This window comes from Streptomyces antioxidans (assembly GCF_000968685.2).
In the GTDB taxonomy this organism is placed as follows: domain Bacteria; phylum Actinomycetota; class Actinomycetes; order Streptomycetales; family Streptomycetaceae; genus Streptomyces; species Streptomyces antioxidans.
This window is the reverse complement of sequence record NZ_LAKD02000015.1, coordinates 1-57090: the sequence shown is the minus strand read 5'-3', so window position 1 is coordinate 57090 and position 57090 is coordinate 1. Positions and strand designations below refer to the sequence as shown.

Annotated in this window: 52 protein-coding genes and 2 tRNA genes (1 of these 54 only partly in view); 22 read left to right on the top strand and 32 right to left on the bottom strand. The window is 71.7% G+C overall.

What is annotated here, in order from left to right; translation table 11 throughout:
- Positions 1–242 carry the 5' portion of a pyruvate dehydrogenase (acetyl-transferring) E1 component subunit alpha gene (gene pdhA, locus VT50_RS08080; RefSeq protein WP_046088825.1) on the bottom strand. The gene continues 925 nt to the left of window position 1, outside the view, so the window shows 242 of its 1167 coding nt (coding positions 1–242); the start codon lies at positions 240–242; its stop codon lies beyond the left edge, outside the window.
- Positions 243–564: 322 nt separating this feature from the next.
- On the opposite strand from pdhA (VT50_RS08080), the gene VT50_RS08075 reads away from it, so the two are divergent.
- Positions 565–1227: a response regulator gene (locus VT50_RS08075; protein WP_046088824.1), complete on the top strand. Its 663-nt coding sequence runs from the start codon at positions 565–567 to the stop codon at positions 1225–1227.
- Positions 1228–1809: 582 nt separating this feature from the next.
- The gene (locus VT50_RS08070; RefSeq protein WP_046088823.1) at positions 1810–2853 is read left to right on the top strand and encodes a phosphotransferase; all 1044 of its coding nucleotides are present in this window, start codon (positions 1810–1812) and stop codon (positions 2851–2853) included.
- 216 nt (positions 2854–3069) lie between these two features.
- Here the strand turns inward: VT50_RS08070 and VT50_RS08065 are convergent, their stop codons facing one another.
- Entirely contained in the window at positions 3070–4653 is a 1584-nt protein-coding gene (locus tag VT50_RS08065) for a protein kinase domain-containing protein (protein ID WP_075200477.1), read from the bottom strand.
- 312 nt (positions 4654–4965) lie between these two features.
- On the opposite strand from VT50_RS08065, the gene VT50_RS08060 reads away from it, so the two are divergent.
- Positions 4966–6630, top strand: coding sequence for a protein kinase domain-containing protein (locus VT50_RS08060; RefSeq protein WP_046088821.1), 1665 nt, complete (start codon positions 4966–4968; stop codon positions 6628–6630).
- A 154-nt stretch (positions 6631–6784) separates the two neighbouring features.
- On the opposite strand, the gene VT50_RS08055 is transcribed toward VT50_RS08060, so the two are convergent.
- From VT50_RS08055 to pdhA (VT50_RS08015), 9 genes are all read right to left on the bottom strand, one after another.
- Positions 6785–7354: a bacterial proteasome activator family protein gene (locus VT50_RS08055; RefSeq protein ID WP_046090257.1), complete on the bottom strand. Its 570-nt coding sequence runs from the start codon at positions 7352–7354 to the stop codon at positions 6785–6787.
- Positions 7355–7405: 51 nt separating this feature from the next.
- Positions 7406–7876: a hypothetical protein gene (locus VT50_RS08050; protein ID WP_143645192.1), complete on the bottom strand. Its 471-nt coding sequence runs from the start codon at positions 7874–7876 to the stop codon at positions 7406–7408.
- 266 nt (positions 7877–8142) lie between these two features.
- Complete coding sequence (locus tag VT50_RS08045) at positions 8143–9120, bottom strand: NAD(P)H-quinone oxidoreductase (RefSeq protein WP_046090258.1); 978 nt, start codon at positions 9118–9120, stop codon at positions 8143–8145.
- A 10-nt stretch (positions 9121–9130) separates the two neighbouring features.
- A complete protein-coding gene (locus VT50_RS08040) occupies positions 9131–10186 on the bottom strand; it encodes a potassium channel family protein (RefSeq protein WP_046090259.1) in 1056 nt (351 codons plus the stop codon).
- Entirely contained in the window at positions 10183–11901 is a 1719-nt protein-coding gene (locus tag VT50_RS08035) for a molybdopterin molybdotransferase MoeA (protein ID WP_420822177.1), read from the bottom strand. The genes VT50_RS08040 and VT50_RS08035 overlap by 4 nt, the downstream gene beginning before the upstream one ends.
- A gap of 470 nt (positions 11902–12371) precedes the next feature.
- Positions 12372–13199: an NTP transferase domain-containing protein gene (locus tag VT50_RS08030; RefSeq protein ID WP_046088814.1), complete on the bottom strand. Its 828-nt coding sequence runs from the start codon at positions 13197–13199 to the stop codon at positions 12372–12374.
- A gap of 29 nt (positions 13200–13228) precedes the next feature.
- The gene (locus tag VT50_RS08025) at positions 13229–14737 is read right to left on the bottom strand and encodes a dihydrolipoamide acetyltransferase family protein (protein WP_046088813.1); all 1509 of its coding nucleotides are present in this window, start codon (positions 14735–14737) and stop codon (positions 13229–13231) included.
- A complete protein-coding gene (locus VT50_RS08020) occupies positions 14737–15786 on the bottom strand; it encodes an alpha-ketoacid dehydrogenase subunit beta (RefSeq protein WP_046088812.1) in 1050 nt (349 codons plus the stop codon). The genes VT50_RS08025 and VT50_RS08020 overlap by 1 nt, the downstream gene beginning before the upstream one ends.
- Positions 15786–16928 carry a pyruvate dehydrogenase (acetyl-transferring) E1 component subunit alpha gene (gene pdhA, locus VT50_RS08015; RefSeq protein ID WP_046088811.1) on the bottom strand — a complete coding sequence of 381 codons (1143 nt, stop codon included), beginning with the start codon at positions 16926–16928 and terminating at the stop codon, positions 15786–15788. Before pdhA (VT50_RS08015) ends, VT50_RS08020 begins: the two co-directional genes overlap by 1 nt.
- 182 nt (positions 16929–17110) lie before the next feature.
- On the opposite strand from pdhA (VT50_RS08015), the gene VT50_RS08010 reads away from it, so the two are divergent.
- Positions 17111–17599: an Lrp/AsnC family transcriptional regulator gene (locus VT50_RS08010; protein WP_046088810.1), complete on the top strand. Its 489-nt coding sequence runs from the start codon at positions 17111–17113 to the stop codon at positions 17597–17599.
- A 71-nt stretch (positions 17600–17670) separates the two neighbouring features.
- Here the strand turns inward: VT50_RS08010 and VT50_RS08005 are convergent, their stop codons facing one another.
- Together VT50_RS08005 and VT50_RS08000 are read right to left on the bottom strand one after the other, a co-directional pair.
- Complete coding sequence (locus VT50_RS08005; RefSeq protein ID WP_046088809.1) at positions 17671–18264, bottom strand: TetR/AcrR family transcriptional regulator; 594 nt, start codon at positions 18262–18264, stop codon at positions 17671–17673.
- A gap of 2 nt (positions 18265–18266) precedes the next feature.
- Positions 18267–19820, bottom strand: coding sequence for a 3-hydroxyacyl-CoA dehydrogenase (locus VT50_RS08000; RefSeq protein WP_046088808.1), 1554 nt, complete (start codon positions 19818–19820; stop codon positions 18267–18269).
- A gap of 150 nt (positions 19821–19970) precedes the next feature.
- Here VT50_RS08000 and paaN point away from each other — a divergent pair, with 150 nt between their 5' ends.
- Positions 19971–21695 carry a phenylacetic acid degradation protein PaaN gene (paaN, locus tag VT50_RS07995; RefSeq protein ID WP_046088807.1) on the top strand — a complete coding sequence of 575 codons (1725 nt, stop codon included), beginning with the start codon at positions 19971–19973 and terminating at the stop codon, positions 21693–21695.
- Positions 21696–21799: 104 nt separating this feature from the next.
- Here paaN and VT50_RS07990 read toward each other — a convergent pair whose 3' ends face one another.
- The 3 genes from VT50_RS07990 to VT50_RS07980 are packed head-to-tail and all read right to left on the bottom strand — an operon-like array spanning position 21800 to position 24589.
- Complete coding sequence (locus VT50_RS07990) at positions 21800–22561, bottom strand: TrmH family RNA methyltransferase (RefSeq protein ID WP_046088806.1); 762 nt, start codon at positions 22559–22561, stop codon at positions 21800–21802.
- Between the two features lie 4 nt (positions 22562–22565).
- Positions 22566–23801 (bottom strand): HTTM domain-containing protein, encoded by a 1236-nt coding sequence (locus VT50_RS07985; RefSeq protein ID WP_046088805.1) that lies wholly within the window; start codon positions 23799–23801, stop codon positions 22566–22568.
- Positions 23798–24589 (bottom strand): DUF5819 family protein, encoded by a 792-nt coding sequence (locus VT50_RS07980; RefSeq protein ID WP_046088804.1) that lies wholly within the window; start codon positions 24587–24589, stop codon positions 23798–23800. The genes VT50_RS07985 and VT50_RS07980 overlap by 4 nt, the downstream gene beginning before the upstream one ends.
- A 239-nt stretch (positions 24590–24828) precedes the next feature.
- Here VT50_RS07980 and paaA point away from each other — a divergent pair, with 239 nt between their 5' ends.
- The 6 genes from paaA (at position 24829) to VT50_RS07950 (ending at position 29689) form a co-directional block, all read left to right on the top strand.
- Positions 24829–25779 (top strand): 1,2-phenylacetyl-CoA epoxidase subunit PaaA, encoded by a 951-nt coding sequence (gene paaA, locus VT50_RS07975; protein ID WP_046088803.1) that lies wholly within the window; start codon positions 24829–24831, stop codon positions 25777–25779.
- Positions 25776–26072 (top strand): 1,2-phenylacetyl-CoA epoxidase subunit PaaB, encoded by a 297-nt coding sequence (gene paaB / locus VT50_RS07970; protein ID WP_046088802.1) that lies wholly within the window; start codon positions 25776–25778, stop codon positions 26070–26072. The genes paaA and paaB overlap by 4 nt, the downstream gene beginning before the upstream one ends.
- Positions 26069–26770 carry a 1,2-phenylacetyl-CoA epoxidase subunit PaaC gene (gene paaC / locus VT50_RS07965; RefSeq protein ID WP_046088801.1) on the top strand — a complete coding sequence of 234 codons (702 nt, stop codon included), beginning with the start codon at positions 26069–26071 and terminating at the stop codon, positions 26768–26770. Before paaB ends, paaC begins: the two co-directional genes overlap by 4 nt.
- Positions 26764–27339: a 1,2-phenylacetyl-CoA epoxidase subunit PaaD gene (gene paaD / locus VT50_RS07960; protein ID WP_240529080.1), complete on the top strand. Its 576-nt coding sequence runs from the start codon at positions 26764–26766 to the stop codon at positions 27337–27339. The genes paaC and paaD overlap by 7 nt, the downstream gene beginning before the upstream one ends.
- Entirely contained in the window at positions 27339–28445 is a 1107-nt protein-coding gene (locus tag VT50_RS07955) for a 2Fe-2S iron-sulfur cluster-binding protein (protein WP_046088800.1), read from the top strand. Before paaD ends, VT50_RS07955 begins: the two co-directional genes overlap by 1 nt.
- Before the next feature lie 95 nt (positions 28446–28540).
- Positions 28541–29689, top strand: a complete 1149-nt coding sequence (locus VT50_RS07950) for an acyl-CoA dehydrogenase family protein (protein ID WP_046088799.1) — start codon at positions 28541–28543, stop codon at positions 29687–29689.
- Between the two features lie 95 nt (positions 29690–29784).
- Here VT50_RS07950 and VT50_RS07945 read toward each other — a convergent pair whose 3' ends face one another.
- The 4 genes from VT50_RS07945 to VT50_RS07930 all read right to left on the bottom strand — a co-directional run bounded on the left by VT50_RS07945 (position 29785) and on the right by VT50_RS07930 (position 33278).
- Entirely contained in the window at positions 29785–30138 is a 354-nt protein-coding gene (locus VT50_RS07945) for a rhodanese-like domain-containing protein (protein WP_046088798.1), read from the bottom strand.
- Positions 30139–30181: 43 nt separating this feature from the next.
- The gene (locus tag VT50_RS07940; protein WP_046088797.1) at positions 30182–31042 is read right to left on the bottom strand and encodes a hypothetical protein; all 861 of its coding nucleotides are present in this window, start codon (positions 31040–31042) and stop codon (positions 30182–30184) included.
- A gap of 120 nt (positions 31043–31162) precedes the next feature.
- Positions 31163–32704 carry a DUF2252 domain-containing protein gene (locus VT50_RS07935; RefSeq protein ID WP_078840886.1) on the bottom strand — a complete coding sequence of 514 codons (1542 nt, stop codon included), beginning with the start codon at positions 32702–32704 and terminating at the stop codon, positions 31163–31165.
- 196 nt (positions 32705–32900) lie between these two features.
- Positions 32901–33278: a winged helix-turn-helix transcriptional regulator gene (locus VT50_RS07930; RefSeq protein ID WP_046088796.1), complete on the bottom strand. Its 378-nt coding sequence runs from the start codon at positions 33276–33278 to the stop codon at positions 32901–32903.
- A gap of 114 nt (positions 33279–33392) precedes the next feature.
- Between VT50_RS07930 and VT50_RS07925 the strand changes: the two genes are divergently transcribed.
- Positions 33393–34052: an FMN-dependent NADH-azoreductase gene (locus VT50_RS07925; RefSeq protein ID WP_046088795.1), complete on the top strand. Its 660-nt coding sequence runs from the start codon at positions 33393–33395 to the stop codon at positions 34050–34052.
- Between the two features lie 216 nt (positions 34053–34268).
- On the opposite strand, the gene VT50_RS07920 is transcribed toward VT50_RS07925, so the two are convergent.
- Positions 34269–34355 (bottom strand) — tRNA-Leu (locus VT50_RS07920).
- Between the two features lie 326 nt (positions 34356–34681).
- Between VT50_RS07920 and VT50_RS07915 the strand changes: the two genes are divergently transcribed.
- The 6 genes from VT50_RS07915 (at position 34682) to pknB (ending at position 42826) form a co-directional block, all read left to right on the top strand.
- A complete protein-coding gene (locus tag VT50_RS07915) occupies positions 34682–35530 on the top strand; it encodes an FhaA domain-containing protein (protein WP_046088794.1) in 849 nt (282 codons plus the stop codon).
- Positions 35531–35540: 10 nt separating this feature from the next.
- Entirely contained in the window at positions 35541–36068 is a 528-nt protein-coding gene (locus tag VT50_RS07910) for an FHA domain-containing protein FhaB/FipA (RefSeq protein ID WP_046088793.1), read from the top strand.
- Positions 36069–36143: 75 nt separating this feature from the next.
- Positions 36144–37751: a PP2C family protein-serine/threonine phosphatase gene (locus tag VT50_RS07905; protein ID WP_046088818.1), complete on the top strand. Its 1608-nt coding sequence runs from the start codon at positions 36144–36146 to the stop codon at positions 37749–37751.
- A gap of 22 nt (positions 37752–37773) precedes the next feature.
- Positions 37774–39186, top strand: a complete 1413-nt coding sequence (locus VT50_RS07900) for an FtsW/RodA/SpoVE family cell cycle protein (RefSeq protein ID WP_046088792.1) — start codon at positions 37774–37776, stop codon at positions 39184–39186.
- Positions 39183–40655, top strand: coding sequence for a peptidoglycan D,D-transpeptidase FtsI family protein (locus tag VT50_RS07895; RefSeq protein WP_046088791.1), 1473 nt, complete (start codon positions 39183–39185; stop codon positions 40653–40655). The genes VT50_RS07900 and VT50_RS07895 overlap by 4 nt, the downstream gene beginning before the upstream one ends.
- A gap of 164 nt (positions 40656–40819) precedes the next feature.
- On the top strand, positions 40820–42826 hold the full coding sequence (pknB, locus tag VT50_RS07890; RefSeq protein ID WP_046088790.1) for a Stk1 family PASTA domain-containing Ser/Thr kinase: 2007 nt from the start codon (positions 40820–40822) through the stop codon (positions 42824–42826).
- A gap of 112 nt (positions 42827–42938) precedes the next feature.
- Here the strand turns inward: pknB and VT50_RS07885 are convergent, their stop codons facing one another.
- From VT50_RS07885 to VT50_RS07865, 6 genes are all read right to left on the bottom strand, one after another.
- Positions 42939–43679 (bottom strand): class E sortase, encoded by a 741-nt coding sequence (locus tag VT50_RS07885; protein WP_046088789.1) that lies wholly within the window; start codon positions 43677–43679, stop codon positions 42939–42941.
- A gap of 42 nt (positions 43680–43721) precedes the next feature.
- On the bottom strand, positions 43722–45257 hold the full coding sequence (locus tag VT50_RS07880) for a class E sortase (protein WP_046088788.1): 1536 nt from the start codon (positions 45255–45257) through the stop codon (positions 43722–43724).
- The gene (locus VT50_RS07875) at positions 45254–45904 is read right to left on the bottom strand and encodes an aminodeoxychorismate/anthranilate synthase component II (RefSeq protein WP_046088787.1); all 651 of its coding nucleotides are present in this window, start codon (positions 45902–45904) and stop codon (positions 45254–45256) included. Before VT50_RS07875 ends, VT50_RS07880 begins: the two co-directional genes overlap by 4 nt.
- Positions 45901–46077 (bottom strand): hypothetical protein, encoded by a 177-nt coding sequence (locus VT50_RS39540; RefSeq protein ID WP_046088786.1) that lies wholly within the window; start codon positions 46075–46077, stop codon positions 45901–45903. The genes VT50_RS07875 and VT50_RS39540 overlap by 4 nt, the downstream gene beginning before the upstream one ends.
- Positions 46078–46161: 84 nt before the next feature.
- Complete coding sequence (locus VT50_RS07870; RefSeq protein WP_046088785.1) at positions 46162–46839, bottom strand: class E sortase; 678 nt, start codon at positions 46837–46839, stop codon at positions 46162–46164.
- A gap of 61 nt (positions 46840–46900) precedes the next feature.
- The gene (locus tag VT50_RS07865) at positions 46901–47671 is read right to left on the bottom strand and encodes a DUF881 domain-containing protein (protein WP_046088784.1); all 771 of its coding nucleotides are present in this window, start codon (positions 47669–47671) and stop codon (positions 46901–46903) included.
- A gap of 145 nt (positions 47672–47816) precedes the next feature.
- Between VT50_RS07865 and crgA the strand changes: the two genes are divergently transcribed.
- Complete coding sequence (gene crgA / locus VT50_RS07860) at positions 47817–48074, top strand: cell division protein CrgA (protein ID WP_046088783.1); 258 nt, start codon at positions 47817–47819, stop codon at positions 48072–48074.
- A 456-nt stretch (positions 48075–48530) separates the two neighbouring features.
- On the opposite strand, the gene VT50_RS07855 is transcribed toward crgA, so the two are convergent.
- Complete coding sequence (locus VT50_RS07855; RefSeq protein ID WP_046088782.1) at positions 48531–49415, bottom strand: rhomboid family intramembrane serine protease; 885 nt, start codon at positions 49413–49415, stop codon at positions 48531–48533.
- A gap of 112 nt (positions 49416–49527) precedes the next feature.
- Positions 49528–50061: a peptidylprolyl isomerase gene (locus VT50_RS07850; protein ID WP_046088817.1), complete on the bottom strand. Its 534-nt coding sequence runs from the start codon at positions 50059–50061 to the stop codon at positions 49528–49530.
- A 297-nt stretch (positions 50062–50358) separates the two neighbouring features.
- Between VT50_RS07850 and VT50_RS07845 the strand changes: the two genes are divergently transcribed.
- Positions 50359–51081 carry a DUF5324 family protein gene (locus VT50_RS07845; RefSeq protein WP_046088816.1) on the top strand — a complete coding sequence of 241 codons (723 nt, stop codon included), beginning with the start codon at positions 50359–50361 and terminating at the stop codon, positions 51079–51081.
- A 145-nt stretch (positions 51082–51226) separates the two neighbouring features.
- On the opposite strand, the gene VT50_RS07840 is transcribed toward VT50_RS07845, so the two are convergent.
- A complete protein-coding gene (locus VT50_RS07840) occupies positions 51227–52378 on the bottom strand; it encodes a response regulator (protein ID WP_046088781.1) in 1152 nt (383 codons plus the stop codon).
- A gap of 575 nt (positions 52379–52953) precedes the next feature.
- Positions 52954–53026 (bottom strand) — tRNA-Ala (locus VT50_RS07835).
- 118 nt (positions 53027–53144) lie between these two features.
- On the opposite strand from VT50_RS07835, the gene VT50_RS07830 reads away from it, so the two are divergent.
- Both VT50_RS07830 and VT50_RS07825 read left to right on the top strand, forming a co-directional pair.
- Positions 53145–53690 carry a helix-turn-helix domain-containing protein gene (locus VT50_RS07830; protein ID WP_046088780.1) on the top strand — a complete coding sequence of 182 codons (546 nt, stop codon included), beginning with the start codon at positions 53145–53147 and terminating at the stop codon, positions 53688–53690.
- 45 nt (positions 53691–53735) lie between these two features.
- Positions 53736–55475: a serine/threonine-protein kinase gene (locus tag VT50_RS07825; protein WP_046088779.1), complete on the top strand. Its 1740-nt coding sequence runs from the start codon at positions 53736–53738 to the stop codon at positions 55473–55475.
- Positions 55476–55510: 35 nt separating this feature from the next.
- On the opposite strand, the gene VT50_RS07820 is transcribed toward VT50_RS07825, so the two are convergent.
- Complete coding sequence (locus VT50_RS07820; RefSeq protein WP_079343785.1) at positions 55511–56863, bottom strand: hypothetical protein; 1353 nt, start codon at positions 56861–56863, stop codon at positions 55511–55513.
- Positions 56864–57090: the final 227 nt, after the last annotated feature.

The following is a 57090-nucleotide window of genomic DNA, read 5'->3' as shown; positions in this document are numbered from 1 at the left end:
TGCAGGGTGGTGGCCTCGGCGTCGAACCGCCGTGTCAGCACCATGTCCCGGTACAGACCGCGCAGCTCCTCCGGGGTGGGGTCGATGGCGTACTCGGGGTGCTCGACACGCTCGCCCTCGGGGGTCAGCAGCTGTACGAGTTCGGTCTGGCCCGCAGGCTGCTTCTTGGTGTCCCGCGCGCTGGTGCTGCGCTTGGCTCCGCTGCGGCGCGGCTTGCGCGCGGCAGTGCTCTCCACGGTCACGTGTGCTCCTCCGTCTGTCCGGCCTCCGGGATCCGCCGGCGGCCAGTTGCGGCTCGCCCGTTCCGCCGCGGCGCACGGGGTGGGTGCGCCGGAGCGTGACCGGGCGTGACAGGTTCCCGGCGGCTGGCCCTACACAAGGCACGTTACCCAGTGCGTCGCATGTCTGCGAAACCCCACCTGACCTGCAATTTTGCTTGGATTTCCAAGTAAATCGCGTGGGCGGTGAAACTTCCACTGGTCACAGCCCCGCAGGCCGCCGGACAAGCGCACGGTATCCCGCTGGACAACGGCGCGGGAAGACTTCGTGTGTGAGACTGGATCCGTGCGCGAAGAAGGAAAAATAGGGATTTTCCTAGTCGACGACCATGAAGTCGTCCGACGCGGCGTACGAGACCTGCTCGCGAGCGCGCCGGACATGGAGGTCGTCGGCGAGGCGGGCACCGCGGCCGAAGCGCTGGCGCGCATCCCGGCCACCCGCCCGGACGTCGCCGTGCTGGACATCCGGCTGCCCGACCGCAGCGGGGTCGAGGTCTGCCGGGAGATCCGCGCCCGGTGGGAGGGCGTCCGCTGCATGATGCTCACCTCCTTCGCCGATGACGAGGCGCTTTTCGACGCCATCATCGCGGGCGCCTCCGGCTATGTCCTGAAGGACATCCGCGGTGATGAACTGCTCGCCGCCGTCCGCGACGTGGCCGCGGGCCGGTCGCTGCTCGACCCGGTGGCCACCGCCCGGGTACTGGAGCGCCTGCGCGGCCAGCCGCCCGCCCGCCCGGACGACCAGCTCGCCGCCCTCACCGACCAGGAGCGCCGGATCCTGCTGCTGATCGGCGAGGGGCTGACCAACCGCGCGATCGGCGAGCGGCTGCACCTCGCCGAGAAGACGATCAAGAACTATGTGTCCAGCCTGCTCTCCAAACTGGGCATGGAGCGCCGGTCCCAGGCAGCGGCATACGTCGCCCGCATGCAGGCAACACAGAAGCGCTAGCGCCGACGGGCACAACACCCCCGCCACGGCTCGACCACGAACCAGGCGCTCCGCCCCTGGACCCCGGGTGCTGACCCCTGGCCCCGGATGCCGGGGCCGAAGCCCCCGCCCGTGACCTGGGGCAGAGCCCCGATCTGGGGGTTGGGGCGGAGCCCCGCGTACGGGGGCGGAGCGGCCCCGCGGCCGGGGGCTGCGGCAGAGCCCCCGTCTGGGGTCTGCGGGAGGGCCCCGCTCCGGGTTCTGGAACGCAGCCCCACGCACGGGGTCCCGGACGAAGCCAAGGGTGCGGATCCTGGGCGGAGCCCCGGCGGCGGGGCCTAGCCGCGCAACCCCGATCCGGGCCTGGGCGGAGCCACGCGTACGGGGGTCCCGGACGAAGCCAAGGGTGCGGATCCTGGCCGCGCAACCCCGATCCGGCGGATGTGGGGGCTGGGGCGGAGCCCCAGTTTCGGGAAGGGGCGGGGAGGGGAAACAGCCCGCCGCAGGCGCCACGTCAGCGCGGTCAACCGGCCGTGCCCCACCCCACCGTCCCCCATCCCGGCGCGCGCTAGCGACGATGCCCGGTGATCTAACATCTGGCAGGTGCCGCGCTCACATGTACGCTCCGCCGAGGCCGCTCCCGACGGGGAAACCCTGAGCGCCCTGCTCCGCCGCTATGACACCGCCGGTGAGGCCGTCTCCTGCGAACCGCTCACCCAGGGGCTGCTCAACCGGGGCTACCACCTCGCCACCACCCGCGGCCGGTTCTTCCTCAAACACCACCTCGACGGCGACCGCGGCGCCATCGCCCGCCAGCACCGCGTCACCCAGCGGCTGGAGGCGCTCGGGGTGCCCGTCGCCCCGCCGGTCCCGGACGCCGACGGCCGTACGGTCGCCGTCATCGGCGGCCGCTGCTACGCGTTACACCCCTGGATCGACGGGCGGCACCGCGACGGCGGTGAGCTGACCGCCCCGCAGTGCTGGCGCCTCGGCGGGCTGCTCGGGCTTGTTCACACCTGTCTGGAACGCGTCATGCGGGCCCGTACGGGCGGCGACCGCAGGCCGCCCGTGGAGGCCGCCGCCGACCCCGAGGACACCTCCGCCGTCATCGACGCGTTGCTGACGCTGGTCCGGGGCCGCCGGAACCGCGACACCTTCGACGAACTCGCCGAGCACCGGCTGGTCGAGCGGCGGGCGCTGCTGGAGCGGCACGCCCATCGCCGCCCGGAGGCGGACGCCGTCCCGGTCGCGGGCTGGGTGCACGGCGACTTCCACCCGCTGAACCTGCTCTACCGCGACACGGAACCGGCCGCCATCGTCGACTGGGACCGGCTCGGGGTGCGGCCGCGCGCCGAGGAGGCGGTCCGGGCCGCCGCGATCTTCTTCGTACGGCCCGACGGCACCCTGGAGCTCACCAAGGTGCGGTCCTACGCACGGGCGTACCGCTGCGCGGCGGGGGCCGGAACCTCAGAGATGGCCGCGGCCGTACACCGGGTGTGGTGGGAACGGCTCAACGACTTCTGGATGCTGCGCTGGCGCTACCAGCGCGGGGACCGGCGCGCCGATCCGCAGTTCCCCGCGGCCGCCGCGCTGGTGGTGTGGTGGACCCGGGAGTACGACGCGGTCCGCGACGCCTTCTGCGGGTGACCGGGGCCGGGCGGAGTTCGGCGCGGCTCGGCGGGCTCCGCCCACGCCCAGACGAGGGCGCCGTCCGAGGCCGGAGAGGGCGTTCCCGCGGCGGCCGGAGCGGGCCGTCCTACGGCTGAAGGGCCCCTCCCACGGGAAGGGGCCCCTCTTACGGCCGATGACAGCCAATGAACGCCGATGACAGCTGAGGCCGAGGGGGCGCCGGGGCCCCTGCCGTCAGGGGGTACCGGCACCGCCGTCCGTGGCGCCCGCCGTACCCCCGGTGGGCTCGGTCGTGCCCGGGTCCGTCTCCGGGTCCGTCGGCGGCGTGGTCTGCTCGCCGCCGCCCGGGGTGGTCGGATCGCCGGTCGGCTCGTCGGTGCCCGGATCCGTCTCCGGGTCCGTCGGCTCGTCCGTGGGGTCGTCCGTGTCCGTCGGCGTCGGGTCCTCGGACGGGGTGTAGTCGCTGCCCGTGTCCCCGGAGGTGGCGTCCTCGTCGCTCGGGACCGTCTCGTCGCCCGAGTCGTCGCTCGGCTCGTCGGACGGCTTCTCCGTCTTCTCCTGGGTGACCGAGGTCTGGTGCTTGTTCGGGTGCTTACCGCCGCCCTTGTCCCCGGCCTGGAGGGCGAAGGCGACCCCCGCCGCGACCGCGATCACCGCGAGCATCGCGATCAGCCACATCCTGCCGCGCCCCTTACGGCGGCCGGAACCGCCGTGGTAGCCGCCGCCCCCGCCACCGGGGCCGGTCACGACCGGCTGCTGGGAGGTCTCGCCGTGGCCCGGGTGCGGCAGCGCGCTGGTGGCCCCGACGCCCGGCATGCCCATGGCGGGCGTGGCGGCACCCAGGTGCTGGGTGACCGGGCCGGTGTTCCACATGCCGGTGTGGCCGCCCGCCTCGTGGAGCATCTGCAGCCCGTACTGGACCAGTCCGCGCATCTCCTCGGCGCTCTGGAACCGGTCGTCCGGGTCCTTGGCGAGGGAGCGCATGACCAGGCCGTCCAGCTCCGGCGGCACGGTGCCGGAGGCCTCCGACGGGGGCACCGGGGTGTCCTGGACGTGCTGGTACACCACCGACAGCGGGGTCTCCCCGGTGAACGGCGGGCGCAGCGCCAGCAGCTCGTAGAGCAGGCAGCCGGTGGCGTAGAGGTCGGAGCGGTGGTCCACGGCCTTGCCGAGGGCCTGCTCCGGCGAGAGGTACTGCGGAGTGCCCATGACCATGCCGGTCTGGGTCATCGTGGACTGCGCCCCGTGCAGGGCGCGGGCGATGCCGAAGTCCATGACCTTGACCGCGCCGCCGTGGGTGATGATCACGTTGGCGGGCTTGATGTCACGGTGCACGATGCCGTGCTGATGGCTGTAGGCCAGCGCCTCCAGCACCCCGGAGACGATGATCAGCGCCTGGTCGGGCGGCGGCGCCTCGGCGTTGAGCAGCAGATCGCGGATGGTCCGGCCCTCGACCAGCTCCATGACGATGTACGGCACGGTGTTCTGGCCGACGGTGTCCTCGCCGGAGTCGTAGACCGCCACCACGGCATGGTGGTTCAGCCCGGCCACGGACTGTGCCTCGCGGGTGAAGCGGGCCTTGGACACCGGGTCCTCGGCCAGATCGGCGCGGAGCAGCTTCACGGCGACCGTACGGCCGAGCCGCAGGTCCTCGGCGGCGAACACCTCCGCCATACCGCCGCGGCCGAGCCGGCTGGTAAGCCGATATCGACCGTCGCCGACAAGTCCCCCGTTACCCCACGCCTCCGGCATGTCCGGCATTCCGGATCCGCTGGCGTCAGGTTCGGAGGGCCCATGGGCGCCCTGGGTCTGTGCCATCGGTCCTCGCCGTCTCGTTCTCGGTGGGGGTCGGGTCGAGTCCGCCCCGCCCACGGGCGGTACGGTTCCCGCTAGGCACGCTACAGCCTTCGCGCCGTGTATCGGTTGGTGATGGACCGGCCATCAAACCTGTTGACGGTGAAGCGATGCAAATCGCGTGACGGGTTCTTGCGCATCCGGTCACGGAACGGGCAACGCGGCTTGACGTGTCCGTGGCCTGGGGCAGACTTGGCCACGATATCCACAACATCAAGATCCATGCGTCGGAACGTGCGCGTCAGAGTAGTGAGTGCGCCAAGGGGGAAGTACGAAATGAGCCAGTACGGCGCATCGGGCAGGTACCAAGGCCACTCTCTGGCGAACGGCCGGTACCAGCTGCGTGACCTGCTGGGCGAGGGTGGCATGGCCTCCGTTCACCTGGCCTATGACACCGTGCTGGACCGCCAGGTGGCGATCAAGACGCTCCACACCGAGCTGGGGCGCGAGCAGTCCTTCCGCGAGCGGTTCCGCCGCGAGGCCCAGGCGGTGGCGAAGCTCACGCACACCAATATCGTCTCGGTCTTCGACACCGGCGAGGACTCCGTCGACGGCTCGCTGATGCCGTACATCGTCATGGAGTACGTCGAGGGGCAGCCGCTGCGCTCGGTTCTGGACGTCGATGTACGGCAGTACGGCGCGATGCCGACCGAAAAGGCGCTGAAGATCACCAGCGATGTGCTGGCGGCGCTGGAGATCAGCCATGAGATGGGGCTGGTCCACCGCGACATCAAGCCGGGTAACGTGATGATGACCAAGCGCAATGTGGTCAAAGTCATGGACTTCGGCATCGCCCGCGCCATGCAGTCCGGGGTCACCTCCATGACCCAGACCGGCATGGTCGTCGGCACCCCGCAGTACCTCTCGCCCGAGCAGGCGCTGGGCCGCGGCGTGGACGCCCGCAGCGACCTGTACTCGGTCGGCATCCTGCTCTTCGAGCTACTGACCGGCCGACTGCCCTTCGACGCCGACTCGCCGCTGGCCATCGCCTACGCACACGTCCAGGAGGAGCCGGTCGCGCCCTCCTCGATCAACCAGTCCATTCCCCCGGCGGTGGACGCGCTGGTCGCCCGCTCCCTGAAGAAGAACCCGAACGAGCGCTTCCCGACCGCCGAGGCCATGCGCGACGAATGCGCGCGGGTCACCCGCACCGGGCAGACCGGCGCGTCCCCGATCATCATCAGCGGCGGCCCCCCGGCCCGCAGCGGCTCCGGTGTCGGCTCGGCGGTCTTCCCGCCGGTCGACCAGCAGACGCCCGCGCCCGGACCCGGCAGCGTCCAGACGCCGTACCAGCCGCAGCACTCCCCCGGGCAGTTCGGCGCCTTCGGCCCGTCCACCCCGCCGCCCCCGGGCGGCCATTCGCCCGCCACGGCACCGCTGGGGCAGGCGGGGTACCAGACCCCGACGGCGTCGTACCAGGGCGCCAGCACCCCGCCGCCGTACAGCATCTCGCCCTCGTCGACGCCGTCCGGAAGCGGCGGCGGTGGCGGCGGCAACAAGCGCGTGATCATAGGCTCGGCCGTCGTCGCGGCGATCGCGGTCATCGCCGTGATCCTGGTCATCGCGCTCAGCGGCGGCGACGACGGCTCCAAGGACGAGAGCAAGGGCGGCCATGGCGGCAAGACGTCGCCGTCCTCCGACACCGCCGCGGGCTTCCGCATGGGCGACAAGACCAAGACCATCGACCCGAAGAAGTGCACCGACGCGTACGAGAACAGCGACGAGAAGGGCACGTACTCGGTGCCCGACTTCCAGAACCTCTACATCGACTCGGTGAAGAAGTGCATCCGCGCTGCTGGCTGGAAGTACCGCGTGGTGCCCCAGGACGAGAATCTGTGGGGCAAGGGCACCATCATCAATTACACGTACCGGAACTACGAGCCGTACGACCCCAAGACGGACACCATTGAGCTGACCGTCTCCACCGGCAACCCGGAGTAGGGGCGGCTCACGCTCGCCAGGGGCGGCTCACGCTCACTCTCATTGCGCTTGCGGCGTAATGGCATCGCGGGCCTTATCCTCCGAATCCTTCGGAGGATAAGGCCCGCGATGTCGTTTCGTCGTGTCCGGTGTGGGTGTCCGGAGGCTCAGCGGCTCAGAGGTACGGCCCCGAGCGGGCACCGCCCTGCTGGGGCACCGCCTCGTCCTCCTCGCCCCCGCCGATCCCCGGCGGCAACGCCCGGCGCATCTGCTCCAGCTGGGCGCGCGCGGCCATCTGCTGGGCGAACAGGGTGGTCTGGATGCCGTGGAACAGCCCCTCCAGCCAGCCGACCAACTGAGCCTGGGCGATGCGCAGTTCCGCCTCGGTGGGCACCGCCTCGTCCGTGAAGGGCAGCGACAGCCGCTCCAGCTCCCCGATCAGCTCGGGCGCCAGCCCGTCCTCCAGCTCCTTCACCGAGCTGGAGTGGATCTCCTTGAGCCGGACCCGGCTGGCCTCGTCGAGGGGTGCGGCGCGGACCTCCTCCAGAAGCTGCTTGATCATGCTGCCGATCCGCATGACCTTCGCCGGCTGTTCGACCATGTCCGTCACGGGAACCTCGCGCGACTCCTCGTCGCCACTGCCCTCGCCAGAAGCAGGAGCGACGCCGCCGAGTGCCATGCCGTCCGGACCGACGACCAGGACGTGCGGGCTCTCCTGCGCTCGTTCGTTCATCGGCTGGTTCATACCCCCATTGTTCCGCACCGGCACCCGGTACGGCGGGTGAGGGTCGAGGTTTCAGCGACGGCGCAGCCGCAGGCCGAAGAACGCCATGCCGAGGCCGAGACCGGTGAGCGCGAGACCGGTGCCCAGCGGCAGCACCCGCATCGCCCGCCCGCTGGGCTCTGCGGCGGTCCGCTGAGCACCGTAAGGCTGTCCGGACGGAAGCGATTGGCGCGCCTGGCGCCGGTCCGGCCGCTGCGGGACGGGGAGGGAGGTCGGCGTCCACTCGGGCACCACCGAGAACCGCCCGGTGCCCTCGTCGTCCCCCGTGTCGGCCGAGGGGTCCCCGTCCGGTGACGAGGGGGTCGGCGTCGCGCTGCGGCCGGGGTGCGCACGGCCCTCGCCCGCTCGGGTGCCCGCGAGCCCGCCGCCGTCGTCGGCGGGGGCTGGGGCAGCGGGGCTGGCGGACGCGGCGGGGGTCGTGGCCAGGGCGGTGCCCGCCAGCAGGGCCGCCGCGGGGAGTGTGCGAAGCGTCGCAGGGTTCACGGTGGTCACCCTCCCGTGCCGAACCGTTGCGTAACGGGATCAGCGTCACATGAGGGTACGAGCCGGGCACCCTGGACGCGGCCGTACGGAGCACGGGGCGACCGTAAGGGGCGCGGTCCCGCCGTAAGGGGCTCAGGCCGGCCCTGGTGCCCGCCGTAAGGGCTGCGACAGCGCCATAGGGGCCGCGCGGCGACGCCGTAAGGTTCGCGGCGGCGCCGCCGTACGGGCTCGTGGCCCTCAGCCGTAGCCGTACGGACCCGCGGTCCTCAGGTCGTCAGCAGGATCTTGCCCACATGAGTGCTGGACTCCAGCAGCCGGTGGGCCTCCGGGGCCTCCCGCATCGGGACGGTGCTGTGCACGATCGGGCGGACCCGGCCGCCCCCGATCAGCGGCCAGACGTGCTCCCGTACCGCCGCGATGATCGCCGACTTCTGGGCCAGCGAGCGGCCCCGCAGCCCGGTGGCCGTCACGGCGGCGCTCTTGGACAGCAGGGTCGCCAGATTCAGCTCGGCCTTCGCCCCGCCCTGGAGCCCGATGATCGCCAGCCGTCCGTTGAGGGCGAGCGTCTCCAGGTTCCTGGCGAGGTACTTCGCGCCGAGGATGTCCAGGATGACGTCCGCGCCCGCGCCGTCGGTGGCCCGGCGGACCTCCTCGACGAAGTCCTGCTCGCGGTAGTCGATCAGGATGTCGGCGCCGAGCTCCCGGCAGGCGGCCAGCTTCTCCGGGCCGCCCGCGGTCACCGCGACCCGCGCCCCGACCGACTTCGCGAGCTGGATCGCCATGGTGCCGATGCCGCTCGATCCGCCGTGCACCAACAGCGTCTCGCCCGGCCGGAGATGGGAGATCATGAAGACGTTGGACCAGACCGTGGCGGTCACTTCGGGCAGCGCGGCGGCCGTGACCACGTCCACGCCCTCGGGGAGGGGCAGCAGCTGGCCCGAGGGAACCGCCGCCTTCTCGGCGTATCCACCGCCCGCGAGCAGGGCGCACACCTCATCGCCCACCGCCCAGCCGGTGACGCCGGGGCCGAGCGCCGAGATCCGGCCCGAGCACTCCAGACCGACGTAGTGCGAGGCACCACGCGGCGGTGGATAGAAGCCCTGGCGCTGGAGCACGTCCGCGCGGTTGACGCCGGCGGCCGCCACGTCGACCAGGACCTCGCCCTCACCGGGCACGGGATCGGGGACCTCCGCCCATACCAGGGCTTCCGGGCCACCGGGTTCGGGAATCGTGATCGCATGCATGGCCGCGAGGCTACTCCTCGACCATCGGCGCACGAACGATCGTGATCAAGCGGTCGGCGGCCTGCAGCGGGCTGGCGGCGGGGTCGTCGTACGCGAGGAGGCGATGGCCGCGCAGCACGGACACCACAAGGTCCTCCGTGTCCCGCACCGACCTGCCCACCTCGGCCTTCACCACCGTGCGCTCCACCAGGTCCAGGCCCGTGCCCTGCTGGATCAGGTCCTCGATCACCGCACCGGCCGTCGGGCTCTGCACGCTCATGCCCAGCAGGCGGCCCGCCGCGCTGGCGCTGGTGATCACCGAGTCGGCCCCGGACTGGCGCAGCAGCGGCGCGTTCTCCTCCTCGCGCACCGCCGCCACGATGTTGGCACCCCGGTTGAGCTGCCGGGCCGTCAGCGTGACCAGGACGGCGGTGTCATCGCGCTGCGTGGCGATCACGAACTGGCGGGCGCGCTGCGCCTCCGCACGCAACAGCACATCACTGCGGGTCGCGTCGCCGACCACCCCCGCGAACCCGTCGGCGTTCGCCGCCTCGATCACCTTCTGATTGGGGTCCACCACGACCACCCGGTTCTTGGGCAGCCCGGTCGCACAGAGGGTCTGCACCGCGGACCGCCCCTTCGTACCGAAGCCGATGACAACGGTGTGGTCACGCAACGCCGACCTCCAGCGGTTCAGGCGGTACTGCTCGCGGGTGCGTTCGGCCAGCACTTCCAGGGTGGTGCCGACCAGGATGATCAGAAAGATCACGCGCAACGGCGTGACCAGCAGGATGTTACTGAGCCGCGCGCTCTCGCTGTACGGCACGATGTCGCCGTATCCGGTCGTGGACAGCGTGACGGTCGAGTAGTAGACGGAGTCGAGGAAGTCGACCTGGTCGTCGGCGTTGTCGTGATAGCCCGCGCGGTCCACGTACACGATGGTCACCGTCAGCACCAGCACCAGCAGCGCCAGCAGCAGCCGCCGGACGACCTGGCGCAGCGGGCCCGCGGGGAAGTGCGGCAGATGGACGCGGTGGACGCCGTCCCCTGGCGTGCGAGCGGCCGCGTCATGGCTGGGCAGCTTCACGCCGGGCCCTCCTGGGGGGATATGTCCTCGCCGTCGACCGCCTGGCCGGTGCGTTGACGGGCCTGGTCCGGGTGACGGGCCTGGTCCGGGTGGCCCGGTTGCCCCGCAGCGCTCGCCGACCAGGGGAGATCGAGCACGTCGACCTCCGCGCCGCGCTTCGCCCCGCCGGGCGGGATCACGGCGAGGCCGTCGGCCACCGCGATGCCGCGCAGCATCGCCGGGCCGTTGAAGCGCAGCGGCACCGCGGCGTCCTGCCGGAAGACCACGGGGACCAACCGGGTGTCCCGCGGATGCCCCTGCACGGCCTCGGCCAGCGGGGCCGGGCCGGGGTCGGGGGCCGGGCGGCCCGTCAGCGTGCGCAGCAGTGGCTCCGCGAGGGTCAGCAGACCGGACACCGCCGCGAGCGGATTGCCCGGGAGCCCCACCAGATGGCGGGCGGGGCGGGAGGGGCGCTCGGGGGTTGCGGCGTTCTTGGGGGCATGTTCGCGGTCTTCTTGGTCTTCTTGGTCCTCTTGGCCTTCTTGGCCTTCTTGGTCCTCTTGGTTCTCTTGGCCTTCGCGGCTTTTGCGGGCGAGGCGGGCCAGCAGCATCGGGTGGCCGGGGCGCACCGCCACCCCGTCCACCAGCAGTTCGGCCCCCAGGCGGCGCAGGGTGGGGTGGACGTGGTCCAGGGGGCCCGCGGCCGTCCCCCCGGTGGTCACGACGAGGTCGGCGGATGACTCGGCCACCGCCGCGTACACCGCCTCCGCCTCGTCGGCCAGCCGCCGGGTGGCCAAGACCTCGGCGCCGAGCGCCCGCAGCCACGGCCCGACCATCGGCCCCAGCGCGTCCCGGATCCGGCCGTCGTGCGGCAACCCCTCGGTCAGCAGCTCATCGCCGAGGACCAGCACCTCGACGCGCGGCCTGCGCACCGTCGGCAACGCGTCATACCCGGCCGCCGCGGCCAGGCCCAGGACGGCGGGGGTGACCAGGGTCCCGGCGGGGAGCAGCTGATCGCCGCTGCGGCACTCCTGGCCGCGGGTGCGGATGTCCTGGCCGAGGACGACGGGATGGGCGGCCGACGCGTGCAGCCAGCCACCGCCCGCGTCGGTGCCGTACTCGCTGCGCAGTACGGCGGTGGCGCCGGACGGGACGCGGGCGCCGGTGGCGATGCGGACCGCGTGACCGTCGGGGAGGGACGCCGTCCCGCCGTGTCCGGCGAGGATGCCCTGCTGGTCCTGGCCCTCCGTACCGGGTGGCAGCCGCCAGGGGCCGGGGCCGGAGAGCGCCCAGCCGTCCATGGCGGAGGTGTCGAAGGGCGGCAGATCAGTGAGCGCGGCGAGCGGCGCGGCCAGGACCTGGCCGAGCGCATCGGACAGCGGCCGCATCACCGGGGCGGCGTGGGCGGCCTCCTTGACGGCGGCGCGGGCGGCGATGGCGCGGGCGTCGGGCCAGGAGGTGGGGCTGGGGGGCGGTGGGTTCATGGAGGGATGCGGGTGGGGCGTCGGTGCGCCGGTGCGGGGCGTCGGTGCGCCGGGGGTGCGTTTCGGGTGGGATTGCGGGTGCGGGGTCGGGGCCTGATGGGCGGGGGCCCTGGACCGCGTGCCTTTGGTGCCAGTGCCCTCCGCTGTCGGACTACCCGAAGATCGGCTCCTCGAATACACCTCTGGCCTTCGGCGTACGTGACCCTGGGCATCCAGGACCACCGCAGGCTCTTCCGCCGTCTCCCTCGCCAGGTCGAGCGCGGCCTCTACCCAGTCCGTACGGGCCGGGTCGGCGGTATCGGCGGTGGCGCCCGTATGGCCGGTGCCGTCGGTGGCGCCCGTATGGCCGGTGCCGTCGGTGGCGCCCGTACGGCCGGTGCCGTCGGTGGCGCCCGTACGGCCGGTGCCGTCGGTGGCGCCCGTACGGCCGGTGCCGTCGGTGGCGCCCGTATGGCCGGTGCCGTCGGTGGCACCGGTCTCGCGGGGGCCGTCGGCGTCGCGCGTGCCGTCGATGTCGCGGGGGCCGTCGGTGTCGCCGGGGCCGCGCCCCCTGGTGGGTTGGGCCGGGCGGTCGTTGGCCAGGCTGAGGGCGGCATCGGCCCAGTCCTCCTCCGATACCGTGCCGGGCGGCTCCGGGCCCTGCGGCGGCGACTCATTGGCCAGCGCCAGCGCCTCGTCGACCTCGCGGTCGAGCGGATCCCCGTCCCGGGGGTGGCGAGGTGTCACTGCTCCTCGGCCCAACGGGCCGCCAGCGCCGCGGCCTTCTCGGTGGCGGCGGCCAGCGCCTCGGGTCCGCCGCCCTTCTGGGCCGCGGCGTAGCCGACGAGAAAGGTGGTCAGGGGGGCGGCGGGCCGGGCGACGCCATGTGCGGCGTCACGGGCCAGATCGAGTAGGGCCGCGGTGTCGACATCCAGATCGATCCCGAGCTCGGCCTTGACTGCGGCAATCCATTCGTCCAACACGTGTCCATGCTCCCTGATGCGCGCTCGAGCCGTGGTGATGTCTTCCCAGGTGTCGCAGTCGAACGACGCGGTGGGGTGCCGGAGGCGGGCCAGGGCCAGCTCGGAGACGAGGAGGCGGAGGGGCAGCCCGCCGAGGCCGCCGTGTTCGGTGGCGAGAAGGGCGATCTCGCGGCGCAGCGGCTCGGCGCGGTAGGCGGCAACAAGGGGCTGCTCGCGGCCGTCGGGGTCGATGAGCACGGCCCCTTCGGCACCCTGGAGACCGGTGAGGAGGGTCGCGACGGTCTCGTGGGTGAGGAACGGCAGATCGGCGGAGAGCACGAGGACGACCGGAGCCGCGGTCTGCCGGATGCCCGCGTCGACGGCCGCCACCGGGCCGCCGCCGGGGGGCTCCTCCCGGGCCCACCGCACCGGCCGCGCCGTGGGCCTGCGCGGGCCGACGACGACGGTCCGCCCGGCCCCGCGGCAGGCGTCCAGCACCCGGTCGAGCAGAGCCCGCCCGCCCACCCGCAGCGCGGGCTTGTCCACCCCACCGAGCCGCCGGGCGGCACCCCCGGCCAGGATCACCGCGTCATACGCACCTGGAGTCACCCCATGAGTATGGCGCCGCGGGGCATCCGCTAGAGCCGCCGCAACAACACCATGGGCCGCTCCACACAGTCGGCCACGAACCGCAGGAATCCGCCGGCGGTGCCCCCGTCGCACACCCGGTGGTCGAAGGTGAACGACAGCTGCACCACCTGGCGCACCGCCAGCTCGCCCTGGTGCACCCAGGGCTTGGGGGCGATCCGCCCGACCCCGAGCATCGCCGCCTCGGGGTGGTTGATGATCGGCGTCGAGCCGTCGACCCCGAACACCCCGTAGTTGTTCAGGGTGAAGGTGCCGCTGGTGAGCTGGGCGGGGGCGAGGGTGCCGGTCCGCGCGGCCTCGGTCAGCCGGGCGATCTCCTCGGAAAGCCCCTCTATGGTCCGCGTGTGGGCGTCGCGCACCACCGGGACCACCAGACCCCGGTCCGTCTGGGCCGCGAAGCCGAGGTGGACGCCGGGGAGCCGGACGATCTCCCGGCTGCCCATGTCCACTGTGGCGTTGAGCTCGGGGAAGCGCGCGAGGGCCGCCGTGCAGATGCGGGCCAGAAGAGCGAGCACGGAGACCTTGGGCCCGCCCCCGGCGTTCATCGCCGCGCGGGCGGCGAGCAGTTCGGTCGCGTCGGCGTCCACCCAGCAGGTCGCGTCGGGGATCTCACGTCGGCTGCGCGCGAGCTTGTCGGCGACGGCGCCCCGCACCCCTCGCAGCGCGACCCGCTCCCCCTCCGGGGCGGGGGCCGCGGAAACGGGGGCGGCGGACGCTACGGGTGCGGCGGGTGCCGCGGGTGCCGCGGGTCCGGGCGCGGGCGCGACGGGGGCAGACGCCCTGCCCGCGACCGCTCGTTCGACATCCGCCCGCAAAATCAGCCCTTCGGGGCCCGAGCCCCTGAGCTGCCGCAGATCGACGTCATGCTCCCGGGCCAGCCGCCGCACCAGGGGCGAGATCACCGGAAGAGGCCCGGCAGGGGCCGTCACCGCCTCGCCCACCGGCCCGGCGGAGGCTCCCGCCTGCGCCGCAACGGGGGCCGCCGCCTGCGCCGCAACGGGGGCCGCCGCCTGCGCCGCGTCAGGGGCTCCCGCCGCCTTCTCGCCCACGGCCGCGGCAGGGGCCGCCGCCGTCCCGGGAAGCGGTCCGCCCGAGGCAGCCATGGGCATCTCGCGCAGCGTCCCGGGGGAGGGCCGGACGCGACGGCGCCGCGCGGCGGGACCGGCCGTGCCATAGCCGACCAGCACATTGCCCGACGCGCCGTCGATCGCGCTCTCGGTGACCGGCGGACCGGATCCGCCGCCGTCCGAGCCCTCGGGCACGGCGACCGTGATCAGCGGCGCCCCGACCGGCACCTCCGCCCCCTCCTCGCCGTAACGGGCCGTCACCACCCCGCCGTAGGGGCAGGGCACATCCACCATCGCCTTGGCCGTCTCGACCTCGACCACCGGCTGGTCGACCGCGACCACATCGCCGACCTGGACCAGCCAGCGCACGATCTCGGCGCCGGTCAGCCCCTCGCCCAGATCGGGCAGGGTGAACTCCCTGACGACAGCCATCAGACCGCGCTCCCCTCGGTCCACTCCGACTCCCACTGCAGCCGGGCGACGGCGTCCAGCACCCGGTCCACACCGGGCAGATGGTGCCGCTCCAGCATCGGCGGCGGATAGGGGATGTCGAATCCGGCGACCCTCAGCACGGGCGCCTCCAGATGGTGGAAGCAGCGCTCGGTGACCCGGGCGGCGATCTCCCCGCCGGGCCCGCCGAACCCCGTGGACTCATGGACGACGACCGCGCGGCCGGTGCGGCGCACCGAGGCGCACACCGTCTCGTCGTCGAAGGGGACGAGCGAGCGCAGATCGACGACCTCCAGATCCCACCCCTCGGCCCGGGCCGCCTCGGCGGCTTCGAGGCACACCGGCACGGAGGGGCCGTAGGAGATCAGGGTGGCGCCGCGCCGACCGCCGCTGCCCGGGCCGCGGACCACCGCGCGGCCGATGGGCGGCACCTCCTCGGGGGCGTCGGCCGACCAGTCGGCCTTGGACCAGTACAGCCGCTTGGGCTCCAGGAAGATCACCGGGTCGTCGGAGGCGATGGCGGCGCGCAGCAGCCCATAGGCGTCGGCGACGGTCGCGGGGGCGACGACATGGAGCCCGGGGGTGGCCATGTAGTAGATCTCGGAGGAGTCGCTGTGGTGCTCGACACCGCCGATGCCGCCCCCGTAGGGCACCCGGACGGTGATGGGCATCGGCATCGCGCCCCGGGTGCGGTTGCGCATCCGCGAGACATGGCTGATGAGCTGCTCGAAGGACGGGTAGGCGAAGGCGTCGAACTGCATCTCGACCACCGGCCGCAGCCCGTACATCGCCATGCCCACGGCGGTGCCGAGGATCCCCGCCTCGGCCAGCGGAGTGTCCGTACAGCGGTCCTCGCCGAACTCTTCGGTGAGCCCGTCGGTGATCCGGAAGACGCCGCCCAGGGTGCCCACGTCCTCACCGAGGACATGGACGGACGGGTCGGCGGCCATGGCGTCGCGCAGCGCGCGGCCGAGGGCCTGGGCCATGGTGGCGGGCTTACGGGCGGTGTCGGCCCCGACGGCGGTGGTCATCACTGCCCCTTCCCGGCGTCCGCGGCCTCGGCGTCGAGCTCGGCGCGCAGCTGGGCCGCCTGCTCGCGCAGCTGGCTGGTCCGGTCGGCGTAGACGTGCTCGAAGAGCGCCATGGGGTCGAGGACCGGGTCCTGGTGCATCCGCGTCCGCAGATCGGCGGCGAACCGCTCCGCGGACTCCCGCACGGCCCGGGCCTCCTCGTCGTCCAGCAGATGGCGGTCCCGCATGGCCTCCTCCAGAAGCGCTATCGGGTCGTGGGCGCGCCAGGCCTCGACCTCGGAGTCGGGGCGGTAGCGGGTGGCGTCGTCGGCGTTGGTGTGCGCCTCGACGCGGTAGGTGACGGCCTCGACCAGGGTGGGGCCGCCTCCGCCGCGGGCCCTGCGCACCGCCTCCGCCAGGACCTCGTGAACGGCGGCCGCGTCATTGCCGTCGACGAGGCGGCCGGGCATCCCGTATCCCACCGCCTTGTGGGCGAGGGAGGGCGCGGCGGTCTGCTTGGCGAGCGGGACGGAGATCGCGAAGCCGTTGTTCTGGACGAGGAAGACCACCGGGGCGTGCCATACGGCCGCGAAGTTGAGTGCTTCGTGGAAGTCGCCCTCACTGGTGCCACCGTCGCCGACCAGGGCGAGGGCCACCACATCGTCGCCCTTGAGGCGGGCGGCGTGGGCGAGCCCGACGGCGTGCGGCAGCTGGGTGGCCAGCGGGGTGCACAGCGGGGCGACGCGGTGGGTGTGGGGGTCGTAGCCGGAATGCCAGTCGCCGCGGAGCAGGGTGAGGGTGTCGACGGGGTCGAGCCCGCGGACCACGGCGGCCAGGGTGTCGCGGTAGCTGGGGAAGAGCCAGTCGCGGTCCTCCAGCACCAGCCCGGCCGCGACCTGGCAGGCTTCCTGACCGGTGGAGGAGGGATAGACGGCCAGCCGGCCCTGCCTGGTGAGGGCGGTGGCCTGCGTGTTGTACCGGCGGCCGCGCACCAGCTCGCGGTGGAGCCGGGTCAGCAGATCGGGGGAGATGTCGGCGGCAGCGGCGGTGCCCAGCAGGCGGTACGGCTGCGCGTCGGGCAGCAGCGGCGCTGCGTCGGCGCGGGGCTGCCAGCCGGGCGGGGGAGTGGGCCGGTAGGCACCGGGCTGCTCAAGGACCGTCATGGCGCGACCTCCTGGGCGTGGCGTACGGCGGGAGGGCGGGGCGTGCCGGGCGGCATCGCCCTCCCCTACCGATTGTTCGGTCGTTGACGCATTTTGGCTACAGGCGACCCAAGCCTGTGGACAAACGGTTCTGCAGCCCCTGGGATGAGGACAGGACGTCCATGAAGGGGAGGCAGGACGATATGGCGGGCGAACAGATGGCCAATCCGGACGGCAAACCCCCGGCGCGCCCGCTGGACGGCATCGACCGCGACATCCTGCGTCTGCTCCAAATGGACGGCCGCGCCTCCATACGCTCCGTGGCCGAGCAGGTGCACGTCTCGCGCGCCAACGCCTACGCCCGGATCAACCGCCTGCTCGACGACGGAGTGATCCGCGGCTTCAGCGCCCGGGTGGACCAGGAGCGGGCCGGGCAGGGCGCGTCCGCGTACATCACGCTGAAGATCGTCCAGAACTCCTGGCGCACCGTGCGCGAAGAGCTCAGGCAGCTCCCAGGGGCCACCCACCTCGCCCTGGTCAGCGGGGACTTCGACGTACTGCTGCTGGTGCACACCGAGGACAACCGCTCGCTGCGCGAGCTGGTCCTCACCCGGATCCAGGCCATACCGGAGGTGCTGAGCACCCGGACGCTGCTGGTCTTCGAGGAGACGGACCTGGACTCGGAGCCGTAGCGGGGGCCGGGCCGGGCGCCGCGCGGTAGCCCGGGCCGGGCGCGGGCGTACCGCCCCGCGGGCGCCGTGCGTCAGGTCTGGGTGCGCAGGCCCGCGAAGGCCGTACGGACCACGGCCTCGGCCACCTCCTGGGAGGTCGCGGCCCCGCCGCGGCCCGGCCGGTACCACTCCACAATGGAGTTGATCATGCCGAAGAGCAGCCGGGTCGCCAGCCGGGCGTCCACGTCCGACCGCAGGTCGCCGTCGGCAGCCGCCCGCTTGAGCAGCTCGGCCACCTGGTGGTCGAACTCCCGGCGCCGCTCCATGGCCCATCGCTCGGTGTCCGTGTTGCCCCGGACGCGCAGCAGCAGCGTGACGTAGGGCAGCTCGTCCATCAGCACCTCGGCGGTGCGCCGGGCCACGTGCTCCAGCCGCTCGATCGACCGTCCCTCGCGCGCGGCGGGCTCCTGGAGGATGCCGAACAGCCCGTCCAGGGCACGGCTTATGGCCAGCCTGAGCAGTTCCTCCTTGCCCTTCACATGGTGGTAGATGGAGGACTTGGAGATCCCGGCGGCCCGGGACAGGTGCTCCATGGAGGTGCCGTCGTAGCCGCGCTCGTTGAACACCTCCACGGCGACCGCGAGCAGCGATTCGGGCGTGTAGGTGTCGCGCTTGGCCATGGTCATGATTACAGCAGCCTCCCATCGGCGGCCGCACGCCGGATCAGCGCCTGGGAAGGGGCGTAGCGGCCGGTCGGACAGGCGTGGTGGAGGTTGCGCAGGGTGTCGCGCACCCAGCGGGCTCCGAGCGCGCGCCCCCAGGCCAGCGGTCCGCGCGGGTAGTTGACGCCGGTCAGCATGGCGGTGTCGATGTCCTCGGGGCTCGCCACCCCGCGGGCGACGGCGTCCTCGGCGAAGTCCACGAGCATCGCGACCGTACGGGCCACGACCATGCCGGGGACGTCCTGGACCACGCTGACGTCCTTACCGAGCGCCTGGAACAGGCCGACCGCGGACCGCAGGGACTCCGCGGGGGCGGCTGTGGACGGCGCCAGGGCGACGCGGGTGGCGGTGCGGTAGTCCAGCGCCAGGTCGAAGCGGACCGACGCGGCGAAGGGGTCTTCGGTGGCGGTCGTGCCGTCGGCCAGGGACAGGCGGGTGCCGTCGGGCAGGGCGAGATGGGCCCCGACGGGCTCGCCGGTCACCGGGGTGCCCGCGCCCCTGATGGGCTCGCGGATCACCGGGACGTCCGCCTCCTCGAGGAGGCCGACCAGCCCTTGCGCGGGCCCCAGGTCGCCGTGGAGGACGACCTTGCCGGGCGGCTCGCACGGCTCCGCGGTGTGCGGGGCGGGCCGCCCGGCGCCCTCAGAGTGGTCGTACCAGCCGTGGCCCGTCTTGCGCCCGTGCCGCCCGGAGGCGACGAGCTGCCGCTGGGCGAGGGACGGGGTGAATTTCGGATCGTGGAACAGCGCTTCCCAGACGGATCGGGTGACGGCCTCGTTCACGTCCTGGCCGATCAGATCGGTGAGCTCGAAGGGGCCCATCCGGAAGCCGCCGGACTCGCGCAGCACGGCGTCCAGGGTCGCGGGGTCGGCCACGCGCTCCTCGTACGCACGGAACGCCTCGGCATAGAAGGGGCGGGCGATCCGGTTGACGATGAACCCGGGGGTGTCGGCGCAGCGCACCGGGGTCTTCCCCCAGGCCGCGACGGTGGCCTGGGCACGGTCGGCGGCAGCCTCGTCCGTGGCGGCGCCGCGCACCACCTCCACCAGCGGCATCAGCGGGGCCGGATTGAAGAAGTGCAGCCCGAGGAGGCGGCCGGGGCGGCGCAGGACGCCCGCGACGGCGGTGACGGAAAGGGAGGAGGTGTTGGTGGCGAGCAGACAGCCGTCGGACACCACCGACTCCAGCGCGGTGAACAGCTGCTGCTTGGCGCCGAGTTCCTCCAGGATCGCCTCGGCCACCAGCTCCGCCTCGGCCAGGTCCGCGAGGTCGGCGACGGGGGTGAGGCGCCCGAGGGCGGCGTCGCGGTCGGCGGCCGTGAGGCGTTCCTTGGCGACCAGTCGGCCGAGCCGGTGGGCGATGGCGTCGGCGGCCCGGGAGGCGCGGCCGGGCGCGGCGTCGTAGAGCCGCACGGGATGGCCCGCGGCCAGCGCCACTTGGGCGATCCCCTGGCCCATCGTGCCGGTGCCGACGACGGCGACGAGGCCGGCGCGGTCGCTGCCACGGTCGATCGCAGTCATGCCGCAGATCCTTTTCGACGAAGTTATCCACAGGTTCGCCAGGCCCTCTTGTCCCGACCGATCGTTCGGTTACTCTAACTCTGTCGCCCAATCCAGCCCAGCCCCAGCCCAATCCAGCCCAGCCCCAGCTCGACGAGGAGTTGGTCAGTCGTGACCGCCGCACTCACCACCGCGCAGTTGACGCAAGAGCACCGCCCCACCCTCGACCAGGCCCTGGAGGCGATCCGTACCCGCGCCTATTGGTCCCCGCACCCCGAGCACCCGAAGGCCTACGGCGGCGAGGGCCAGGGCGGGCGGCCGAGCCTGAGCGTCGCCGAGGGCCAGGCGGCGTTCGAGGCGCTGCGCGGCAAGCGCTTCGAGCTTGAGCAGCCGGGCACCGACGGCTGGGCGGGCTCCGAGGTCTCTCCGTTCGGAGCGGAGATGGGCATGGAGTATCCGCATCCGGACATCGAGGTGCTTCTCCCGGCGATGCGGGCGGGGATGCCCGCCTGGCGGGACGCCGGTCCCGAGGCGCGGGCCATGGTGTGCCTGGAGATCCTGGCCCGGATCGGCGCCAGGTCGCATGAGTTCGCCCAGGCCGTCATGCACACCAGCGGCCAGGCGTACATGATGGCGTTCCAGGCCGGTGGCCCCCACGCCCAGGACCGCGGTCTGGAGGCGGTGGCGTACGCGTTCGCCGAGCAGACCCGCACCCCGGGCGCCGCCGACTGGTCCAAGCCTCAGGGCAAGCGCGACCCGCTGCGGCTGCGCAAGACGTTCACGGCCGTCCCGCGCGGTGTCGCCCTGCTGATCGGCTGCAACACCTTCCCGACGTGGAACGGCTATCCGGGTCTCTTCGCCTCGCTCGCCACCGGCAATCCGGTGCTGGTCAAGCCGCACCCCCAGGCCGTGCTGCCGCTGGCGCTGACGGTCCAGGTGGCGCGGGAGGTGCTGAAGGAGGCGGGGTTCAGCCCGGATCTGGTGGCGCTGGCGGCCGAGCGGCCGGACGAGGGGATCGCCAAGGTCCTCGCCGTCCGCCCCGAGATCCGCGTCATCGACTACACGGGATCCACCGCCTTCGGCGACTGGCTGGAGACCCACGCCCGCCAGGCCCAGGTCTTCACGGAGAAGGCGGGGGTCAACACGGTGGTGATCGACTCCACCGACGACTACCACGGCATGCTCGCCAATCTGGCGTTCTCCCTGTCCCTCTACAGCGGCCAGATGTGCACCACCCCGCAGAATCTGCTGATCCCCCGCGACGGCATCACCACCGACGCCGGTCCCAAGACCTATGACGAGGTGGTGGCCGACCTGGCGGCGGCGGTGGACGGGCTGCTGGGCGACGACGCACGGGCGAGCGCGCTGCTCGGCGCGATCGTGGGCCCGCGGGTCCAGGAGCGGCTGGAGGCCGCCCCCGGCCTGGGCGCGGTCGCCCTCGCCTCCCGTACGGTGACCCACCCCGACTTCCCGGGCGCCACCGTCCGCACACCGCTGATGGTCAAGGCGGACGGCGCGCGGAAGTTCTGGGAGGGGGCGGACGCGGACGCGCCCTATCTGGCCGAGTGCTTCGGCCCGGTCTCCTTCGCCGTCGCCGTCGCCTCCACGGAGGACGCGGTCGCGCTGCTGCGCCGGACCACCCGGGACAAGGGCGCGATGACGGTCGGGGCGTACACCACCTCGCCGGAGGCGGAGCGGCTGATCGAGGAGGCGTGTCTGGAGGAGTGCGCCCAGCTGTCGCTCAATCTGACCGGCGGGGTGTATGTGAACCAGACCGCGGCGTTCTCGGACTTCCACGGCACGGGCGGCAACCGGTCGGCCAATGCCGCGCTGTGCGACGGAGCGTTCGTGGCCAGCCGCTTCCGGATGGTCGAGGTCCGCCGCCCGGCGGAGTAGCGGGCCCGATGGGCGGGGCGGCTCGGGGCCGGTCACCGCGCACTCCGCCCCACCCATCGGGCCTGGGCAGGACGGGCCGGGCCTGGAGGCAGGACGGGCCGGGCCTAGGCCGGGTGGGCGGGGCCGCCCCAGTGGAAGAGGGCCATGGCCACGCTGGTGGCCAGGTTGTAGCTGGACACCTGTGGCCGCATGGGGAGGGCCACCAGCCTCGTGGCACGCTTCCGCAGCTCCGGCGAGATCCCGTGCCGCTCGGAGCCGAAGGCGAATAGCGCGTCATCGGGGACGGTCATGGACCGGATGTCCTCCCCCTCCGGATCCAGGGCGTACAGCGGCCCCTCCGGAAGCGCGTCACCCGGCAGCCGCTCGACCGCGGTGGCGAAGTGAAGCCCGGCGCCCGAGCGGACGGCGTTCGGATGCCAGGGGTCGATATCGCCGGTGGTGACCACGCCCGTGGCCCCGAACCCGGCGGCGAGCCGGACCACGGCCCCGACGTTCCCCAGGTTGCGGGGATTGTCCAGGACGACCACCGGGGCCTGCCGGGGCCGCCGGGACAGCTCGTCCAGGTTCGTCTGGCGGCCCCGCCGGACCGCGAGGGCGGCGACCCGGGTGGGATGCACCCTGGGCACCAGATCGCGCAGGGTCCCGGCATCGACCTCCACCAGAAGGTCCCCGATCACCTCGGTGAGGTCGTCGGCCAGGTCCTCGGCGAGCCCCACGGCGGCCGCCCTGTCGCTGGTGACCGCGGCGCGCACCTCCGCGCCGAACCGCAGGGCGTGCTTCAGCGCGTGGAAGCCGTCCAGCAGCACGGTGTCGGGGGCCGTCGCGCGCCAGTGCCGTACGGCCCGCGCCGACTCGTCATCGATCATCCCCTCAGCGTACGAGGGTGCCGTCCGGCGATACCTCGTCGCTCTCCCGCGCCCGCTGCCCGGGCAGCCATACGGAGCGCGCCGCCAGCCGGTCCCGGGCCCGGCCCAGCCGGGCCTCGGCCCAGCGCAGGACGTTCGTCGGCAGGAAGACCGCGTCCGCCGCGACCACCGCGAGCGAGAAGAACGGCAGCCCGAGCAGCACGGCGATGCCGAGGTGCTCCAGCATCAGCAGGACGAGCATGGCGTTCTTGGCCCGGCGGTTGAGCAGGGTGAACGGAAAGGCCACCTGGACGATGACCGTTCCGTAGGTCAGCACCATCACCAGGGTGCCGCTGGACGCCACGATGTCGGCCAGCCAGGGCCAGGGCGAGAAGTAGTCCAGATGCAGCGGGTAGTAGAGGGCGGTGCCGTCCTGCCAACGCGAACCCTGGATCTTGTACCACCCGGCCGAGGCGTACAGCAGACACACCTCGGCCATGATCACCAACAGGGCGCCGTTGTGCGCCACCTTGGCGAGCGCGTCCATGACGATGCGCGGCTCCCCCGGCGCGTAACGCCTGACGAACCACCATCCGGCGTGGACGAGCCACAGCCCCCACAGGACGGTGCCCCAGCCCAGCCCGGGCAGCGGGCCGTCGGCGGTCAGGTACAGCCGGGCGTCGGTGAACAGCTGCGCCCAGAGCAGAGCGGTCCCGGTGACGGCCCACAGCACGATCCCCGTGGTGTCGCGCGGCGGCCACGCGCGGTCCGCCCCGCCCCGGGCCGCCCGGCGCGCGTCCAGGGACCACACCTGACCGCACCGGGTCAGCACCAGATACATCGACATCAGATGGATGAGGTTGTCGCCGCCGTCCCCCACGAAGATGCTGCGGTTCTGCAGCGACAGCACCCCGATCATGAACAGCACGGACATGGTGCGGGTGCGCCAGCCCACCAGCAGCAGCGCGCTGGAGACGATGGCGAGGGCGTAGACGATCTCGAACCACACCGTGCTGTCGGACCACATGAGCGCGCTGAAGGCGCGGTTGCCGTCGATCAGCCGGGCGGCCATGTCCCAGTTCCACGGGGCGTCCGGCCCGTACAGCTCCCGGCGGTGGGGCCATTCGCGCACCAGGAACAGCAGCCAGGTGAAGGAGAAGCCGATGCGCACGACGGCGCTCTGCCGGGGGCCGAGCGCGGAGGCGGTGACGCGCGTGTAGCCACGCGCCACGGCGGTCTGGAGGCGGGCGGAGGGGGTCACGGGCGCTTGGCCTCCGGGAGGTCAGCGGAGGTCACGGTCCACCACGGCAGCGTGCGGTAGAACGTCTTGGTGTCGATCTTCTCGTCGCTCCAGGGCGGCGGGGCCACCGGAGTGGTCGCGGAGCGCACCTGTATTCGCTCCACGGTGCCGCCGTCCTCCTCGCGGCCGAGGCGGAGCGCCACGATCCGGCGGACGTACTGCTCGGAGAGGTTGCCGCGCATCCCCTGCGGCCGCTCCTTCGCGTCGTGCGAGCCGACGTAGAACTCCCAGCCGCGGCGCAGCTCGTTCTGCTGGGTGTGGCTGGGCAGCGGGTTGTGGCGGATGTCCGCGCCGTCCTGGGCCGAGAGGTCGCGCCAGCCGGTGGTCGCGGTGCCGCCCTCGGGGGTGCGGATCTGGGCGCGGGCCTGGACGGCGATGTTCTGCTGGAGCGGGTTGGGGGCGAAGAGCTTCCAGACCCGTTCGAACTCCGGGTAGACGTAGTCGTCTATCGCCGCGCCGTGGCGCTTGGTGAGGGTGTTGGGCGGCGAGACGTTCAGGAAGGCCGCCGAGAGATGGATCGCGGCGGCGACGGCGGCGACCGCGATGGCCACCGCGATGATCAGCTGTGCGGGCAGGGAGAGGGTGGTGAGCGGTTCCGCCGCGTCGCCGTCGGGCGCCGGGGCCGTCGGCTCCGCCGGCTCCGATTCCCCCGGCTCGGGGCCCGTCGGCTTTGGTCCCGCCGGCTCCCCTTGCTGCGGCTCCGGTCCCGTCGGCTCCCGTCCCGCCGGTTCCGGCTCCGTGTCCGCCATGCCCCGCCCCGCTCCCGATGGTCCAGGTCTTCGCACTGGCCGGTCGGCCGTACGCCCCCGTGGCCCCCGCGCCCCCGGCACCGTACCGATGCGGAACCACTCGGCACAGCGTCCTCAGCGTTATCCACAGGGCTGTTATCCACAGGGTTGACACCCTACGTTCCTCAGCACACCATTGAACCGAACGATCGGTCGGTCGGCTGGCCGGTCGGCGGAGACGGATGGCGGAGGGGCTTCGCATGACGACGATGGCGGCGGACGCGGGGGCGTACGAGGCGGTGTTCGACGCCGCCCTGGCCGCGGACGAGCGCATCGAGCCGCGTGACTGGATGCCCGATGAGTACCGGGCCACGCTGGTGCGGCAGATGGCGCAGCACGCCCACTCCGAGATCATCGGCATGCAGCCGGAGGCGAACTGGATCACCCGCGCCCCCTCGCTCCGGCGCAAGGCGATCCTGATGGCCAAGGTCCAGGACGAGGCGGGCCACGGCCTGTATCTCTACAGCGCGGCGGAGACCCTGGGCACCAGCCGGGGCGAGCTGCTGGACAAGCTCCACAGCGGCCGTCAGAAGTACTCCTCAATCTTTAACTACCCCACGCTGACCTGGGCCGACGTCGGCGCCATCGGCTGGCTGGTGGATGGCGCCGCGATCACCAACCAGGTCCCGCTGTGCCGCTGCTCCTACGGGCCCTACGCACGGGCGATGGTCCGCATCTGCAAGGAGGAGTCCTTCCACCAGCGCCAGGGGTACGAGCTGCTGCTGGCCCTGAGCCGGGGCACCGAGGCCCAGCACGCCATGGCGCAGGACGCGGTGGACCGCTGGTGGTGGCCGTCGCTGATGATGTTCGGCCCGCCGGACGACGCCTCGGCCCACTCCGCCCAGTCCATGGCCTGGAATATCAAGCGCCACTCCAATGACGAGCTGCGCCAGCGCTTCGTCGACATCTGCGTCCCCCAGGCCGAATCCCTCGGCCTCACCCTCCCCGACCCCGAGCTGCGGTGGAGCGAGGAGCGGGGGCATTACGACTTCGGCCCGATCGACTGGACCGAGTTCCGCGAGGTGCTGAAGGGAAACGGGCCGTGCAATGAGCAGCGGATCACCCAGCGCCGCCGGGCCCATGAGGAAGGCGCGTGGGTGCGCGAGGCAGCCGTGGCGTACGCGGCCAAGCATGGGGAGGCACAGTCATGAGCGGCAGCCCGAGCGCCGAGTGGCCGCTGTGGGAGGTGTTCGTCCGCAGCAGGCGCGGACTGTCGCACACCCACGCCGGGTCCCTCCACGCCCCCGACGCGGAAATGGCCCTGCGGAACGCGCGGGATCTGTACACCCGCCGCTCCGAGGGCGTCTCGATCTGGGTCGTGCCGTCCGCCGAGATCACCGCCTCCTCCCCGGACGAGCGGGACCCGTTCTTCGAGCCGTCCGCCGACAAGCCCTACCGCCACCCCACCTTCTACGCGATCCCGGAAGGGGTGCGGCACCTATGACCGCGGCCCTCGCCCTGGGCGATGACGCGCTGGTGCTCTCCCACCGGCTGGGGGAGTGGGCCGGGCACGCCCCCGTGCTGGAGGAGGAGGTGGCGCTCGCCAATATCGCTCTGGACCTGCTCGGCCAGGCCCGGGTGCTGCTCTCCCTCGCCGGGGACGAGGACGAGCTGGCGTATCTGCGCGAGGAGCGGGCGTTCCGCAACGTCCAGCTGGTCGAGCAGCCAGGCGGGGACTTCGCCCACACCATCGCCCGCCAGCTCTACTTCTCCACCTACCAGGAGCTGTTGTACGAGCGGCTGGCGCGCGGCACCGGCCCCTTCGCCCCGCTGGCCGCCAAGGCGGTCAAGGAGGTGGCCTACCACCGCGACCACGCCGAGCACTGGACCCTGCGGCTCGGCGACGGCACGGACGAGAGCCATGAGCGGATGCGGCGGGGGCTGGACGCGCTCTGGCGGTTCACCGGTGAGCTCTTCGAACCGGTCGAGGGGTGCGAGGTGGAGTGGCCCACCCTGCATGACGCCTGGCTGACCCGGATCACCTCGGTCCTGGAGCGCGCCACCCTGGCATTGCCCGAGGGGCCGCGGCGCGGCGGCTGGGCGGCCGGCGCGGGGCGCCAGGGCATCCACACCGAGCCGTTCGGCCGGATGCTCGCGGAGATGCAGCATCTCCACCGCAGCCACCCGGGGGCGACATGGTGACGCCCGGGCCCTCCCCCGCACCCACGCCCCCCACACCTCCCGCGGCGCCCACGCCGTCCGCGTCCGGCACCGGCCTCACCCCGCTGGAGGAGGAGCTGCTGCGGCTGGCCGGAGCCGTGCCGGACCCGGAGCTGCCGATGGTGTCCCTGGCCGAGCTGGGGGTGATGCGGGGGCTGCGGCTGCTGGGGCCGGGCCGGGTCGAGGTCGAGCTGACCCCCACGTACACCGGTTGCCCGGCGGTGGAGACGATGGCTACCGACATCGAGCGGGTGCTCCATGACCATGGCGTCCCCGAGGTCGCCGTGCGTACGGTCCTCTCCCCGCCCTGGACGACGGACGCGATCAGCGCCGAGGGCCGCCGCAAGCTGGCGGAGTCCGGCATAGCGCCGCCCGCACCGCTCGACGCGGCGGCGGGGGGCGGTCCGGTCCCGGTGGCCCTGGCCGTGCGCTGTCCGCACTGCGGCTCGACCGAGACCGAGCTGCTCAGCCGCTTCTCATCCACCGCCTGCAAGGCGCTGCGCCGCTGCGCGGCCTGTGGCGAACCGTTCGACCACTTCAAGGAGTTGTGATGGCCGCGGAGGCGGTGAAGCGGGTCACGCCCCGCCACGGCGCGTTCCACCCGCTGCGGGTGGCGGCGGTCGACCGGCTCACCGATGACGCGGTGGCGGTCACCCTCCTGGTGCCGCCCGCGCTCCGGGAGACGTTCCGCTTCGCGGCGGGGCAGCACATCGCGGTGCGCCGGTTCGCCGACGGCGCGGAGATCCGGCGGACGTACTCGCTCTGCGCCCCGGCCCCGGGCGCGGAGGGCCCGGAGTTCCTGCGGATCGGGGTGCGGCTGGTCGAGGGCGGTGAGTTCTCGACCTATGCCCTCAAGGAGCTGGCGGTCGGCGAGGTCATGGAGGTGATGGCCCCGGCCGGCCGTTTCGTCCTGGAGCCCCGTCCCGGCCACTTCGCGGCGGTCGTCGGCGGCAGCGGAATCACCCCGGTGCTTTCCATCGCCGCCACACTGCTCAGTCGGCAGCCCGAGGCGCGCTTCTGTCTGATCCGCAGCGACCGCACCGCGGCCTCGACGATGTTCCTGGAGGAGGTCGCCGACCTCAAGGACCGCTGGCCCGACCGGTTCCAACTGGTGTGCGCGCTCTCCCGGGAGGAGCAGCAGGCCGGGCTGGTGTCCGGGCGGCTCGACGAGGAGCGGCTGACCGGGCTGCTCCCGGCGCTGTTGCCAGTCGCCTCGGTGGACGGCTGGTTCCTGTGCGGGCCCTACGGTCTGGTGCGCTCCGCCGAGCGGGCGCTGCGCGGCCTCGGGGTCTCCCGCGGCCGGGTCCACCAGGAGATCTTCCATGTGGACGCGGCCCCCGCCGAGGGCGTCCCCGCACCGGGCCCCGCCTCGGCCGCCTCGCACAGCTCGGTCACGGCGACCCTGGACGGCCGCTCGGGCACCTGGCCGGTCCAGGACGGGGAGCCGCTGTTGGAGACCGTGCTGCGCAATCGGTCCGACGCGCCGTACGCGTGCAAGGGCGGGGTCTGCGGCACCTGCCGGGCCTTCCTGGTCTCGGGCGAGGTGCGGATGGACCGGAACTTCGCGCTGGAGCCGGACGAGGTGGCGGCGGGCTATGTGCTGGCCTGTCAGTCCCATCCGGTGGGCGAGCGGGTGGAGCTGGACTTCGACCGCTGACCGGCCCCGGGCGCGGCACCGGCGTTCCCTTCTTGTAGAACCTGTTCTATCTTGACGGGCCGTCAGATATAGCCGCGGCGCGGGAGGTACGGACAGTGGACTTCACCTTCACCGAGGAGCAGCAGGCGGCCGTCGAGGCTGCGAAGGCCGTCTTCTCCTCCGTCACACCGGACAGCGTGCCCAGCCCCGCGCTGACCGCGGGGGCCGTCGCCGACGACTTCGACCGCGCGCTGTGGCGGAAGCTCGCCGAGGGCGATCTGCTGGGCCTGACCCTCGACCCCCGGCACGGCGGCTCGGGCCTGGATCCGCTCGCCCTCTGCCTGGTGCTGCGGGAATGCGGCCGGGTGCTGGCCCGGGTGCCACTGCTGGAGTCCAGCGCCGCCGCACTGGCCGTACAGCGCTACGGCGGAGACGAGCTGTGTGCCGAGGTGCTGCCCCGGGCCGCCCGCGGTGAGCTGGTCCTCACCGTGGCGGCCAGCGGCCGCACCGGACATGGCCCGGCCGAACTCGCCGTCCAGGCACGGCGGAACGGCGAGGGCTGGGTGCTGGACGGCGTCCAGACCGCGGTCCCCTGGGCCCACGGCGCCGATCGTGTGCTGGTCCCGGCCCACACCGGTGAGGGGGTTACGGTCCTCGCCCTGGTCCCCCGCGACCATGAGGGCGTCGCCCTCGAGGAGCAGATCTCCACCAGCGGTGAGCGGCAGGCCGAGGTCCGGCTGGACGGGGCGCGGCTCGCCTACCGCGAGGTGCTGACCGCCGACGGCGCCTGGGAGTGGCTGCGCGATCTTCTCACCACCGGCGTCTGCGCCCTCACCCTGGGCCTCGGCTCGGCGGTGCTGGACCTCACCAGCTCCTATGTGAGCCAGCGCGAGCAGTTCGGCTTCCCGCTCGCCACCTTCCAGGCGGTCGCCGTGCAGACTGCCGACCGCTATATCGATCTGCGGGCCATGGAGGCCACGCTGTGCCAGGCGGCCTGGCGGCTGTCCCTGGACGAGGCACGGCCCACGGCGAGCGGGGCGCTGCCCATCGCGGGCGATGTCGCCGTCGCCAAGATCTGGGCCGCCGAGGGGGTGCGCCGCGTCGTCCAGACCGCCCAGCATCTGCACGGCGGCTTCGGCGCGGTCACCGACTACCCGCTGCACCGCTACCACGCCTGGGGCAAACAGCTGGAGCTCTCACTGGGATCCGCCGCCGCCCATGAGGAGGCACTGGGCGAACTCCTCGCCGCCCACCCCCTCGGCTGATCGCCCGCCGCCCGGCCGACGCCGCCCGCTGAGCGGAACCGCGCGCGCCACCGGTCAGCGGGGAAGCCCAGCCGTCAAGATCATTAGGGAAACCTCTAGAGCACAAAGGCCCCTTCGGCGGTGCCGTCGGGGCCGCTCACCACCGACCGGCCCGCCGCGTCCCAGGCGAGCATTCCGCCGTCCACGTTCACCGCGTCCAGCCCCTGTGCGACCAGATACTGCGTCACCTGCGCGGAACGGCCGCCGACCCGGCACATCACATGCACCCGGCGCCCCTCGCCTACCGCCGCGGTCAGCTCGTCGAACCGCGCCACGACCTGGCCCATCGGGATGTGCAGCGCACCCTCGACATGCCCGGCCGCCCACTCGTCGTCCTCCCGGACGTCCAGCAGAAGGCCATCGGCCGGTACCGCCGCCGCCTCCACCTGGGGAAGCTGGGCAAAATGCATCGGACACACCTCTCACACGACATCGACAGCTGCGGCAAACCTACTACCGCACCAGCTCCGCGAGCCGGGCCTCCTTCTCCGAGGCCTGGGCCAGCAGTTGCTCGGCGATCTCGTCCAGCAGCCCATCGGGGTCCTCGGGCGCCATCTTGATCATCGCGCCGATCGCGCTCGACTCCAGCTCAGCGGCGACCGCGGCCAGCATCTCCTTGCGCTCGGCCAGCCACTCCAGCCGGGCGTACAGCTCCTCGCTGCGGCTCGCGCGGCGCTCCGGCGGCGGCGGACCGGCCTCCCACTCCTCGGCCAGCGCCCGCAGCGCCTCCTCGTCCCCGGCCGCGTACGCCGCGTTGACCCGCACGATGAAGGCACCGCGCCGCTCCCGCTCGGCCTCCTCCTCGGCCAGATCCGGATGGGCCTTACGGGCCAGGTCCCGGTAGATCCGGCGGGCCTCCTCGCTCGGCCGCACCCGTGGCGGCGGCTGCACGGGCCGCTCGGTGAGCATCGCGGCCGCCTCCGGCGAGAGCCCGTCCGAGTCGATCCAGCCGTGGAACAGCTCCTCCACCCCGGGCATCGGCTGCACCAGCCCCCGCGCCTCACGGGCCTTGCGGAGGTCCTCCGGATCACCGGTCCGGGCCGCGAGCGCCTCGGCGATCAGCGCGTCAAGTTCGTCGAGGCGCGAGTACATCGGCCCGAGCCGCTGGTGGTGGAGCCGGGAGAAGTTCTCCACCTCCACCCGGAAGGTCTCCACCGCTATCTCGAACTCGATCAGCGCCTGCTCGGCCGCGCGCACCGCCCGCTCCAGCCGCTCGGCGGCCTGGGTCTCCTCCGGCGACTCCGGCGACTCCGGCGACTCCGGCGGCTCCGGCGACCGGTCGTGCGACTCCGCCTGGGCCTCCGCGTCCGACATCGACTGCCGTCCCTGCTGCTGCGCTTCCGGATTCGTCACCCGCTCAGACTACGTCCGGCGGTGATCGGCGATGGAGGTCACACCCCGCCCTGTGCCTCACACCCCCACTCCGCCTGTGCCTCACACCCCCATCTCGGCCGCTATCCGTCCCTTGCGCACCGCCATGACCAGCGCGGAGTGATCCGCCTCCGTGCGGTCCGCGTACGCCAGCGCGAAGGCGGCCACCGCCTCGTCCAGCTCCTCCCCCTTGCCGCAGTAACCGGCCAGCATCCGGGGGTCCGCGCTGTGGGAGTGCGCCCGGGCCAGCAGGGCCCCGGTCATCCGCCCGTAGTCGTCCATCTGGTCCGCGGCCAGCGCCGCCGGGTCCACGCTCCCCTTGCGGTTGCGGAACTGGCGCACCTGGTAATGCCGCCCCCGCACCGTGGTCCACCCCAGCAGGATGTCGCTGACCACCTGCATCCGCTTCTGGCCGAGCACCACCCGCCGCCCCTCGTGTGTGACGTCCGGCACCTCGAAACCGGCCTCCGGCAGATGCGGCAGCAGCGCGGAGGGCCGCGCCTCCTTCACCTGGAGCACCAGCGGCTCGCCCCGGTGGTCGAGCAGCAGCACCACATAGGAGCGGGTGCCCACACTGCCCGTGCCGACCACCCGGAAGGCCACATCGTGCACCTCGTACCGCGAGAGCAGCGGCAGCCGGTCCTCCGGCAGGGTGCCCAGATACCCGGCGAGCGAGGAGGCCACCGCCGCCGCCTCCTCGTCCGGCACCCTCCGCAGCACCGGAGGCGCGTCCACGAAGCGCCGGGCCTCCGGCCGCCCGGAGGAGCCCTCCCCGCCCGGCACGGGCTCGGTGGCCCGGGCGGCGTACCGCGCGCTGGTGTTCCGCCGGGCCTTCTCGGAGATCCGCTCCAGCGTGCCCATCAGGTCCTTGGCGTCCGTGTGGGAGACCAGCTCCTCGTCCGCGATCGCGTTCCACGCCTCCGTCGCCGGGAGCTTGGCCAGCAGCCGCATCGTGCGCCGATACGCGCCCACCGCGTCCTGAGCGGCCACCCGGCAGGTGTCCTCGTCGGCGCCCGCCTCCCGGCCCGCCAGCACCAGCGAGACCGCAAGCCGCTTCACATCCCACTCCCACGGACCGTGGACGGTCTCGTCGAAGTCGTTGAGATCGATGATCAGGCCACCGCGGGCATCCCCGTAGATCCCGAAGTTGGCGGCGTGGGCATCGCCACACAGCTGGGCCCCGATGCCGGTCACCGGCGTGGTCGTGAGGTCATGCGCCATCAGCCCGGCGGCCCCGCGCAGGAACGAGAAGGGGTTCGCGGCCATCCGCCCCACCCGGATCGGGGTGAGCTCCGGCAGCCGCCCGGCGTTGGACCGCTCGACCGCCGCCACCGGGTCCGGCCGCCCGGTGTCCCTCGGCGGCTCGGAATGCGCCGAGCGCGGCACGCTCTTGCGCAGCGCCTTGCCCCGCTGCCGGGGAGAGGGGCCCTCGCCCCGCCATACGGCGAAGCCCGGAACCGGCGGCAGCCGCCGGACCGCCCCGCCCGCGGCATCCCCGCCGCCCGGCCCCCGCTCACCGCCGCCGTCACCCCGGCGCCCGCCGCTTCCGCCGCTTCCGCCGCTTCCGCCGCTTCCGCCGCCCTGAACGCTCCGGTCGTCCGTCATCGCGCCCCCGCCCTTCTCGCACACGACATCGACTGAATCGACTGAGCCGACCGTACCCCCTGTCGACCCACCCCGTCAGAGCCTGTGGAAAACCTTGACGATCATGGCAAAACCCCAGATCAGAACGCGGTCCCCGATCAGAACGCGGGCCCCAGATCAAGAAGCGGGCAGGCCCCGGATCAAAAAGCGCTCCGGCTCAGCCCCGGAACTGCTTCGGACAGTCCTCACCGCCCGAGGGCAGATGGTTCTCCGCCCACCGCGACAGCTCCTTCAGCGCGGGCTCCAGCGCCCTCCCCGCGTCCGTCAACCGATAGGCCACCCGCAGCGGCGGCCCCGCGTCGACCTCCCGCACCACCAGGCCCGCCGTGGTGAGCTCGGTGAGCCGGTCCGACAGCATCCGCTCGCTGATCCCCGGGATGGCCCGCCGCAGTTCGGCGAAGTACGCCCCCTGCTCCGTCAGCACGGCCACGATCAGTCCCGTCCATCGCTTGCCGAACAGCTCGAAGAACCGCGTCATCTCGCCGTCGACCTGCTTGCAGGCCTGCTCGTTGTGGTCCCCACGATCCTTCGCCATGGAATACAGACTACTGCGTTCTGGTTCGGGACTACGAAAAAGTAAGCTACTGTGCCTTCTGTAGGTACGTAGGTATTACTGGCTCCTTCCCGAACCTTGTCACTGGAGGCATCCATGCCGACCCTTCTGCACCTCGACACCTCCGTCTTCCCCGGCGAAGCCTCCGCTTCCCGCTCGGTCACGGCCACCTTCCGCAAGGAGTGGGAGGCCCAGCACCCGAGCGGCACGGTGATCTATCGCGACCTGGCCGCCGAGCCGCTGCCACACCTGGACGGCCTCGCTGCAGCCGCCGGTTTCGCCGCCGCCGACCAGCGCACCTCCGAGCAGCACGCCGCCTTCGCCCTCCGGGAGACCCTTGCCGGGGAGCTCGAGCAGGCCGACGTGGTCCTGATCGGCGCCCCCATGTACAACTTCACGATTCCCTCCACCCTCAAGGCGTGGCTGGACCACGTGATCATCATGGGCCGCACCTCGGGCGGCGGGGAGACCACCACCTCGGGCACCCCGGCGGTCGTCGTCGCCAGCCGCGGCGGCGGTTACGGCCCGGGCACCCCGCGGGAGAGCTTCGAGTTCGTGACGAACTACCTCGGGAAGGCCCTGGGCGAAGACGGCCTCGGCCTCGATGTCACCTTCGTTGTGCCGGAACTCACGTTGGCCCGTACCAATCCGGCCATGGCCGATCTGATCGAGCTCGCTGACGCCTCCAAGACGAAGGCCCACGAGGACGCCGCGGCCAAGGCCAAGGAGCTCGCCACGCGCTTCGCCGCCGCCTGATCCGACCGGCCCGCCCCAGCCCGATCCGACCGTTCCGCCCGACCCGCCCAACCAGCCCGCTCCGGTCCTACCTGACCTCAGGCGGCTCAGACGGCCCAGACAGCAGGGGTCTCCCCTCCTCGGGGAGGCCCCTGCCGCTTTCTGAGGAAGTCCGGGACAAACGCGAAGCGGGCCCCTCCGAGCGACTTTCGTCACTCCGGAGAGACCCGCTCCGACTGGTGCGCGAGGGGGGAGTTGAACCCCCACGCCCTTTCGGGCACTGGAACCTGAATCCAGCGCGTCTGCCTATTCCGCCACCCGCGCATGGGTGCCGCCGTCCGGCCACTCGCCCCGCTCCCCGATCCGATCTTCGTGATCCGCCCGGTCCGTGTGGAGCGCCTTCCGACATCCAGAACACTAGCACGCCCCCTGGGGTGCGATCACACCCGTTACCGGGGCCCCCGCACCCACCCGTCCGTGGAGCGTCACGGTTGCGGGACACTGTCGTCAGGGCACCTCTACGATCCCTGTGAGGGGTGACACTGCTCCACAGGGCCAGGAAGGGGAACCACCCGATTTCCCGACGCGTGGATACGATCAGTAAGCAGTACCAGGACGACCCAGAGCACGACTGAGGAAGGAGGTGCCCGGTGGGAGTACTGAAACGCTTCGAGCAGCGTCTCGAGGGCCTCGTGAACGGCACCTTCGCCAAGGTGTTCAAGTCCGAGGTCCAGCCGGTCGAGATCGCCGGTGCGCTCCAGCGCGAGTGCGACAACAACGCCACGATCTGGAACCGCGACCGGACGGTCGTCCCCAACGACTTCATCGTCGAGCTGAGCGCGCCCGACTACGAGCGGCTCAGCCCGTATTCCGGCCAGCTCGGCGACGAGCTGGCCGGAATGGTCCGCGACTACGCCAAGCAGCAGCGATACACCTTCATGGGCGGCATCAAGGTCCATCTGCAGAAGGCCGATGACCTCGACACCGGCCTGTACCGGGTGCGCAGCCGGACCCTGGCCTCCAGCGAGTCCCAGAGCCCGGAGCAGCCCGCGGCGGGCCGCGCCGGTGCCGGAGTGGCCCCGCAGCAGCGCCCCGGCGGTTACGGCTACCCCGCCCAGCCCGCCGGTGCCCCGCCGATGCCGTCCGCGCCCCCCGCCGCCCGTCCGGCGCCCCGCGGCGGCGGAGCGGCGGCCGGAGCCGGAGTCCAGCCGCAGGGTCAGACCCGGCGTTGGATCGAGATCAACGGCACCCGCCACCAGATCTCCCGGCCCACGCTGGTCCTGGGCCGCTCCACCGACGCTGACGTGCGGATCGACGATCCCGGTGTCTCCCGCAGACACTGTGAGATCCGGGTCGGAACCCCACCGACCATCCAGGATCTCGGGTCGACGAACGGCATCGTGGTGGACGGACAGCACACCACGCGCGCTACGCTCCGCGACGGCTCGCGGATCGTCGTGGGCAGCACCACCATCGTTTACCGGCAAGCCGAAGGGTGAAGCGGGGGCAATGTCAGAGCTGACCCTCACGGTCATGCGGTTGGGTTTCCTCGCCGTACTGTGGCTGTTCGTCATCGTGGCCGTCCAGGTCATCCGCAGCGACCTGTTCGGGACCCGCGTGACCCAGCGCGGTTCCGCGCGGCGCGGCGGCCCGGACCGGCCGCAAGCGCAGCAGCAGCAACAGCGGCAGCAGAGCGCGCCGCCGCCGCAGCGCCAGCAGTCCGGGGGCCGCGGCCGCCGCGGTGCCCCCACCAAGCTGGTGGTCTCCGAGGGCACGCTCACCGGCACCACGGTCGCCCTGCAGGGGCAGACCATCACCCTCGGCCGTGCGCACGATTCAACAATCGTGCTGGACGACGACTACGCCTCCAGCAGGCATGCCAGGATCTACCCCGACCGTGACGGCCAGTGGATCGTCGAGGATCTCGGGTCCACCAACGGCACCTATCTCGACCGGACCCGACTCACCACACCGACACCGATTCAGCTGGGTGCGCCGATCCGTATCGGCAAGACCGTCATCGAGCTGCGGAAGTAGTAGGACCATGACGACCGGAGGGTGGGCAGCGTGGTTGGCAAGGGGCTGTACCCGGAGCCGACGGGCGAGGTGCGCATGAGTCTGTCACTGCGTTTCGCGGCCGGATCGCACAAGGGCATGATCCGGGAGGGGAACGAGGATTCCGGCTACGCCGGTCCCCGGCTGCTCGCGATCGCCGACGGCATGGGCGGGCAGGCCGCCGGTGAGGTCGCCAGCTCCGAGGTGATCTCCACCCTCGTCCAGCTCGACGACGACGTCCCGGGCTCGGACATCCTGACGTCCCTCGGCAGTGCCGTACAGCGGGCCAATGACCAGCTGCGCGTCATGGTCGAGGAGGATCCGCAGCTGGAGGGCATGGGCACCACGCTCACCGCCCTGCTGTGGACCGGCCAGCGGCTCGGTCTGGTGCACGTGGGCGACTCGCGCGCGTATCTGCTGCGCGACGGGGTGCTCACCCAGATCACCCAGGACCACACCTGGGTGCAGCGCCTGGTCGACGAGGGCCGGATCACCGAGGAGGAGGCGGGCACCCACCCGCAGCGCTCCCTGCTGATGCGCGCGCTGGGCAGCGGCGACCATGTGGAGCCCGATCTCTCCATCCGCGAGGTCCGGGCCGGTGACCGCTATCTGATCTGCTCCGACGGCCTGTCCGGCGTCGTGAGCCACCAGACCCTCGAGGACACCCTCGCCAGCTACCAGGGCCCCCACGAGACCGTGCAGGAGCTGATCCAGCTCGCCCTGCGCGGCGGCGGCCCCGACAACATCACCTGCATCGTCGCGGACGTCCTCGACGTCGACGGCGCCGACACCCTCGCCGCCCAGCTCAACGACACCCCCGTGATCGTGGGCGCGGTCGCCGAGAACCAGGTCCCGCTCGGGGACGGCGGCGCCGCGCACACCCCCGCGGGCCGGGCCGCCGAGCTCGGCCGGTCCGTACCGCCGCAGCAGGGCGACGCGCACGGCGGCTTCGGACCGCCCGGCAGCGGCGCTCCGGCCATCGGCGGTATGCCGCATGGCAGTTACGGCGACTACGCCGACGGCGACTTCACCAAGAAGGGCGGCGGCAAGACATGGGCCAAGCGGTCGCTCTTCATCGTGCTCGGCCTCGCCGTGATCGGTGGCGGCCTCTACGGCGGCTATCGCTGGACCCAGACGCAGTACTACGTGGGCTCCAATGGCGACCATGTCGCGATCTACCAGGGCATCAGCCAGGATCTGGCCTGGATCAAGCTCAACAAGGTCCATGAGGACCACCGCGAGATCGAACTCAAGTACCTCCCGGCCGACCAGCGCGGCCGTGTGGAGGACACCATCACGGTCAGCGGACTGGGCCAGGCCCAGGACAAGACCAAGGACCTCGCCACCCTCGCCAGCGCCTGCAAGAAGGCCGACGCCCAGAAGAGCGCCGAGGAGAGCCAGAAGGACCTCACCCCCGGCGACAAGGGCAAGGGCAAGGACAAGGACGACAAGGCGCCCAGCGGAGGTGGCTCCAGCAGCGCCGACCCGTCCCAGAGCAGCGGCGGCAAGCCCGGGGACCAGAAGAACGAGAACCAGCTCGGGGCGCACGCAGCCAAGGCCACCAGCAAGCCCACGCCGACGGCATCTCCCACTCCGCAGCCCGGCCCCACCCTCTCGGAGGAGGAGAAGAAGTTGGTCCCGCAGTGCAGCAGCACCCAGCAGTGAAGCCGTAAGGGGCCGTCCACGCATGAGCAGTAGTACGACCAACACGACGACGATCAGTACGGCCGGGCCGCCGAGCAGGCGGAACACCGAGCTGGCCATGCTCGTCTTCGCGGTGATCATCCCGGTCTTCGCCTACGCCAACGCGGGTCTGGCGCTCAGCGACGAGATGCCCTCCGGCATGCTCAGCTACGGCCTGGGCCTCGGTCTGCTGGCCGGGGTCGGCCATCTGGTGGTCCGGAAGTTCGCGCCGTACGCGGACCCGCTGCTGCTGCCGATCGCCACGCTCCTCAACGGGCTGGGGCTGGTGCTCATCTGGCGTCTCGACCAGTCCAGGCGGCTGGCCCAGCGGGCGGAGGACGCCCATACGGTCTTCTCGCCCTCGGCGCCCAACCAGCTGATCTACTCGGCGCTGGGCGTCGCCCTCTTCGTCGGCGTGCTGATCCTGCTCAAGGACCACCGTCTCCTCCAGCGCTACACCTACATCTCCATGGTGGTGGCGCTGATCCTGCTGATCCTGCCGATGTTCTTCCCGGCCCGCTTCGGCGCCCGCATCTGGATCACCATCGGCGGCTTCTCCATCCAGCCCGGTGAGTTCGCCAAGATCATCATCGCCGTGTTCTTCTCCGGCTATCTGATGGTCAAGCGGGACGCGCTCGCCCTGGCCAGCCGCCGCTTCATGGGCCTGTACCTGCCGCGCGGGCGCGACCTCGGCCCGATCCTGGTGGTCTGGGGGATCAGCATCCTCATCCTGGTCTTCGAGACCGACCTGGGCACCTCGCTGCTGTTCTTTGGCCTCTTCGTCGTGATGCTGTACGTCGCCACCGAGCGCACCAGCTGGATCGTCTTCGGTCTGCTGATGTCCGCGGCCGGAGCGGTCGGCGTCGCCACCTTCGAACCGCACGTCCAGTCGCGTGTGGACGCCTGGCTCGACCCCTTCGCGGTGGCCAAGGCCGGAGGCAGCGACCAGATCGCCCAGGCGCTGATGGCCTTCGGCTCGGGCGGCGTCTTCGGCACCGGCCTCGGCCAGGGCAACTCCGACCTCATCGGCTTCGCCGCCAACTCCGACTTCATCCTGGCCACCGTCGGCGAGGAGCTGGGGCTCGCGGGCACCATGGGGCTCCTGCTGCTCTACGGCCTGATCGTGGAGCGTGGTGTGCGCACCGCCCTCGCCGCCCGTGATCCGTTCGGCAAGCTGCTGGCCATCGGCCTGTCCGCGGCCTTCGCCATCCAGGTCTTCGTCGTCGCGGGCGGTGTGATGGGCCTCATCCCGCTGACCGGTATGACCATGCCGTTCATCGCATCGGGTGGTTCGTCCGTCATCGCCAACTGGGCGCTCGTCGCCATTCTGATCAAGGTAAGCGACACCGCGCGCCGCCCGGCGCCGATGCCAGCCCCCACCACAGACGCCGAGATGACCCAGGTGGTCCGACCGTGAACAAGCCCCTGCGCCGAATCGCGATCTTCTGCGGACTCCTCGTCCTCGCCCTGCTGGTGCGGGACAACTGGATCCAGTACGTCCAGGCCGACGACCTGAAGAACCACGAGAGCAACCACCGGGTCCTGATCGCCCGTTACAGCCAGCCGCGCGGCAACATCATCGTCGACGGACAGCCGATCACCGGATCCGCCGAGACCAACGGCATCGACTTCAAGTACAAGCGCACCTACAAGGACGGCCCCATGTGGGCGCCGGTCACCGGATTCGCCTCACAGGCGTACGGCGCCAACCAGATCGAGAACATCGAGGACGGCATCCTTACGGGCAACGACGACCGCCTCTTCTTCAACCGGACGATCGACATGGTCACCGGCAAGAAGCAGAAGGGCGGCGACGTCATCACCACCCTGAACCGCAAGGCCCAGGAGGCCGCGTTCCAGGGCCTCGGTGACAAGAAGGGCGCCGTCGCCGCGCTCGACCCGCGCACCGGCAAGATCCTCGCCCTCGCCTCCACCCCGAGCTACGACCCGTCGAAGATCGCGGGCGCCACCTCCAAGGACAAGAAGGCGTGGCTCGGGCTCCAGCCGAAGACGGACAAGGACGACCCGATGCTCAACCGGGCGCTCCGTCAGACCTACCCGCCCGGTTCGACCTTCAAGGTCGTCACCGCCGCGGCCGCGCTGGAGAACGGCAAGTACACCGACATCGACGCGGCGACCGACTCCCCGGACCCCTGGAAGCTCCCGCTGTCCAGCCAGAACCTGCCCAACGAGGGGAACATCCCCTGCAAGAACGCCTCGCTGCGGCAGGCACTCCGCTACTCCTGCAACACGGTCTTCGGCAAGCTCGGTGACGACCTCCGCCAGGAGAAGGTGCGGGAGGAGGCCGAGAAGTTCGGCTTCAACGAGACGGTCGACACCCCCGTCCGCGCCTACGCCAGCGTCTACCCCGAGGACATGGACCGGCCGGGCAACGCGATGTCGGCCATCGGCCAGTTCGACAACCGGGCCACCCCGCTGCAGATGGCGATGGTCGCCGCCGCCGTCGCCAACGACGGCAAGCTGATGAAGCCGTACATGGTCGACTCGCTGCGCGCCCCGAACCTCAACACCATCGAGCAGACCGACCCGGAGCAGATGAGCCAGCCGCTCACCTCGGAGAACGCCCAGAAGCTCCAGAGCATGATGGAGACCGTGGTCAAGGAGGGCACCGGCACCAGCGCCCAGATCCCGGGCGTCACGGTCGGTGGCAAGACCGGCACCGCGCAGCACGGCGTCGCCAACAGCAAGAACCCCTATGCGTGGTTCATCTCCTACGCCAAGGGGGAGGACGGCTCGCCGGTCGCGGTCGCGGTCGTCATCGAGGGGTCCAACACCCTCCGCGGCGACATCGCCGGCGGCAAGCTGGCCGCCCCGATCGCCAAGCACGTGATGCAGGCCGTACTGGCGGCCGAGAGCGACAAGTGACCCCCGTCACGTCCGGATATCAATCCCGCACGTCGCCGTACCGGTCCGGTATCAGATAGCCACTGGGGCCGGGTCCCGTAAGACGTGCCGGGTACCGTATGCGCGAGCAGCACTTCGCCGGCCCACTGTGCGGCCGGGAACCACGGAAGAGGGCTGGAGTAGCTATGGAAGAGCCGCGTCGCCTCGGCGGCCGGTATGAGCTGGGCTCAGTGCTCGGCCGCGGTGGCATGGCGGAGGTCTACCTCGCGCACGACACCCGCCTCGGCCGTACTGTCGCTGTGAAGACGCTCCGGGCGGACCTCGCCCGCGATCCGTCCTTCCAGGCCCGGTTCCGCCGAGAGGCCCAGTCGGCCGCCTCGCTCAACCATCCCGCGATCGTCGCGGTCTACGACACCGGCGAGGACTACGTCGACGGCGTCTCGATCCCGTACATCGTGATGGAGTACGTCGACGGTTCCACGCTGCGCGAGCTCCTTCACTCGGGTAGAAAGCTGCTCCCCGAGCGTTCGCTGGAGATGACCATCGGCATCCTCCAGGCCCTCGAGTACTCCCACCGCAACAACATCGTCCACCGGGACATCAAGCCGGCCAACGTCATGCTCACCCGGAGCGGCCAGGTCAAGGTGATGGACTTCGGCATCGCCCGGGCCATGGGCGACGCCGGTATGACCATGACGCAGACGGCCGCCGTCATCGGCACCGCCCAGTACCTCTCCCCCGAGCAGGCCAAGGGCGAGACCGTCGACGCACGCAGCGACCTGTACTCCACCGGCTGTCTGCTCTATGAGCTGCTGACCGTAAGGCCGCCGTTCGTGGGCGACTCCCCGGTGGCCGTCGCCTATCAGCACGTGCGGGAGGAACCTCAGCCGCCGAGCACCTACGACCCCGAGATCACCCCGGAGATGGACGCCATCGTCCTGCGGGCACTGGTCAAGGACCCTGACTACCGCTACCAGTCGGCGGACGAGATGCGCGCCGACATCGAGGCGACCCTGGAGGGCCGGCCGGTGGCCGCCACCGCCGCCCTGGGCGCGGTCGGCTACGGCTCGGACGACCAGCCCACCGCGATGCTGCGGCCGCAGAGCTCCGGCGCCGGGGCGCAGACCTCGATGCTCCCGCCGATGCGCGAGGACGACGGCGGCTTCGGCTACGACGAGCGACCGGACCGCGGTCGGGGTCGCGGGGGCCCCGACAAGAAGAGCAACCTGTCGACGATCCTGCTGATCATCGCCGGGATACTGGTGCTGGTCGGTGCGATCTTCATCGGGAAGTCGCTGTTCGCCGGCGGTAAGAACGACGACATGGTCCAGGTTCCCAACCTCGTCGGCAAGACGTTCGAGGACGCCAAGAGCCAGGGGGAGAACGGCGACTTCAAGGTCAAGAACGTCGGCTCCAGGTTCTGCGAGAAGGCGGAGAAGAACACCGTCTGTGAGCAGACCCCCAAGAGCGGCAGCGAGGTCAAGCGGTACGGCACGGTCGAGCTGACCATGTCCAAGGGCCCCAAGCCCGCGGCCAGGGTCGAGGTTCCCGATGTCCTGAACGTGCAGTACGAATCGGCCAAGCAACAGCTCGAGGCCAAGGGCTTCAACGTCGAACAGAAGACCGAGCAGTCGGACCAGACCGCCGGCAAGGTGATCGACCAGGACCCGAAGGGCGGCAAGAAGGTCGCGAAGGGCACCACGGTCACCCTGACCGTCGCCAAGGCCCAGGAGAACGTCGTCGTGCCGGATGTGACCACAAAGAAGGTCGAGGACGCCACGAAGTCGCTCGAGGGGAAGGGCCTCAAGGTCCAGACCCAGGAGGCCGACAACGGCGACGTCGAGGCCGGCACGGTCACCGACCAGAACCCCAAGGGCGGCCAGGAGGTCCCGCCCGGCTCGACGATCACGCTGATCGTCGCCAAGGCACCCGCGGACGGCGATAACGTGCCGGTGCCCAACCTGGGCGGCAAGAAGCTCAACGAAGCCAAGAAGGCGCTCCAGGACCTGGGCCTCAACGTGGGCAACATCGCCGGTCCGCAGGACGACAACGCGACCGTGGTGGCCAGCCAGCCCGGCGCGGGCACCCAGGTGCCCAAGGGCCAGTCCGTGAACCTCATCACGGTCGGCGGGCAGGGCGGCAACGGCGGCGGTGACAACGGCGGCATCATCGGCGGCCAGAACGGCTTCTAGCCAGCCTCCGGGCACCGTGTGGCACGGGGAAGCCCCCGGCACCCTCAGAGGGGCCGGGGGCTTCCCCGTGTGTGCTCAGGGGTCTGCGTGCGTGCTCAGGGGTCTGCCGGGGCTAGCGCAGTTCCTTGGGGGGCGTGCGGCGCGCGTCGACCTTCTCGGTGCGCTCCAGCTCGCCCCACACGATGTAGCGGTGGCGGGAGGTGTAGACGGGGGTGCAGGTCGAGAGCGTGATGTAGCGGCCCGGCCGCTTACGGCCCGACTCCTTCGGGACCGCGTCCAGCACGTCCACGTTGTACTTCGAGGTCTCCGGCAGCGTCGCGTAGACCTTGTAGACGTACCAGGTGTCACGGGTCTCGAAGACCACCGGGTCGCCCTCGTGGACCTTGTCGATGTCGTGGAACTTCGCGCCGTGCCCGTCCCGGTGCGCGGCCAGGCTGAAGTTGCCCTTCTCGGCCCACGGCATCGCGGACTTGACCGGCTTGGTGTAGTAACCGGCCACGCCGTCGTTGAGGGTTTCGGTACGGGTGCCCTTCTTGACCAGCACCTCACCGTTGTGCATGGACGGCACGTGCAGAAAGCCGATGCCGCTCTTGGTGTCCAGCTTGCCCGGCCCCTGCCGCGCCCAGTGTCTGCGCACCTGGTCGCCCTGCTTCTTCGCCTCGCGGTCGGCCAGGACGTTGGTCCACCACAGCGAGTAGACGACGAACAGGGCGAGGATGATCCCCGCGGTGATCAGCAGCTCGCCGAAGACGGCGATGGCCGCGGCCACCCGGCCGCGGCCGGTACGGCGGCTGGGCGTTGCGGGCGGGCCGGGGTGCTGGTCCCGCCGCTCATCGTGGTCGGTCCGTGCCACCGCGTCGTACCCCTTTTTTCCTGGTTACCCGGCTGTTCCCGCTCATTCGACCAGCGCGTCCGGCTTTCCCTCGCTACGCGGCCGCTCCTCGACCATCTTGCCCCAGACGATCATCCGGTAGGTGCTGGTGAACTCCGGGGTGCAGGTGGTCAGCGTGATGTACCGCCCCGGTTTGGTGAAGCCGGAGCCGGGCGGCACCGGCTTGATGACGCCCGTGTTGGACGGCGGCGTCTGCGGCAGGATGCTGCTCATCGCATAGGTGTAGTACCGGCTCTGCGTCTCGACGACGATCTCGTCGCCGGGCTTGAGGCGGTTGATGTAACGGAACGGCTCGCCATGGGTGTTGCGGTGCCCGGCGAGCGCGAAGTTGCCCTTCTTGTCCCACGGCATGGCGGTCTTCAGCGGGCTCTTGCCGTAGTGCCCGACCATGCCGCGGTCGAGGACCTTGTGCTTGTCGATGCCCTCCGCGATCGGGGCCTTCACATCCAGCTTGGGGATGTAGATGATCGCGAACCCCTGTCCGGGGGAGAAGGTTCCCGGGTTCCGCTCGTCGCCGCTCTCGTCCCACTTCTTCTGGAGGTTGTTCGCGGCGCCGTCGGCCTGCTGATGGGCGAGGATGTTCGTCCACCACAGCTGATAGGTGACGAAGAGCAGCATCAACACGCCCAGCGTGATGAACAGCTCGCCGACCACCCGGCTCGCCACCACCCCCGGGCTGTCCTTGCGCGCCCGCGCGGCGCGCCTGGCCTCCATACGGGTGCGGGGCCGGGCGTCCCCGGCGCTCCCCGCGCCCTCGGCGGCCCGGGTAGCGCCCGAGCCACGCTTTCCGGCATGCTTCCCGGCCTCCTGGGCGGCCCTACGGCGGGCGGCACGGCCGCCGGGCGCGGGCTCGGGCTCGGAATCGCCGTCCCGGTCCGCCCCGACCTTGCGCAGCAGCATGGTCTGGTCGGCGGGCGGTGGCTCCACGGCGCGCAGGGCCACCGTCTCGTCGTCGCGCCGGGGCGGCACCGGGGGCAGGACGGCCGTCTCGGCGGCCTCCGGGGCACGTGCGGACGCCTCGCCAGGGCGTGGGTACGCCTCGCCGGACCGTGGGCGTGGGGGCGGTCCCGGGGCGCGGGCGGGCGTCTGAGGGGCGTGTGCGGGCCCTGAGGGCCCCGTGGGGACCGTACGGGCGCGGCGGCGCCCGGTGGGCGGCCCGGCGGCCTCAGCGGCCTCCTCCGCCCCCGAGGGGAGCCTACGGGCGCGTCTGCGCCCCGTGGGCGGACTGGCCGCCTCAGCTCCCTCCTCCGGCCCCGCGGCGGCCGGACGGGCGCGCCGCCTGCGTCCTGTGGGCGGCGGCACCGCGAGGGACGCGGTGCCCAGGGAGCGCCCCGTCGGCCCGGCCGGGGCGGAGTCCGGCTGCGGGTCCCACAGCCCCTCCGCGGCCGCCGCCGGGAACGCGTCCGGGTCCCCCTGGGTGCCATGCGCACCAGGAGCGGGATGCTGCTCATGAGACCCGTACGGCGCATATGGCGCGTACGGGGCGGGCTCTCGGGCGCCCTGGGCGGCGCCCTCGCGCTCGGGGCGCGGTCCGGTCACTCGCCGGCCTTACCGCCGACCGCCCCGACCACCGGGGCGAGCCCCGCGGACCGCCCCACGGCATCCGTGTCCCCGCACTCCACCAGCCAGTTGGCGAGCATCCGGTGACCCCATTCGGTGAGGACCGACTCGGGGTGGAACTGGACGCCCTCGACCCGCAGTTCACGGTGGCGCAGACCCATGGCGATGCCGGTCTCCGTCCAGGCCGTGATCTCCAGCTCGGGGGGTACCGTCCCGCGTTCCACGGCCAGCGAGTGATAGCGGGTGGCGGTGAAGGGGGTGGGCAGTCCGCCGAAGACGCCGGCTCCCTCATGGGTCACCAGCGAGGTCTTGCCGTGCAGCAGCTCCGGGGCCCGTCCGACGACTCCGCCGTACGCGACGGCCATGGACTGCATCCCCAGGCAGACGCCGAACACCGGTACGCCGGTGCGCGCGCAGTGCCGCACCATGTCGACGCAGACGCCCGCCTCCTCCGGAGTGCCGGGCCCGGGGGACAGCAGGACTCCGTCGAAGCCGTCCTGGGCGTGGCCCAGGGAGACCTCGTCGTTCCGCACCACCTCGCACTCGGCGCCGAGCTGGTACAGGTACTGGACGAGGTTGAAGACGAAGCTGTCGTAGTTGTCGACGACCAGGACGCGCGCGCTCACCGCGGACCCCCCATCCCCTGGTCGACCGTGACGTCGTTGAACGGCAGCAGGGGCTCCGCCCAGGGGAAGACGTACTGGAAGAGCACGAAGACGATCGCCAGCACCAGTACGAGCGAAATCAGCGCCCGCATCCATGCGTTACCCGGCAGATGCCGCCAGATCCAGCCGTACATGCCATCCCTACTCACCGATGACGAAGTCGATTGCAGCACCGGAGTGCAGCACCAGAGTAAGGGGCGAGGGGTGTGGCCGGAGGGTCAGCTGTACAAAGCCTTGGGCTTGCCTTGGGCTACGGATTGGGTCGCGTCGAGGTGTGCCCAGGTGATCAGCCGGTGGCTGTGGCCCCACTCCGGCTCGCAGGTCGTCAGCGTGAGATAGCGGCCGGGGCGGCGGAAGCCGGAGGCCCGCGGCACCGGATCGATCACCCCGGTGTCGGTCGGCAGGGTGCGATAGGGCCGCCGGTCGACGCGGTAGGTGAACCAGGTGGTGCCGTCGGTCAGCACCACCGCGTCACCCGGACGGAGCTGGGGGAAGTCCTTGAAGGGGTCGCCGTAGGTCCGGCGGTGCCCGGCGACGGCGAAGTTGCCGAGGGCGCCGAGGCGGGCAGTGCGGGCGTAGTGGCCGAGGCCCTTCTTCAGGGTGCCGGTGGCGGTGCCCTCGAGGACGGGCTTGGCCCAGTCGGCGCCGAAGCGCGGGATGTACATGATCGAGAAGGAGGCGCCGGGCTCATGGCGGCGGGGCCGGGACGGCGGCTCGGCACCGGTGCTGACCGTGCCGGTGGCCCAGCGGTCCTGGAGGTGGTCGATCTCGCCGTCCATCGCGCGGTCGGCCCGTACGGAGGTCCAGTACAGGACGTAAACCACCAAAAGGATGATCAGGGCTCCGAGGGTGACACAGATCTCACTGAGCGTCCTGACGATCAGCCGCGTTCTCATCGGCCCCCACTGTCCGCCCCTGCCCGCCCCGCCGACGCGGTGCCGCGGCGGGGCGCCGGTGCTATCCGATGGGCTGTGCCTGGTGCAGATCCACTGTGCCGGAGTAGCCGGGAAGAGTCACCGTGTCGTGCTGGTCGACTTTCCAGCCGAGGCCGTACGCGTCGACATAGCTGCGGTAGTTCTGGATCGCGGACGAGGCGGTGAGGGCGGCGCTCAGCCTGCCCCGGTCCCCCACGGCGGTGACCTTGTAGGGCGGCGAGTAGACCTGGCCCTGCAGGATCAGGGTGTTGCCGACGCAGCGCACCGCGCTGGTGGAGATCAGCCGCTGGTCCATGACCTTGATCCCCTCGGCGCCGCCCTGCCACAGCGCGTTGACCACGGCCTGGAGATCCTGCTGGTGGATGACGAGATCGTTGGGCTGGGGATCGGGGACGCCGGGGATCTGCGGGGTGGCGTTCGGCGGGGCGTCGGTGAGGGTCACGGTGAGCCCGGGGCCGGTGAGCTTCTTGGTGCCCGCGGTCTTCTCCAGCTCGGCCCGCTTGCGGCGCTCGGCCTGGCTGCTGCCGTTGTCCCGCCGGGCGAGGGCGTCGACCTCGGAGCGTATCTTGGCGGTGCTGTCGCCCAGGGTGCCGTTCTTGCGACTGCGCTCCTGGATGAGATCGGAGAGCCGCAGCATCGATTCATCACTGCGGAGATTGGTGCCCTGGGCGGTGTTGAAACTGGTCCAGAAGATCACTCCGGCCAGCGCGAAGACCGCTCCGGTCAGCAGCCGTACGGGGCGGAACCGGGGGCGGCGGGACGCCGGGGCGGGGGAGTCAGCGGAATTGCTCAACGTACCCTTACTCCTTACGACGCCGCGGAAGGACTACGCTAACGGACGTGTGGGGGAGGGACGTGGTCCCCGTCGCTGTCCCGCCCCGGCGCCGTCCGTACACATCCCCGCGCGGTCACGCAGCGCATCGACAGGAGAGTTCCTCGTGCCGAAGTCACGGATCCGCAAGAAGGACGACTTCACGCCGCCGCCGGCGAAGACGGCGACCAGCATCAGTCTGAACAGCGGCCGCCGGTGGGTGGCGCCGCTGATGCTGGCCATGTTCCTGATCGGCCTCGCGTGGATCGTCATCTTCTACGTGACCACGGGGGACATGCCGGTCGAATCACTGGGGAACTGGAACATCGTGGTCGGCTTCGGCTTCATCGCCGCGGGGTTCGTCGTCTCCACCCAGTGGAAGTGACCCGGCGGTCCCCACGCTCGTCCCCAGCTTCGTCCCCAGGTTGTCCACAGAGTTATCCACAGCCGGGGAAAACTCAGAAGATCTGTGGATAACCTCTGCCGTGTTGACGCCGGTGTGACCGGCTAGGGACGTCTGTTCGATCGTTCATACCCCCGCCTTCCTGCGAAAACGCAGGTCAGTCGGGGGGCGTACGCAAGTTCTCCACAGGTTGCGTAAGATCCGCCACGCGCTGTGGACAACTGAGCGGGTCGGGCTCATCCCAAGTGGCCCAGGGCCGACCGCTCATCGGTCGGCCACTCCGCTCAGCCGAGGGGCTGCGGCTACGGCCGGTGGGCTCCAGCCCGGCGGCCCCTCACCACCCAGGGGCTCAGCCGGTGACCCCAGCCCGTGGGCTCCGACCGGGGTGGCCCGTGGGCTCCGACCGGGGTGGCCCGTGGGCTCTGACCGGGGTGAGCCTCAGCCGGTGAGCTGCACCGTCCGGATCCACACCATCGCGACGATTGCGAGCAGCACCAGGACGCAGGTCCCCCGCTGCACCAGCGCCCGCTTCTCCCGGGGCGCGTGCACCATTCCGTACGCCACCACCGTGCCCGCGACCAGGCCGCCGACATGGGCCTGCCAGGCGATGCCGGACCAGGTGAAGGTGAAGATCAGATTCAGCGCCAGCAGCGCGATGACCGGCCGCATGTCGTAGTTCAGCCGGCGCATCAGCACGGCGGTGGCGCCGAGCAGACCGAAGATCGCGCCGGAGGCGCCCAGCGACGGCTGGTTCTGCGCGGCCAGGAGATACGACAGCGCGCTGCCGCCCAGCCCCGACAGCATGTAGAGCACGATGAAGCGGACCCGGCCGAGCGCGGCCTCCAGCGGGCCGCCGATCCACCACAGCGAGAGCATGTTGAAGGCGATGTGCATCAGCTGCTGGTGGAGGAAGACCGAGGTCACCAGCCGCCACCACTGGCCCTCGGCGACGCCGACGACCTGCACCGTGCCGGGGTCGTAGGCGCGGCCGACCAGGTCGAGATCGTTCACCAGCCGGTCGCCCGCGGACAGCGCGGCGAGCCATATCGCGATGTTGATGGCCAGCAGGATCTTGGTGATCAGCCGGGGATCCGAGGCCATCGTGCCGCCGGCCAGGGTGCGCGGCTGAGCGGCACGCGGCGGGGGACCGGCGGCCGAGGCCCCGGACCCGGCGGACGCCCGTCCGCTCACACACTCGGGGCACTGGAACCCCACCGACGCGCTGATCATGCACTCGGGGCAGATCGGGCGCTCACAGCGGGTGCAGCTGATGCCGGTCTCCCGCTGGGGGTGCCGGTAGCAACAGACCGCCTGGTCCTCCATGGTGTCCCCTCGCCCCTTGTCCACTTCTCATCGGGCGTTCCCCCGCCCCGCTTGTTCACACGGACACTTGTTCACACGGACAAGCGGGGCCTGAAAGTTCCCCGGTACGGGGTCAGCCCTCGCGCGTCTCCACGACCACCGACTCGATGACGACGTCCTGGAGCGGACGGTCGGTGCGCGGGTTGGTCGCGGTGCCCGCGATCGCGTCGATGACCTTCTTGCTGCCCTCGTCGACGACCTCGCCGAAGATGGTGTGCTTACCGGTCAGCCACGCGGTCGGGGCGACCGTGATGAAGAACTGCGAGCCGTTGGTGCCCGGGCCCGCGTTGGCCATCGCCAGCAGATACGGCTTGTTGAAGGCCAGGTCCGGGTGGAACTCGTCGCCGAACTCATAGCCGGGGCCACCGGTCCCGTTGCCCAGTGGGTCACCGCCCTGGATCATGAAGCCACTGATCACCCGGTGGAAGACGGTGCCGTCGTAGAGCTTCTCCTTGGCCTTTTTGCCAGTGGCTGGGTGGGTCCACTCGCGACTGCCTTCGGCCAGTTCGACAAAGTTCTTGACCGTCTTGGGCGCGTGATTCGGCAGCAGCCGGACCACGATGTCGCCGTTGTTCGTCTTCAGGGTGGCGTATAGCTGCTCGGCCACGATCAACCTTCCATCGTTTTCACTTACGTCTCCTGATCCTCGCACGGACGCAAGGTGGACGAGTAGCCGCTGAAGCGGCCCCGGGCGCGCCGATCCGCGCGGTTTCCACGAGAATCCTCCCTATGACCCAGATGCCCGGTCACACATGCTGGCCATGCTGCGAACGGGCATGATCTCCACAAACAGGCATGATCTTTCTTGGGATGGAAACACGAAACTGGGCAAATAGAGCGCGCAACGAGAACGCACGACTCTGAACCCCGGAGCTTGACCCACGCCACCGAGGAGGAGGATCCCGTGACCCGCATTGACAGCGTGCGAGCCGCGACCGGCACAGCCAAGGGCAGCGTCCTGCACGCCGCGGAGGCGGTGGCGCCCTATGCCGGCACGGCCAAGGACACCGCGACGCGCTACGCGCACGAGGCCCGCGTCCGGCTGGCGCCGAAGGTCTCGACCGCGGCACACCAGGCCCGGTGCACGGCCGGTGCTCAGTACCACACCCATATCGCGCCCCGGCTCGACCAGGCCCGCGGCACCCTGCCGCCGAAGGTGGACGAGGCCGCCACACGGGCCGCCAAGCGAACCCGTAAGGCCGCACGCCACGCCGCCGACTACACCGGACCGCGGGTGGAGCAGGCGATGGCCGGGGTGCGCGCCGCGGCGGGACCGGCGCGCGAGGAGGCGGCCGTCCGCACGGCGGCGGCCATCGCGGCGCTGCGCACCCATGTGACGGCCGCGGAGATCGAGAAGCTCGCCCGGAAGCACCGCCGCCGGGCCCGGGCCGCCCGCTTCGCCAAGCGGGCGACCGTCATCGGGCTGATCGGCGCGGGCGTCTTCGCCGCGTGGAAGTGGTGGGACAGGCAGGCCAACCCCGACTGGCTGGTCGAGCCCCCGGCGGCGACCGAGGTGGGCGACCGCGAGCGGCTCTCGGCGGTGGACGGCAGTGACCAGGGCTCCCTCGACCCCGAGGTGCAGGCCAAGCAGGCCGAGGCCGAGGCCCGCAGGGACGACGAGCGCTGACAGCGCTGCCGGCGCCGCCTCGCGGCGCCCGGCGCGAGCCCTCCACGAGGGGCGGGAGATCAGCCGATCTCCCGCCCCTTCGTCTTTCTCCGGCCCGTTCCTCCGGCCCGACTCCGGCTTGGCTCTGGCTCGGCTCCGGCCCGACTCATGCTGCCGGGTCCTCCCCCTGGGATCGACGCTGCCGCCGCTCCAGGAAGATCTCGGTGAAGACCGAGACCTTGGCCCGCAGCGCCCAGGGGTCGAACGGCTTGGCCATGTAGTCCACCGCACCGGCCGCATAGCCCCGCGAGGAGTGCTCGGGATCGGAGCCCATCGCGGTGAGGAAGATGATCGGGATGTCGCGGTTACGGGGGCGGCGCTTGATGTGGGCCGCCGTCTCATAGCCGTCCATCTCGGGCATCTGCACATCCAGCAGGATCACCGCGAAGTCGTCGTGGTCGAGCAGTGCCTTGAGGGCTTCCTGCCCGGAGGTCGCGGTCACCAGCTCCTGGTCGAGCGTGGCCAGCACGGCCTCCATGGCCAGAAGATTGTTCTGCTGGTCGTCCACCACCAGGATCTTCGGCCGCGGCCCCATGACCCGCTGGGACACCACGGGCCCCTCCCGTCCCATGGGCTCCTCCTCCTGCTGGGGCACCGCCGCCGGGCGCTGGGACTCCACCATGGCCAGCTGCCGCTCCAGGACCAGACAGCGCTCCTCCGCCAGCCGCCCCCGCAGTCGCACCTCGTCCAGCTCCTCGGTGAGCCGCCGCACCTCCCGCCGGAGCAGATCCCGCTCCTTGATCAGCTCCTCCCGGTCCGGGATGTCCCGCTCCAGCGCGTCCGCCCGGGCGCGCTCCGTCGCCCATGCCGCCTCGGCCTGGTTCAGCCGCACCTCGAGATCGGCGATGCGGTGCTTGAGGTCCAGCAGCGCCTCGCCCAGCACGTCCTGGTGCGCCATGGAGACCCGGGCGTCCCGGTCGGCGTCGGCCAGCTGGATCTGCAGGATCTCCATGGCATGCCCGGGGGAGCGGCTGGTGCGGACCGCGGCCCGGTGCAGCTCCCGCACCAGCTCGATGGCGGCCGGGGTGGGGGCGACGCCCCGCCGCTCGGCGAGATCGGTGAACAGATCGAAGACGAACTCCCACGGCGGGATGCGGGTGCCGTTCAGAAACCGCGAGATGGTGCTCGGATCCCGGTGCCTGCGCACCGCGTATCTGCGCACCGATACCCCGAGCCCCAGGAACAGCTTCCTCAGCTCCACAGCGAACGCCCGGCACTCCTCGGGCAGGTTCCCGCCCAGCGGATGCAGCTCACCCATCGTGTCCCCCTGTACGGCGCACCGCGCCGATCAGACGACTCCCGGGCGATCTGCCCGAGTTGTGGAAAACACCCTGGAGCATCCCGCGGGTGTTGCGCCGGGCAATGACAAGAGTGGCAACACCAGGGGCTCGTGTCGGGCGCCGGTCACACCGGACCGCCAACGCCTCTGATACGTGCGCCCCCCTGCGGGCCGGAGGGGGCGAGCCACTTCTCGAGGCGCAGAGTGCGGGGCCGTTGCCCAACGGCCCAGCGGTGTTGCTGAATACAGGGCGGAAGACCGTCGGGCGGCGGTCACGTTTACGTGCAGGCGGCCCCGCGGACACTCGCGACGGGGGCCCTCCCGTGGTGTGGCCCTCCCGGGCGGGGACCCCGGGCTCTACTGAGGCGGAATCCGCAGCGCCGGTTTGGGAGCAGCGTCGCCCCTCGGGGTCTCGCTGTACGAAGTGCGTACCCGATAGTCCAGGGTCACACCTGTTTCATTTAGGTGATCCCACTGGGGTTGTGGACTCTATGGGGACTCTAACCACGGAAGCGCCCTCCAAGATGATCATCTGGAGGGCGTCTCATCAGGGGTGGAGCCTAGGAGAGTCGAACTCCTGACATCCGCCATGCAAAGACGGCGCTCTACCAACTGAGCTAAGGCCCCTTCGCCGATCAGGATACCTGGTACCGACCACCATTCCCGACCGGGTATCGCTCGTGCGTAGCGCTCTCCGTAGGATGCCACGCAAGATTCGCGGCAGCGAAGCGAAGGGGAGAGCGAGATGGACGCAACACAGCAGGATGCCACCGCGCGCGCACGGGAGCTGCAGCGCAGCTGGTACGGGGAGCCGCTGGGGGCGCTCTTTCGCCGTCTCATCGACGATCTCGGCCTGAACCAAGCCCGTCTCGCCGCCGTCCTCGGTCTGTCCGCGCCCATGCTCTCGCAGCTCATGAGCGGCCAGCGCGCCAAGATCGGCAACCCCGCCGTGGTCCAGCGGGTGCAGGCGCTGCAGGAGCTGTCCAGCCAGGCGGCGGACGGCAGGGTCAGCGCCGCCGAGGCCGCCGAGCGCATGGAGGAGATCAAGAAGTCGGCGGGCGGCTCGGTCCTCAACTCCACCCAGACCACGGCGAGCACGGGCGCCCCGACCGTACGGCGAGTGGTGCGCGAGATCCAGTCGCTGCTGCGGTCCGTGGCGGCCGCGGGGGACATCATCGATGCCGCCGACTCCCTCGCCCCCGCCCACCCCGAACTGGCAGAGTTTCTCCGTGTGTACGGCGCCGGGCGGACCGCCGACGCGGTCGCCCACTACGAGGCGCACCAGAGCTGACGGGCTGAACTGCTGACGAGTCGATGACGGGGCGGGCACGGCGCGATGGGTGAGATCTTCGCGGGCCGGTACGAGCTGGTGGACCCGATCGGGCGTGGGGGCGTGGGCGCGGTATGGCGCGTCTGGGACCACCGCCGCAGACGGTACGTGGCAGCGAAGGTGCTCCAGCAACGTGACGCCCATACGCTGCTGCGCTTCGTCCGGGAACAGGCCCTGAGGATCGATCACCCCCATGTGCTGGCACCGGCCAGCTGGGCGGCCGACGACGACAAGGTGCTGTTCACCATGGACCTGGTGGGCGGCGGCTCGTTCGCCCATCTCATCGGGGACTACGGCCCGCTGCCGCCCCGCTATGTGTGCACCCTGATCGACCAGCTGCTCTCGGGACTGGCCGCGGTGCACGCCGAGGGTGTGGTGCACCGGGACATCAAGCCCGCGAACATCCTGCTGGAATCCACCGGGACCGGGCGGCCGCACGTCCGGCTGTCCGACTTCGGCATCGCGCTGACCAAGGGCGAGCCGCGCCTCACCGAGGCCAACTACGTGATGGGCACGCCTGGTTACTTCGCGCCCGAGCAGATGATGGGCGACGATCCCGACTTCCCGGCGGACCTCTTCGCCGTCGGACTGGTGGCGCTCTATCTCATCACCGGGCAGAAGCCGGACGGGGAGGCGCTCGTCAAGCTCTTCGAGCAGGGGGTGCCGAACGCACCCACCGCGGTGCCCGAACCGCTGTGGCAGGTGATCGCGGGACTGCTGCAGCCGGACCCCGAGAACCGCTTCCGCACCGCCACCGGCGCGCGGAAGGCGCTGGCGACGGCGGTCGACCTGCTGCCCGAGACCGACCTGGACGACGATGCCATCGAGGTCTTCGACCAACTCGGTCCGCTGCCAGACGGATTCGGCCCCGACGGCCCCACCCGGCCGCGCCGCCGCCATGCGAAGGCCGACCCGCCCCCGGGCAACGGCCCGGCGCCGTCCCGGCCCCAGTCCGCCGCCGACCCGGACCCCGCCGGCGCGGTAGCTACCGGACCCGGCGCTGCCGCTCCCCAGCAGCCCGCCGCTCCGCAGCCGTCCATGTCCGACACAGGCAGCTTCACCCTCCCGCCGCCGCTCCCCCGGAACGACCAGCCGCGCGCCACGCACACCGAGCCCCCAGGGGCTCCTGGAGCCCCTGGGACGCCGTCCTCCGGCGCGCCGCCCGCTGACGGCGCCTCGCCCTCCGAGGCCCAGCACCCCGAACTCCCGCACGCCCAGACGCCGCTGAACCGGACCCCACCACCCCAGCCCGCGGGTCCACCGACGCCGACGCCCCCGCCGCCGAGCGCCCAGCCCGCGACTCCGCCCCCGCCGGTCCAGCGGCCACCGATACCCCACCCGCTGACCCCGCCGACCCCCTCGACGGCGGCCCCGATACCACCGGCCCCTCAGCCGCCCGTGCACCACCCGCACCACGCACAACAGCAGCCCCCACACTCCGTACAGCCGGTGCAGCATCCGCACCCGCATACGCCCACCCCCGCTCCCGCTCCGAACGCGACTCCCACGCCGACACCGACACCCACGCCGACCCCGACTCCGGCACCGGCACCGACACCGACACCGACACCGACACCGCTCCCGCGTGACTTTCCTTCTACTCGTCCATACACCGCGGAGCGGCCGCGGGTTCCCCCCACGACGCGGCGGCGCCCCGGACCGTCCCGGAGGGCCACGTTCACGATCCTGGCCGTGGCGGCGCTGTGCTTCGCCATCGGCGCATGGGCGCTCGTGGCCGCGGGCTGACCCCGCCCCAGACCCCAGCCCGCAACAGCCCCCGACTACCAGGCAGATGGCGGCCCGTACCGCTGCCGAGCCGAGGCCCGGCGCCGGGCGGTGAGCGTCCACACCCCGAGCCCGAGCACCAGCGCCGTCCCGGTGCCGATCCCCGCGTACCCCACCGCCCGGAGCACGTCCTTCGAGTCGGTGACGCCGGAGGCGGAACGGCCTATCGGGTCGCCGTCCGTCGCGATCGGATGCCGCTTGGCCGCCCGCCGGTCGGCCGCCGTGAGGCCGAACCCCGCCTTGACCGGGTCCTCGTCGTAGGTGGGCCCGCCGCGCGCCTCGCCCGCGACCCGTACCCGCAGCACGACCGGCACCTCACCGTTCAGATGCGGGGCCACCTGCGGCGGGTTGACGGTGACCGCCAGGAAGTACCCACCGCTGACGCTCATCGCGCGGACCGTGGAGCCGGTGTTCGCATACCGGTTTCCGTAGGCCACCGGCGCGGTGGCCACCTGGGTGCGGGGCGACTCGCCGTCCTGCGCCGCGGGGGTGCCCCGCTTCGCGAGCCCGCGCGCCGGGTTGTAGGCGTGCAGCGCCAGTGCGCGGTCGAGCAGACGGGTGCTCTGGTCCTTGCCGTCGGCGGACAGTTCGGCGACGGCGGAGAGGCGCTGCCCCCAGTCCACGGGCACCCGGTAGAAGTGGGTCTCCCCCGGCGTGACGTCGTCCCTCCACACCCCGGTCCCCAGGGTCGGCGCGTCGGTGAACCCTCGCCCGCCGCGCCTCGGCAGCGGAGTGCCGTCCGGCGCCTCGGGCGGCGGCGAGCTCGAACTCCCCTCCGGTGCCGCCCCCGTGGCTCCGCCCTTGACCGGTGGCTCCACCATCAACCGGAGCTCCAGCGGCCAGCGCTCCGGGTCCGGTGCCCCGTCCTGGCGCTCCACGGTCACCACATAGCGCCCCGCCTGGTGGCAGGAGGCCGGGCCGGAATCGATCTGCCGGGAGGCGTAGTCGGCCAGGGGATAGGCCACGCCGCTCGTCTCGATCTTCGGAGAAGCGGTGCCGCAGACGGCTCCGTCGGGGCTCTCCAGGGTCACCTTCACGCCATCGCGGTACGAGGTCACCTGCGCGCCCGGCCGGGGTGCCGCGACCGCCGAGACATAGGCGGCTGACGTGGTGTCGAGCGACACGCCGTAGTACCGCTTCTCGCCCGGCCCGACGCTGTCGACGTAGGTGCCGCCGGGCGCCAGGGAAGGCGCGCCCGCCTCACCGTCGGAGCCGGATATCCGGGTGCCGCGGGTCTCGTACGCCCGGGCCCCGTCGGCGCTGTCGGCGAGGGACGTCCCCGGTGCCGCGGCCACCGCGCACAGCGCCGCCGCGACGAAACCGGCCCTGACCTTGCGGCGGTCCTTCATCGCCCGTCACTCCTCGTCGTACAGGCCGGTCGGCCCGCTCAACTTTGCCTGTGCAAGCTATTCGTTTGCGAGAGTGAAACACGAAGACCCCCCGTCATCCCATCCCCCGCACCCCCGGCCCCCCCACCCTGGCGCCACCGCGCCACCGCGCCAGTAAAGCCGACGAGGCCCCGACCGCTCCAGCGGTCGGGGCCCCGCACTAGGACTGTTGTAGGAGCTCACACACC

Bases quoted from the DNA above. Each gene is read 5' to 3' on its own strand.
- VT50_RS07910 (WP_046088793.1), top strand. From the start codon at position 35,541: ATGTCAGAGCTGACCCTCACGGTCATGCGGTTGGGTTTCCTCGCCGTA.
- VT50_RS07935 (WP_078840886.1), bottom strand. From the start codon at position 32,704: ATGACGGACGACCGGAGCGTTCAGGGCGGCGGAAGCGGCGGAAGCGGC.
- VT50_RS08055 (WP_046090257.1), bottom strand. From the start codon at position 7,354: ATGAACCAGCCGATGAACGAACGAGCGCAGGAGAGCCCGCACGTCCTG.
- VT50_RS08060 (WP_046088821.1), top strand. From the start codon at position 4,966: ATGAGCCAGTACGGCGCATCGGGCAGGTACCAAGGCCACTCTCTGGCG.
- VT50_RS07820 (WP_079343785.1), bottom strand. From the start codon at position 56,863: ATGAAGGACCGCCGCAAGGTCAGGGCCGGTTTCGTCGCGGCGGCGCTG.
- VT50_RS08000 (WP_046088808.1), bottom strand. From the start codon at position 19,820: ATGACTGCGATCGACCGTGGCAGCGACCGCGCCGGCCTCGTCGCCGTC.
- VT50_RS07830 (WP_046088780.1), top strand. From the start codon at position 53,145: ATGGACGCAACACAGCAGGATGCCACCGCGCGCGCACGGGAGCTGCAG.
- pknB (WP_046088790.1), top strand. From the start codon at position 40,820: ATGGAAGAGCCGCGTCGCCTCGGCGGCCGGTATGAGCTGGGCTCAGTG.
- paaA (WP_046088803.1), top strand. From the start codon at position 24,829: ATGACGACGATGGCGGCGGACGCGGGGGCGTACGAGGCGGTGTTCGAC.
- VT50_RS07945 (WP_046088798.1), bottom strand. From the start codon at position 30,138: ATGCATTTTGCCCAGCTTCCCCAGGTGGAGGCGGCGGCGGTACCGGCC.
- VT50_RS07825 (WP_046088779.1), top strand. From the start codon at position 53,736: ATGGGTGAGATCTTCGCGGGCCGGTACGAGCTGGTGGACCCGATCGGG.
- VT50_RS08020 (WP_046088812.1), bottom strand. From the start codon at position 15,786: ATGACCACCGCCGTCGGGGCCGACACCGCCCGTAAGCCCGCCACCATG.
- VT50_RS07870 (WP_046088785.1), bottom strand. From the start codon at position 46,839: ATGAGAACGCGGCTGATCGTCAGGACGCTCAGTGAGATCTGTGTCACC.
- VT50_RS08005 (WP_046088809.1), bottom strand. From the start codon at position 18,264: ATGACCATGGCCAAGCGCGACACCTACACGCCCGAATCGCTGCTCGCG.
- VT50_RS08045 (WP_046090258.1), bottom strand. From the start codon at position 9,120: ATGCATGCGATCACGATTCCCGAACCCGGTGGCCCGGAAGCCCTGGTA.
- VT50_RS07940 (WP_046088797.1), bottom strand. From the start codon at position 31,042: ATGTCGGACGCGGAGGCCCAGGCGGAGTCGCACGACCGGTCGCCGGAG.
- paaD (WP_240529080.1), top strand. From the start codon at position 26,764: ATGGTGACGCCCGGGCCCTCCCCCGCACCCACGCCCCCCACACCTCCC.
- VT50_RS39540 (WP_046088786.1), bottom strand. From the start codon at position 46,077: ATGTACGGCTGGATCTGGCGGCATCTGCCGGGTAACGCATGGATGCGG.
- VT50_RS08025 (WP_046088813.1), bottom strand. From the start codon at position 14,737: ATGGCTGTCGTCAGGGAGTTCACCCTGCCCGATCTGGGCGAGGGGCTG.
- VT50_RS07955 (WP_046088800.1), top strand. From the start codon at position 27,339: ATGGCCGCGGAGGCGGTGAAGCGGGTCACGCCCCGCCACGGCGCGTTC.
- VT50_RS08065 (WP_075200477.1), bottom strand. From the start codon at position 4,653: ATGGCACAGACCCAGGGCGCCCATGGGCCCTCCGAACCTGACGCCAGC.
- VT50_RS07980 (WP_046088804.1), bottom strand. From the start codon at position 24,589: ATGGCGGACACGGAGCCGGAACCGGCGGGACGGGAGCCGACGGGACCG.
- VT50_RS08010 (WP_046088810.1), top strand. From the start codon at position 17,111: ATGGCGGGCGAACAGATGGCCAATCCGGACGGCAAACCCCCGGCGCGC.
- VT50_RS07900 (WP_046088792.1), top strand. From the start codon at position 37,774: ATGAGCAGTAGTACGACCAACACGACGACGATCAGTACGGCCGGGCCG.
- paaC (WP_046088801.1), top strand. From the start codon at position 26,069: ATGACCGCGGCCCTCGCCCTGGGCGATGACGCGCTGGTGCTCTCCCAC.
- VT50_RS07855 (WP_046088782.1), bottom strand. From the start codon at position 49,415: ATGGAGGACCAGGCGGTCTGTTGCTACCGGCACCCCCAGCGGGAGACC.
- VT50_RS07905 (WP_046088818.1), top strand. From the start codon at position 36,144: ATGAGTCTGTCACTGCGTTTCGCGGCCGGATCGCACAAGGGCATGATC.
- VT50_RS07990 (WP_046088806.1), bottom strand. From the start codon at position 22,561: ATGATCGATGACGAGTCGGCGCGGGCCGTACGGCACTGGCGCGCGACG.
- pdhA (WP_046088811.1), bottom strand. From the start codon at position 16,928: ATGACGGTCCTTGAGCAGCCCGGTGCCTACCGGCCCACTCCCCCGCCC.
- paaB (WP_046088802.1), top strand. From the start codon at position 25,776: ATGAGCGGCAGCCCGAGCGCCGAGTGGCCGCTGTGGGAGGTGTTCGTC.
- VT50_RS07925 (WP_046088795.1), top strand. From the start codon at position 33,393: ATGCCGACCCTTCTGCACCTCGACACCTCCGTCTTCCCCGGCGAAGCC.
- VT50_RS07930 (WP_046088796.1), bottom strand. From the start codon at position 33,278: ATGGCGAAGGATCGTGGGGACCACAACGAGCAGGCCTGCAAGCAGGTC.
- VT50_RS07840 (WP_046088781.1), bottom strand. From the start codon at position 52,378: ATGGGTGAGCTGCATCCGCTGGGCGGGAACCTGCCCGAGGAGTGCCGG.